At 70.7% G+C, this 56,149-nt stretch carries 51 protein-coding genes (1 of these 51 cut by a window edge); 37 read left to right on the top strand and 14 right to left on the bottom strand.

The window, feature by feature from the left end; all coding sequences use genetic code 11:
* The 7 genes in view from argJ to argG are tightly spaced (each overlapping or abutting the next) and all read left to right on the top strand, a layout consistent with a single transcriptional unit that may run on beyond the window.
* Window positions 1-1,163 carry the 3' portion of a bifunctional glutamate N-acetyltransferase/amino-acid acetyltransferase ArgJ gene (argJ, locus tag QLQ12_RS33450; protein WP_282764718.1) on the top strand. 22 nt of this gene lie to the left of the window's left edge, so only the last 1,163 of its 1,185 coding nucleotides appear in the window; the start codon falls outside the window, past its left edge; its stop codon occupies window positions 1,161-1,163.
* Window positions 1,160-2,077 carry an acetylglutamate kinase gene (argB, locus tag QLQ12_RS33445; protein ID WP_282764717.1) on the top strand — a complete coding sequence of 306 codons (918 nt, stop codon included), beginning with the start codon at window positions 1,160-1,162 and terminating at the stop codon, window positions 2,075-2,077. The genes argJ and argB overlap by 4 nt, the downstream gene beginning before the upstream one ends.
* Window positions 2,074-3,225: an acetylornithine transaminase gene (locus QLQ12_RS33440; RefSeq protein WP_282764715.1), complete on the top strand. Its 1,152-nt coding sequence runs from the start codon at window positions 2,074-2,076 to the stop codon at window positions 3,223-3,225. Before argB ends, QLQ12_RS33440 begins: the two co-directional genes overlap by 4 nt.
* On the top strand, window positions 3,222-4,154 hold the full coding sequence (gene argF / locus QLQ12_RS33435) for an ornithine carbamoyltransferase (protein WP_282764713.1): 933 nt from the start codon (window positions 3,222-3,224) through the stop codon (window positions 4,152-4,154). The genes QLQ12_RS33440 and argF overlap by 4 nt, the downstream gene beginning before the upstream one ends.
* Window positions 4,151-4,651, top strand: coding sequence for an arginine repressor (locus tag QLQ12_RS33430; RefSeq protein ID WP_282764711.1), 501 nt, complete (start codon window positions 4,151-4,153; stop codon window positions 4,649-4,651). The genes argF and QLQ12_RS33430 overlap by 4 nt, the downstream gene beginning before the upstream one ends.
* Window positions 4,648-5,541, top strand: coding sequence for a hypothetical protein (locus tag QLQ12_RS33425; protein WP_282764709.1), 894 nt, complete (start codon window positions 4,648-4,650; stop codon window positions 5,539-5,541). Before QLQ12_RS33430 ends, QLQ12_RS33425 begins: the two co-directional genes overlap by 4 nt.
* Entirely contained in the window at window positions 5,538-6,770 is a 1,233-nt protein-coding gene (argG, locus tag QLQ12_RS33420; RefSeq protein ID WP_282764707.1) for an argininosuccinate synthase, read from the top strand. Before QLQ12_RS33425 ends, argG begins: the two co-directional genes overlap by 4 nt.
* A gap of 87 nt (window positions 6,771-6,857) precedes the next feature.
* On the opposite strand, the gene dapE is transcribed toward argG, so the two are convergent.
* A complete protein-coding gene (dapE, locus tag QLQ12_RS33415) occupies window positions 6,858-7,931 on the bottom strand; it encodes a succinyl-diaminopimelate desuccinylase (RefSeq protein WP_282764705.1) in 1,074 nt (357 codons plus the stop codon).
* A gap of 228 nt (window positions 7,932-8,159) precedes the next feature.
* Here dapE and argH point away from each other — a divergent pair, with 228 nt between their 5' ends.
* The 5 genes from argH (at window position 8,160) to QLQ12_RS33390 (ending at window position 15,777) form a co-directional block, all read left to right on the top strand.
* Window positions 8,160-9,611: an argininosuccinate lyase gene (gene argH, locus QLQ12_RS33410; protein ID WP_282764703.1), complete on the top strand. Its 1,452-nt coding sequence runs from the start codon at window positions 8,160-8,162 to the stop codon at window positions 9,609-9,611.
* A gap of 177 nt (window positions 9,612-9,788) precedes the next feature.
* Complete coding sequence (locus QLQ12_RS33405; protein ID WP_282764701.1) at window positions 9,789-12,092, top strand: DUF4132 domain-containing protein; 2,304 nt, start codon at window positions 9,789-9,791, stop codon at window positions 12,090-12,092.
* Window positions 12,093-12,491: 399 nt separating this feature from the next.
* Window positions 12,492-13,793, top strand: a complete 1,302-nt coding sequence (locus QLQ12_RS33400; RefSeq protein ID WP_282764699.1) for an extracellular solute-binding protein — start codon at window positions 12,492-12,494, stop codon at window positions 13,791-13,793.
* 66 nt (window positions 13,794-13,859) lie between these two features.
* Window positions 13,860-14,861 carry a carbohydrate ABC transporter permease gene (locus QLQ12_RS33395; protein ID WP_407651658.1) on the top strand — a complete coding sequence of 334 codons (1,002 nt, stop codon included), beginning with the start codon at window positions 13,860-13,862 and terminating at the stop codon, window positions 14,859-14,861.
* 1 nt (window position 14,862) lies between these two features.
* Entirely contained in the window at window positions 14,863-15,777 is a 915-nt protein-coding gene (locus QLQ12_RS33390) for a sugar ABC transporter permease (RefSeq protein WP_282764697.1), read from the top strand.
* 128 nt (window positions 15,778-15,905) lie between these two features.
* Here QLQ12_RS33390 and QLQ12_RS33385 read toward each other — a convergent pair whose 3' ends face one another.
* Window positions 15,906-16,955: a LacI family DNA-binding transcriptional regulator gene (locus tag QLQ12_RS33385; RefSeq protein ID WP_282764694.1), complete on the bottom strand. Its 1,050-nt coding sequence runs from the start codon at window positions 16,953-16,955 to the stop codon at window positions 15,906-15,908.
* A gap of 274 nt (window positions 16,956-17,229) precedes the next feature.
* Between QLQ12_RS33385 and pulA the strand changes: the two genes are divergently transcribed.
* Both pulA and QLQ12_RS33375 read left to right on the top strand, forming a co-directional pair.
* Window positions 17,230-22,695, top strand: a complete 5,466-nt coding sequence (pulA, locus tag QLQ12_RS33380) for a pullulanase-type alpha-1,6-glucosidase (protein WP_282764692.1) — start codon at window positions 17,230-17,232, stop codon at window positions 22,693-22,695.
* Window positions 22,696-22,897: 202 nt separating this feature from the next.
* Complete coding sequence (locus QLQ12_RS33375) at window positions 22,898-23,470, top strand: DinB family protein (protein WP_282764690.1); 573 nt, start codon at window positions 22,898-22,900, stop codon at window positions 23,468-23,470.
* 85 nt (window positions 23,471-23,555) lie between these two features.
* On the opposite strand, the gene QLQ12_RS33370 is transcribed toward QLQ12_RS33375, so the two are convergent.
* Both QLQ12_RS33370 and QLQ12_RS33365 read right to left on the bottom strand, forming a co-directional pair.
* The gene (locus QLQ12_RS33370; RefSeq protein WP_282764688.1) at window positions 23,556-25,967 is read right to left on the bottom strand and encodes a putative bifunctional diguanylate cyclase/phosphodiesterase; all 2,412 of its coding nucleotides are present in this window, start codon (window positions 25,965-25,967) and stop codon (window positions 23,556-23,558) included.
* A gap of 65 nt (window positions 25,968-26,032) precedes the next feature.
* On the bottom strand, window positions 26,033-28,402 hold the full coding sequence (locus tag QLQ12_RS33365) for a putative bifunctional diguanylate cyclase/phosphodiesterase (RefSeq protein ID WP_282764686.1): 2,370 nt from the start codon (window positions 28,400-28,402) through the stop codon (window positions 26,033-26,035).
* Window positions 28,403-28,533: 131 nt separating this feature from the next.
* On the opposite strand from QLQ12_RS33365, the gene QLQ12_RS33360 reads away from it, so the two are divergent.
* Entirely contained in the window at window positions 28,534-29,250 is a 717-nt protein-coding gene (locus QLQ12_RS33360; protein ID WP_282764684.1) for a histidine phosphatase family protein, read from the top strand.
* On the top strand, window positions 29,234-30,079 hold the full coding sequence (locus tag QLQ12_RS33355; protein ID WP_282764682.1) for an NAD(P)H-hydrate dehydratase: 846 nt from the start codon (window positions 29,234-29,236) through the stop codon (window positions 30,077-30,079). Before QLQ12_RS33360 ends, QLQ12_RS33355 begins: the two co-directional genes overlap by 17 nt.
* A gap of 24 nt (window positions 30,080-30,103) precedes the next feature.
* Here the strand turns inward: QLQ12_RS33355 and QLQ12_RS33350 are convergent, their stop codons facing one another.
* The 4 genes from QLQ12_RS33350 to QLQ12_RS33335 form a co-directional block, all read right to left on the bottom strand.
* Window positions 30,104-30,649 carry a permease-like cell division protein FtsX gene (locus QLQ12_RS33350; protein ID WP_282764680.1) on the bottom strand — a complete coding sequence of 182 codons (546 nt, stop codon included), beginning with the start codon at window positions 30,647-30,649 and terminating at the stop codon, window positions 30,104-30,106.
* Window positions 30,650-30,876: 227 nt separating this feature from the next.
* Window positions 30,877-31,914, bottom strand: coding sequence for a hypothetical protein (locus tag QLQ12_RS33345; protein ID WP_282764678.1), 1,038 nt, complete (start codon window positions 31,912-31,914; stop codon window positions 30,877-30,879).
* 187 nt (window positions 31,915-32,101) lie between these two features.
* Window positions 32,102-33,532, bottom strand: a complete 1,431-nt coding sequence (locus tag QLQ12_RS33340; RefSeq protein WP_282764676.1) for a pyridoxal phosphate-dependent decarboxylase family protein — start codon at window positions 33,530-33,532, stop codon at window positions 32,102-32,104.
* 59 nt (window positions 33,533-33,591) lie between these two features.
* Window positions 33,592-34,107 (bottom strand): hypothetical protein, encoded by a 516-nt coding sequence (locus QLQ12_RS33335; RefSeq protein WP_282764827.1) that lies wholly within the window; start codon window positions 34,105-34,107, stop codon window positions 33,592-33,594.
* A gap of 148 nt (window positions 34,108-34,255) precedes the next feature.
* On the opposite strand from QLQ12_RS33335, the gene QLQ12_RS33330 reads away from it, so the two are divergent.
* Both QLQ12_RS33330 and QLQ12_RS33325 read left to right on the top strand, forming a co-directional pair.
* Window positions 34,256-34,723 carry an RICIN domain-containing protein gene (locus QLQ12_RS33330; RefSeq protein WP_282764674.1) on the top strand — a complete coding sequence of 156 codons (468 nt, stop codon included), beginning with the start codon at window positions 34,256-34,258 and terminating at the stop codon, window positions 34,721-34,723.
* Window positions 34,724-34,991: 268 nt separating this feature from the next.
* Window positions 34,992-37,151: a HelD family protein gene (locus QLQ12_RS33325; protein WP_282764826.1), complete on the top strand. Its 2,160-nt coding sequence runs from the start codon at window positions 34,992-34,994 to the stop codon at window positions 37,149-37,151.
* Here QLQ12_RS33325 and QLQ12_RS33320 read toward each other — a convergent pair.
* Window positions 37,123-37,692: a helix-turn-helix domain-containing protein gene (locus tag QLQ12_RS33320; RefSeq protein WP_282764672.1), complete on the bottom strand. Its 570-nt coding sequence runs from the start codon at window positions 37,690-37,692 to the stop codon at window positions 37,123-37,125. The genes QLQ12_RS33325 and QLQ12_RS33320 overlap by 29 nt on opposite strands.
* Window positions 37,693-37,731: 39 nt before the next feature.
* Between QLQ12_RS33320 and QLQ12_RS33315 the strand changes: the two genes are divergently transcribed.
* Window positions 37,732-38,256, top strand: a complete 525-nt coding sequence (locus QLQ12_RS33315; RefSeq protein ID WP_282764670.1) for a GNAT family N-acetyltransferase — start codon at window positions 37,732-37,734, stop codon at window positions 38,254-38,256.
* A 10-nt stretch (window positions 38,257-38,266) separates the two neighbouring features.
* Here QLQ12_RS33315 and QLQ12_RS33310 read toward each other — a convergent pair whose 3' ends face one another.
* Both QLQ12_RS33310 and QLQ12_RS33305 read right to left on the bottom strand, forming a co-directional pair.
* Complete coding sequence (locus tag QLQ12_RS33310; RefSeq protein ID WP_282764668.1) at window positions 38,267-38,884, bottom strand: DNA-3-methyladenine glycosylase; 618 nt, start codon at window positions 38,882-38,884, stop codon at window positions 38,267-38,269.
* A gap of 44 nt (window positions 38,885-38,928) precedes the next feature.
* A complete protein-coding gene (locus QLQ12_RS33305) occupies window positions 38,929-39,375 on the bottom strand; it encodes a MarR family winged helix-turn-helix transcriptional regulator (RefSeq protein WP_282764666.1) in 447 nt (148 codons plus the stop codon).
* 60 nt (window positions 39,376-39,435) lie between these two features.
* On the opposite strand from QLQ12_RS33305, the gene QLQ12_RS33300 reads away from it, so the two are divergent.
* The gene (locus QLQ12_RS33300) at window positions 39,436-39,711 is read left to right on the top strand and encodes a DoxX family protein (protein WP_282764664.1); all 276 of its coding nucleotides are present in this window, start codon (window positions 39,436-39,438) and stop codon (window positions 39,709-39,711) included.
* A gap of 87 nt (window positions 39,712-39,798) precedes the next feature.
* Complete coding sequence (locus tag QLQ12_RS33295) at window positions 39,799-40,665, top strand: hypothetical protein (RefSeq protein ID WP_282764662.1); 867 nt, start codon at window positions 39,799-39,801, stop codon at window positions 40,663-40,665.
* Between the two features lie 7 nt (window positions 40,666-40,672).
* Here the strand turns inward: QLQ12_RS33295 and QLQ12_RS33290 are convergent, their stop codons facing one another.
* Entirely contained in the window at window positions 40,673-40,924 is a 252-nt protein-coding gene (locus tag QLQ12_RS33290; RefSeq protein ID WP_282764660.1) for a hypothetical protein, read from the bottom strand.
* Between the two features lie 178 nt (window positions 40,925-41,102).
* Here QLQ12_RS33290 and QLQ12_RS33285 point away from each other — a divergent pair, with 178 nt between their 5' ends.
* The 15 genes from QLQ12_RS33285 to ptsP all read left to right on the top strand — a co-directional run bounded on the left by QLQ12_RS33285 (window position 41,103) and on the right by ptsP (window position 52,720).
* On the top strand, window positions 41,103-41,978 hold the full coding sequence (locus QLQ12_RS33285) for a helix-turn-helix domain-containing protein (protein WP_282764658.1): 876 nt from the start codon (window positions 41,103-41,105) through the stop codon (window positions 41,976-41,978).
* Entirely contained in the window at window positions 41,971-42,174 is a 204-nt protein-coding gene (locus QLQ12_RS33280) for a DUF397 domain-containing protein (protein ID WP_282764657.1), read from the top strand. Before QLQ12_RS33285 ends, QLQ12_RS33280 begins: the two co-directional genes overlap by 8 nt.
* 109 nt (window positions 42,175-42,283) lie before the next feature.
* Entirely contained in the window at window positions 42,284-43,078 is a 795-nt protein-coding gene (locus QLQ12_RS33275) for a CAP domain-containing protein (protein WP_282764655.1), read from the top strand.
* Window positions 43,079-43,152: 74 nt separating this feature from the next.
* Window positions 43,153-43,695: a type II toxin-antitoxin system PemK/MazF family toxin gene (locus QLQ12_RS33270; RefSeq protein WP_282764825.1), complete on the top strand. Its 543-nt coding sequence runs from the start codon at window positions 43,153-43,155 to the stop codon at window positions 43,693-43,695.
* 44 nt (window positions 43,696-43,739) lie between these two features.
* Entirely contained in the window at window positions 43,740-44,294 is a 555-nt protein-coding gene (locus QLQ12_RS33265; protein ID WP_282764653.1) for a hypothetical protein, read from the top strand.
* A gap of 61 nt (window positions 44,295-44,355) precedes the next feature.
* Window positions 44,356-45,015 carry an adenylate kinase family protein gene (locus QLQ12_RS33260; protein ID WP_282764650.1) on the top strand — a complete coding sequence of 220 codons (660 nt, stop codon included), beginning with the start codon at window positions 44,356-44,358 and terminating at the stop codon, window positions 45,013-45,015.
* A gap of 79 nt (window positions 45,016-45,094) precedes the next feature.
* Window positions 45,095-45,814 carry an NUDIX hydrolase gene (locus tag QLQ12_RS33255; protein WP_282764648.1) on the top strand — a complete coding sequence of 240 codons (720 nt, stop codon included), beginning with the start codon at window positions 45,095-45,097 and terminating at the stop codon, window positions 45,812-45,814.
* A 154-nt stretch (window positions 45,815-45,968) separates the two neighbouring features.
* Entirely contained in the window at window positions 45,969-46,730 is a 762-nt protein-coding gene (locus QLQ12_RS33250) for a DeoR/GlpR family DNA-binding transcription regulator (protein WP_282764824.1), read from the top strand.
* Between the two features lie 17 nt (window positions 46,731-46,747).
* The gene (gene pfkB, locus QLQ12_RS33245; protein WP_282764823.1) at window positions 46,748-47,686 is read left to right on the top strand and encodes a 1-phosphofructokinase; all 939 of its coding nucleotides are present in this window, start codon (window positions 46,748-46,750) and stop codon (window positions 47,684-47,686) included.
* Between the two features lie 133 nt (window positions 47,687-47,819).
* The gene (gene mtlA / locus QLQ12_RS33240; protein WP_282764646.1) at window positions 47,820-48,974 is read left to right on the top strand and encodes a PTS mannitol transporter subunit IICB; all 1,155 of its coding nucleotides are present in this window, start codon (window positions 47,820-47,822) and stop codon (window positions 48,972-48,974) included.
* A 15-nt stretch (window positions 48,975-48,989) separates the two neighbouring features.
* Entirely contained in the window at window positions 48,990-49,298 is a 309-nt protein-coding gene (locus tag QLQ12_RS33235; protein WP_282764644.1) for a PTS sugar transporter subunit IIB, read from the top strand.
* A complete protein-coding gene (locus tag QLQ12_RS33230; RefSeq protein WP_282764642.1) occupies window positions 49,291-49,740 on the top strand; it encodes a PTS sugar transporter subunit IIA in 450 nt (149 codons plus the stop codon). Before QLQ12_RS33235 ends, QLQ12_RS33230 begins: the two co-directional genes overlap by 8 nt.
* Window positions 49,737-50,777: a zinc-dependent dehydrogenase gene (locus QLQ12_RS33225; protein ID WP_282764640.1), complete on the top strand. Its 1,041-nt coding sequence runs from the start codon at window positions 49,737-49,739 to the stop codon at window positions 50,775-50,777. Before QLQ12_RS33230 ends, QLQ12_RS33225 begins: the two co-directional genes overlap by 4 nt.
* Window positions 50,778-50,805: 28 nt before the next feature.
* Window positions 50,806-51,081 (top strand): HPr family phosphocarrier protein, encoded by a 276-nt coding sequence (locus QLQ12_RS33220; protein ID WP_282764638.1) that lies wholly within the window; start codon window positions 50,806-50,808, stop codon window positions 51,079-51,081.
* A complete protein-coding gene (gene ptsP, locus QLQ12_RS33215) occupies window positions 51,074-52,720 on the top strand; it encodes a phosphoenolpyruvate--protein phosphotransferase (protein WP_282764636.1) in 1,647 nt (548 codons plus the stop codon). The genes QLQ12_RS33220 and ptsP overlap by 8 nt, the downstream gene beginning before the upstream one ends.
* Window positions 52,721-52,770: 50 nt before the next feature.
* Here the strand turns inward: ptsP and QLQ12_RS33210 are convergent, their stop codons facing one another.
* On the bottom strand, window positions 52,771-53,454 hold the full coding sequence (locus tag QLQ12_RS33210; protein WP_282764634.1) for a hypothetical protein: 684 nt from the start codon (window positions 53,452-53,454) through the stop codon (window positions 52,771-52,773).
* 52 nt (window positions 53,455-53,506) lie between these two features.
* Window positions 53,507-54,289: a polyphosphate kinase 2 family protein gene (locus tag QLQ12_RS33205; protein WP_282764632.1), complete on the bottom strand. Its 783-nt coding sequence runs from the start codon at window positions 54,287-54,289 to the stop codon at window positions 53,507-53,509.
* A 46-nt stretch (window positions 54,290-54,335) separates the two neighbouring features.
* Here QLQ12_RS33205 and tyrS point away from each other — a divergent pair, with 46 nt between their 5' ends.
* Window positions 54,336-55,592: a tyrosine--tRNA ligase gene (tyrS, locus tag QLQ12_RS33200; protein ID WP_282764630.1), complete on the top strand. Its 1,257-nt coding sequence runs from the start codon at window positions 54,336-54,338 to the stop codon at window positions 55,590-55,592.
* Window positions 55,593-56,149 lie beyond the last annotated feature (557 nt).

Raw genomic sequence — 56,149 nt, 5'->3', positions numbered from 1 at the left:
GCTTCCGGGCCTCGGGCGTCGCCGCCGGGCTCAAGGCCAGCGGCAACGCCGATGTCGCCCTCGTCGTCAACGACGGGCCCGACTACACGGCGGCCGCCGTCTTCACCGGCAACCGGGTCAAGGCCGCACCGGTTCTGTGGAGTCAGCAGGTGCTCAAGGGCGGCATCGTCCGCGCGGTGGTCCTCAACTCGGGCGGCGCCAACGCGTGCACCGGTTCGCAGGGCTTCCGCGACACCCACGCCACCGCCGAGCACACCGCGGCCGTCCTGCGCGGCATCAGCAAGCCCGGCGCCAAGCCGATGATGATCGGCGCCGGTGACGTGGCGGTCTGCTCGACCGGTCTGATCGGCGAGCTGCTCCCGATGGACAAACTACTGCCCGGGGTGAACGCGGCGGCCAAGGCTCTCGCCGCCGACGGCGGGCCGAAAGCCGCTGACGCCATCATGACCACCGACACCGTGGCGAAGAACGCGGTGGCCCAGCGTGACGGCTGGTCGGTCGGCGGCATCGCCAAGGGCGCGGGCATGCTCGCTCCGGCGCTCGCCACCATGCTGGTCGTCATCACCACCGACGCCTCCGCCGACAACGAGGTGCTCGACGCCGCGTTGCGTGCCGCGACCCGGGTCACCTTCGACCGGATCGACGCCGACGGCTGCATGTCCACCAACGACACGGTGCTGTTGCTGGCCAGCGGCGCCTCCAACCGGCAGCCGACGGTGGAGGAGCTGACCGAGGCGGTCACCGAGGTCTGCCACGACCTCGCCCAGCAGCTGATCGCCGACGCCGAGGGCGCCACCAAACACATCGCCATCGAGGTGCGGGGCGCGGCCAGCGAGTCCGACGCGGTGCAGGTGGGGCGGGTGGTGGCCGGCAACAACCTGGTCAAGACGGCGTTCTTCGGCAACGACCCGAACTGGGGCCGCATCCTGGCCGCGGTCGGCACGACCAGCGCCGCCTTCGAGCCCGACCGGATCGACGTGGCGATCAACGGTGTGTGGATCTGCAAGGGCGGCGCCGCCGCCGAGGACCGGAGCAAGGTCGACCTGTCCGGCCGGGACGTGACCGTCACGATCAACCTGCGTGAGGGTGAGATGGGCGCGACGATCTGGACCACCGACCTGTCGCACGCCTACGTCCACGAGAACTCGGCGTACTCGTCATGACGACGGCCGCTCAGAAATCGACGATCGCCGCCCAGCAGAAGGCCGAGGTCCTGATCGAGGCCCTGCCGTGGCTGGAGCGTTTTCACGGCGCCACCATCGTGATCAAATACGGCGGCAACGCCATGATCGACCCGGAACTGCAGAAGGCGTTCGCCGCCGACATGGTGTTCCTGCGGCATGTCGGCATCAAGCCGGTCGTGGTGCACGGCGGCGGCCCGCAGATCAGCCGCATGCTCACCAGGCTCGGCATCGAGTCGGAGTTCCGCGGGGGCCTGCGGGTGACCACCCCGGAGGCCATGGGCGTCGTCCGGATGGTGCTGGTCGGCCAGGTCGGCCGTGAGCTGGTCGGTCTGATCAACCAGCACGGGCCGCTCGCGGTGGGCCTCTCCGGCGAGGACGCGGGCCTGTTCACCGCGGTTCGCAGGCAGGCCATCATCGACGGCGAGTCGGTCGACATCGGTCAGGTCGGCGACGTCGACCGGGTCAACACGTCGGCGGTCGACGATCTCATCGCGGCCGGCCGCATCCCGGTGATCGCGACGGTCGCGCCGGACGCCGAGGGTGTCCTGCACAACGTGAACGCCGACACCGCCGCCTCGGCGCTGGCCGTCGCGCTCGGGGCCCGCAAGCTGGTGGTCCTCACCGATGTGCCCGGCCTCTACACGAACTGGCCGGACACCTCCTCGCTGACGTCCGAGATCGACGCCGACGCCCTGGAGAAACTGCTCCCTGGCCTGGAGTCGGGGATGGCGCCCAAGATGGAGGCATGTCTGCGCGCGGTCCGCGGCGGCGTGCCGGCCGCACACGTCGTCGACGGCCGGGTCGCCCACTCGACCCTGCTCGAAGTCTTCACGGAAGAAGGATTCGGAACCATGGTGGTCCCCGCGGGCGCGAGCGAAGGCACGAGCGAATGAGCCTCGTCGAGCGCTGGCAGCAGTCGATGATGAACAACTACGGCACCCCGGCGATCGGCCTGGTCAAGGGCGAGGGCGCGGTCCTGACGGCCGAGGACGGCAAGGAGTTCGTCGACTTCCTCGGCGGCATCGCCGTCAACGCCCTCGGCCACGCCCACCCGGCCGTGGTCGCCGCCGTGACCCACCAGATCCAGCAGCTGGGTCACGTCTCCAACCTCTACATCTCCGAGCCGCCGGTGGCGCTGGCCGACCTGCTGCTCGCGCTCGCCGGCCGGCCCGGCCGGGTGCTGTTCACCAACTCGGGGGCGGAGGCCAACGAGGCGGCGTTCAAGCTTTCCCGGCTCACCGGGCGGACCCACATCGTGGCCACCGACGGCGCGTTCCACGGGCGGACCATGGGTGCGCTCGCACTGACCGGGCAGCCGGCCAAGTCCGACCCGTTCCGGCCGCTGCCGCCCGAGGTCACGCACATCCCGTTCGGTGACGTCGCCGCCCTGGCGGCGGCCGTGACCGACGCGACCGCGATGGTGATCCTGGAGCCGATCCAGGGGGAGAACGGGGTCGTCGTCCCTCCGGCGGGCTATCTGGCCGCCGCCCGGGAGATCTGCACCCGGCACGGGGCGCTGCTCGCGCTCGACGAGGTGCAGACCGGCATCGGGCGCACCGGGCACTGGTTCCACCACCAGAGCGAGGGTGTCGAGCCCGACGTCATCACGCTGGCCAAGGGCCTCGGCGGTGGCCTGCCGCTGGGTGCCTGCATCGCGTTCGGCCCGGCCGCCGACCTGTTCCAGCCGGGTTCGCACGGCACCACCTTCGGCGGCAACCCGGTCTCCTGCGCGGCCGGTCTCGCGGTGATCCGCACGATCGCCGGCGAGGGCCTGCTCGATCACGTGAAGCGGGTCGGCGAGCAGTTGCGCCGCGGCATCGAGTCGCTCGGCCACCCGCTGGTCGACCACGTCCGTGGCGCCGGCCTGCTGCTCGGGATCGTGCTCACCCAGCCGGTCTCCGGCGATGTCGCCGCCCAGCTGCGAGACGCCGGTTTCCTGGTGAACCCCGCCAAGCCGGACGTGATCCGGCTGGCCCCGCCCCTGATCATCTCTTCCGGTCAGGCAGATGCCCTGATCGCTGCTCTGGACGGTATCCGGTGACCACCCGCCACTTCCTCCGTGACGACGACCTGACTCCCCAGGAGCAGTCGGACGTCCTCGACCTGGCCGCCGAGATGAAGGCGAACAGGTTCGGCCACACCCCGCTGGCCGGCCCGCGCAGTGTCGCCGTCTTCTTCGACAAGGCCAGCCTGCGCACCCGGCTCTCGTTCGAGGCCGGCATCGCCGAGTTGGGCGGCCAGCCGATCATCGTGGACTCGCAGAACACCCACTTCGGCCGGGGTGAGACCCTCGCCGACGCCGGCCGGGTGGTGGCGCGTTACGTGTCCGCCATGGTCTACCGCACCCACGGCGACGAGCGGCTGGCCGAGTTGGCCTCCGGCGTCGACGTCCCGGTGATCAACGCGCTCAGCGACGGGTACCACCCCTGTCAGCTCCTCGCCGACCTGCTGACCATCCGGGAGCGGTTCGGTTCGACGAGCGGAAAGACCCTGGCGTATGTCGGGGACGCGGCCAACAACATGGCCCACTCCTATCTGATCGCGGGCGTGATGGCCGGCATGCACGTGCGGGTGGCCGGCCCGTCCGGGTTCGACCCGGCCGCCGCCGTGGTGAGCCGGGCGGCGGAGATCGCGGCGTGGACGGGTGGCTCGGTCGAGGTGCTGCGCGACCCCCGCGAGGCGGTCGACGGCGCGCACGTGATCGCCACCGACACCTGGACGTCGATGGGTCAGGAGGGCGACGGCAAGGATCGGCTCACCCCGTTCTGGCCGTACCAGGTGAACAAGGAACTGCTGGCCGCCGCCGACCCGGCGGCGATCGTGCTGCACTGCCTGCCGGCGCACCGCAACGAGGAGATCACCGACGAGGTGATCGACGGCCCGCAGAGCGCCGTCTTCGACCAGGCGGAGAACCGCCTGCACGCGCAGAAGGCGCTGCTGGCCTGGCTGCTGGCGGCGAATCAGAGATGAGTGCGCCACAGACGCGCGCGGGACGGCATGCCCGGCTCGTCGACCTGATCCGGACCCGCCGGGTCAAGTCGCAGACCGAGCTGACCGTGATCCTCGCCGACGAGGGTTTCCACGTCACCCAGGCCACGCTGTCGCGCGACCTGGAGGAGCTGAACGCGGTCAAGGTCAGCGGCGTCTACTACATCCCGGAAGACGGGCACCGGCCGCTGCGGGAGACCACCGGCCACGGCCCGGCCCGATTGATCCGGTTGCTGCGCGAGCTGCTGACCGGGGTGGACTCCAGTGGCAACATCGCCGTGCTGCGCACCCCGCCGGGCGCCGCGCAGTTCCTGGCCAGCGCTCTGGACAGGTCGGGCCTGGCGGACGTGGTCGGCACCATCGCCGGCGACGACACCATCTTCGTGGTGGCCCGTGACAGCGATCCCGCGTCGGGTGCGGCCCTCGCCGAGAAACTCAGCAACTGGAGCAAGTCCGACTCGGAGGAGAGCCGCGCATGACGTTCACCCCGGCCGTGGAGGCTCGCTTCCCCGACTTCGCCGACCACACCGACACCCTGGTCGGGCACGGTGTGGAGTTCTTCCTGGCCTCCAACGCGACGCTGCGGCCGCACCTCAACGAGGCGCCGTACGGCCACAAGCTCACGTGGCTCGACTTCACCGAGACCGCCGAGAAGGACTGGTCGATCCGGGACTTCCTGAACTTCTTCAACGTGATCAACGGCATCGCGTTCGGTGACCGGGGCATCCCGATGCCGCAGTGGGTGATGGTCGACCTGATCCTGATGCCGGCCGCCGCCCTGATCGCTGGCCTGCCGCAGGAGGAGTTCGCGGCCATGGTCGAGCGGTCCACGTTCCGTTTCGACACCGACGTGAAGCAGTTGCTGCGCAAGGTGCAGCAGGACATGCGCGACAGCGGCTACCGCGGCCCGGTCCCGGTCGGCGGCTACTGCGCGGCTCCGAGCGCCGAGCCGGGCCGCTGGGTCGGCTGGTCGTTGTGGTCGTTGATGCCGGCCGTGGGGCTGGGCAAGGCGGCCAAGGCGCTGGCCCTGTCCGCGTACCGCGCGCAGAAACTGGACGGCGTCACCCAGTACGACAACAGCGCCCTCAAGGTGCACACCGAGTTCGGCGCGCTGAAGATCCTGGTCGCGACCGTCCCGTTCCACACCTCGCCGGGTTCGTTCGTCTATCAGAGTGACCTGACGCTCCCGGCCGGGGGAAGGCTGCCCGAGCCGACCTTCCTGCTCGATCCGTTCGACTACAGTCGCCAGCGGGCGATGCAGAAGGACATCGAAGCGGGCCGCTGTGAGTTCTATGTCCTGCCGCCCGGCCATGTCCGCCGGGACGGTCAGACATATGTGCCGATTCTCGAGAAGGAACTGCCCCGATGACCAAGCGCAAGATCGTCCTCGCCTTCTCCGGTGGACTGGACACCTCGTACGCCCTCGTCGCCTTCCGTGAGGCGGGCTGGGACGTGGTGACCGCGAACATCGACACCGGCGGCCTGCACAGCGGCGAGGGTGAGGCCGTCCGGGCGCGGGCCGAGGAACTGGGCGCTGTCGAGCATCACATCGTCGACGCCCGGTCGGAGCTCTACGACCGTGTCATCACCTACGCGATCAAGGCGAATTACCTGCGTAACGGCGCCTACCCGTCGTGTGTCGGCGCGGAGCGGCTGATCCAGGCGGAGAAGGTCGTCCAGGTCGCCCTCGAGGTCGGCGCCGACGCGGTGGCGCACGGCTCGACGGGCGCCGGGGCCGACCACGTCCGCTACGACGCGGTGATCCGGGCGCTGGCCCCACAGCTGGAGATCGTCACCCCGATCCGGGACGAGCGGCTCACCCGCGAGGAGGAGACCGACTTCCTGCGGGGCCGCGGCTACGCGGTCAGCGAGAAGGTCAAGAAGTACTCGATCAACGAGGGTCTGATCGGCACCTCGATCGGCGGCGAGGAGACCTACGGCTCCTGGGAATACCTGCCGGAGGACGCCTGGACATACACGAAGTCGATCGACGCGGCCCCGGAGAAGGGCGTCGAGCTGCTGCTCACCTTCGACAAGGGCGAGGTCGTGTCGGCGGTGACCGCGGCCGGCGACCCGCTTCCCAACGACACGAACTACGCGATCCTGTCAGCGCTCAACACGCTCGGCGGCGAGCACGGCATCGGCCGGGGCATCCACATGGGCTCGACCATGGTCGGCAACCTGGCCCGGGTCGGTTTCGAGGCGCCGGGCATGCTGATCCTCATCGCGGCGCATCGCGAGCTGGAGAAACTGGTGCTCTCCAACCGGCAGCAGGCCACCAAGGCGACCCTCGGCAACACCTACGGCGACCTGCTGCACGAGGCCGTCTACTTCGACCCGATCATGGACGATTTCCGGGCCTTCCTCGACTCCAGCCAGACCCGGGTCACCGGCACCGTGCGGGTGCTGCTGCACAAGGGCAACATCGTGCTGCTGGGCAGCAAGAGCCCGCACAGTCTGCTGGACGCGGCCACCCGCTCGGGTGTCGTTTACGGCCACGGGTCGTCACTCTGGACCGGCGAGCAGGCCCGCGCGTTCGCCCACATGTACTCAGTCCCCGGCGCCATCGCCCGCGCCGCCGCAACCCCCACCACATAGCCGCGCCCCACTGCCGCGATCTTGTGGAGTTGCCCGACACGGTGCGGCGCAACTCCACGAGATCACGGGGGAGGCCTCAGGGGAAGCTCAGCTCAGCCAGCTGTGCAGGACGTGCAGGGCCTGCCGGATCTCCGGCACCGGGACGTGCTCGTCGTCGGTGTGCGCCAGCAGTGGGTCACCGGGCCCGAAATTGACCGCCGGGATGCCCAGGCTGGCGAACCGCGACACGTCGGTCCACCCGAGTTTCGGCGCCGGTGGACGGCCGACCATCTCCACGAACTCCTTGGCGGCAGGCTGGTCCAGCCCGGGCCGGGCGCCCGGCGCCGCGTCGGTCACCTCGAGCTCGAACCCGGCGAAGACGGAACGCAGATGCTCCTCGGCGGCGGCCACGTCCCGGTCCGGGGCGAACCGGTAGTTGACGAACACGGTGCACAGATCGGGGATCACGTTGCCGGCGATGCCGCCCTCGATCTTCACCGCGTTGAGGCCCTCGTGATATCTCAGGCCGTCGACGACCGGCTGCCGCGGCACGTAGGCGCGCAGCACGTCGAGCACCCCGCCCGCGCTGTGGATGGCGTTGCTGCCGCGCCACGAGCGGGCCGCGTGCGCCGCCACCCCGGGCACGGTGATCTTCACTCGCATGGTGCCCTGGCAGCCGCCCTCGACCGTGCCGTCGGACGGCTCGCCGAGGATCGCGAAGTCGCCGGCCAGCCACTCCGGGTGGTTGCGGACGAGCCGGCCGAGCCCGTTGAGCCGCGCCGCGACCTCCTCGTGGTCGTAGAACACGTAGGTCACGTCGTGACGTGGGCTCTCCAGCACCGCCGCGAGCTGCAGCATCACGGCGACGCCGGCCTTCATGTCGACCGTGCCGCGCCCGCGCAGGAGGTCGCCGTCGGTGACGACGGGCAGGTTGTCGGCGATCGGCACGGTGTCGAGATGCCCGGCGAGCACCACCCGGGTGCTTCGGCCGAGGGCGGTGCGGGCCACCACCGCGTCGCCGTCGCGCAGCACGTCGAGGTGCGCGACGGCGCGCAGCGCGCTTTCCACGGCGTCGGCCAGGCGCTTCTCGTCGCCGCTGACGGACGGGATGTCGCAGATGGTCCGGGTGAGATCGACGACGTCGCCGGTCAGATCGAGGTGGTTTGGATCGAGCGTGGTCATGGTGCAAACTTATCAGATCAAGAGCATTTTTATGCGTACGGACGAAGCAGCCCCCACCGCAACCACGGCGTCTCGTGGCTCCCGCGCGACCGCGGCACCGCTCCCGGCCGCGACGCGGCCGCCGGGCGGAGGCGCGGTGAAAGGGCTACGCGTCCCACCAACCGCGATGGCTCCGGGCCGCGGCCCGGAGCGCGGCTCGCAGCGATAGGGTCAGGAAGGTAACGAAACGTGATCGACCGAGGAGAAGGTGTGCCGGAGAGCGACGAGCCGACGCGGCTGTGGGGCGCGCGATTCGCGGGTGGCCCCGCCGAGGCACTGGCCCGGTTGAGCGTCAGCGTCCAGTTCGACTGGCGTCTCGCGCCCTACGACCTGCTCGCCTCCCGCGCGCATGCCCGCGTCCTGGCCAACGCCGGCCTGCTCGACGCGACCGAGCTGGGCCGGATGCTGGCCGCGCTGGACGACCTGGAGTCCGCCTGTGCCGCGGGCGATTTCCGTCCCACGATCGAGGACGAGGACGTGCACACCGCCCTGGAGCGGGGCCTGCTGGAGCGGCTCGGCGCGCTCGGTGGCAAGCTGCGGGCCGGCCGTTCCCGCAACGACCAGGTCGCCACCGACCTGCGGCTCTACCTGCGTGATCACGCCCGTGGCGTGGCGGTGGCGCTGATCGAGCTGGCCGACGCGCTGACCGAGCAGGCGTCTCGCAACGTCGACACCCCGGCGCCCGGCATGACCCACGTGCAGCATGCCCAGCCGGTCAGTTTCGGCCACTGGCTGCTGGCGCACGTGCAGCCGCTGCTGCGTGACCTGGAGCGGCTGCGCGACTGGGATGTCCGCACCGCGATCAGCCCGCTCGGTTCCGGCGCGCTGGCCGGGTCGTCGCTTCCTCTCGACCCGGCGGCCGTCGCCAAGGAGCTGGGTTTCACCGCGCCCGCGGCGAATTCGATGGACGCCGTCGCCGACCGTGACTTCGTCGCCGAGTTCCTGTTCGTGACCGCGCTGATCGGGGTGCACCTGTCCCGCCTCGGTGAAGAGGTGGTCCTCTGGACCTCTACCGAGTTCGGCTGGGTGGAGCTGGACGACGCCTTCGCCACCGGTTCGTCGATCATGCCGCAGAAGAAGAACGCGGACATCGCCGAGCTGGCCCGGGGCAAGAGTGGTCGCCTGATCGGCGGTCTCGTCGCGGTGCTGACCATGCTCAAGGGACTGCCCCTGACCTATGACCGTGACATGCAGGAGGACAAGGAGCCGGCGTTCGACGCCGTCGACACCCTGGAACTCCTGCTGCCGGCGCTGGCCGGGATGATCTCGACGATGACGGTCCGGGTGGACCGGCTGGCCGCGGCCGCCCCGGTGGGTTTCTCGCTGGCCACCGAGGTCGCCGACTGGCTGGTTCGCAAGAACGTGCCGTTCCGTGACGCGCACGAGATCACCGGCAGACTGGTGGCGCTCTGCTCGGCCCGTGGGTGCGAGCTGGAGGACGTGACCGACGACGATCTGAAGACCGTCAGCGAGCACCTCGACCCGTCGGTGCGTGAGGTGCTGTCGGTGTCGTCGGCGCTGGCCGCCCGCACCACGCCGGGTTCGACCGGGCCCGGCCCGGTCGCCGACCAGCTCGCCACCGTGCAGCACAAGCTGGACACCTGGCGACTGTGGGCGGTGGAGAAGGTCGTCCCTCGCTGATCGGGCTCGGAGACGGGAGTGGCCACGGCCGCTCCCGTTTCTGTCGCAGGTGGCCGGTACCGTGCCGCCATGTCGTTCGATCTTCCCGACCCCGCCCCGTCGCGGCCGCATCCGCGACGGGGCGGTGCCCACCCCGTCACATCCGGCCCGAGGGCCCGCGCGGGTGCCGGCTCCCCGATGCCCGTCCCCGCGCCGGTCGTGGCCGGCGGCGCGTTCGCCGCGCTGCCGCCGCTGCTCGCCGACCCGCCGTGGCGACGACGGCGGCAAAGGGCCTCGCTGGTGGTGGCCGGCCTGACGGCGCCCGAGATCCCGGTGACCGTGGCGTGGGAGCCCGGCGAGCACGAGAGGTGGTCGTCGGCCCAGGTCAACCCGGTGGGCGCCGGCGACTGGGAGCGCGCCGCCGGCCGGCTGCGGCGCGGCGAGCCGACAGGCTGGCGGGAGTCCGTCGAGTTCTTCGACGGCGCGCCCGAGGAACTGGCCCGCCCGTTGCTCGCGGACTGGCGGCCGGAGGTCACGTGGCCGGCCAGTAACTGGATGCGCAGGATCGCGGCACGGTTCGGAGTGGACGTGTTGCCGGCGCTGCTGCATCTGGCCACTGTCGAGCCGATGGTGGCAGTGGTGCTCCTGCGGCCGTTCGCGGCGCCGGGGATCCCGATGCTGATGGCGCAGTGGGCGCTGGGCTCCAAAGGTGTGAGCCCGGCGGCGCACGCGTGGCTGAAGCGGCATCCCGACGTGACCGCCCGTGCTCTGATGCCCCACGCGCTCGGCCCCGAGAGCGTGCTCCGCCGGCCGGCGGAGCACGCGTTGTTCCACCTGGTCGCGGAGGGTCACGGCGAGACACTGGTGACGGTCGGGAAGGAGTTCGGCCCGGAGGCCGCCGCGGCTGTCGAGTCGATGGTCGCCACCGACCCGATGATGATCCTGCCCGCGAATCTCCCGCCCATTCCCCGCTGGGTCGACCCCGGCACGCTGCCCCCGGTCCGGCTGCGAGCAGTCCCCACCGAGCCCGCCGCCACCGAGCCCGCCGCCACCGAGCCCGCCGCCACCGAGCCCGCCGCCGCCGAGCCTGCCGCCGAGCCCGCCACCGCCGAGCCGGCCGCCACTGGGCCCGCCGCCGAGCCGGCCCCGACGGTGCCGGCCGGCGCCGCGCGGGATCTAGCGATGATCTTCGCGCTGAGCAGCCTCGACCAGCCCCACCCCGGAGTCCGGGTCATCCGCGACGCCTGCGACCCGGGTGACCTCGCCCGCTTCGCCTGGGGTCTGTTCGAGGCCTGGACGGCCTCGGGCGCCAGCGGCCGGCAGGGCTGGGTGCTCGACGCGCTCGGCCTGGTCGGTGACGACGAGACCGTGCGCCGCCTCGCCCCGCGCATCGCGGCTTGGCCGGGGCAGAGCGCGCACGTCCGTGCGATCAACGGAGTGCGGGTCCTCGCCGAGATCGGCACCGACGTGGCGCTCATGCACCTCGACAGCATCGCCGGCCGATCGAGATACGACACCCTCCGGACCGCGGCCCAGCGGCGGATCACCGAGGTCGCCTCGGTTCGCGGTCTCACCACCGAGCAGCTCGCCGACCGGCTGGTGCCGGATTTCGGGCTCGCGCCCGACGGCAGCCTGACCCTCGACTACGGGGCACGGCGCTTCGTCGTGGGCTTCGACGAGGAGCTGAAGCCGTTCGTCTCGGACGCCGCCGGCAAGCGGCTCAAGACGTTGCCCAAGCCGGGCGCCCGCGACGACGCCGAGCGGGCCACCGTCGCCTACCAGCGTTTCGCCGCGCTGAGGAAGGACGTGCGGACGGTCGCCGCCGACCGGATCCGCGATCTGGAGCGGGCCATGCTGACCGGCCGTCGCTGGCCGGAGGACGAGTTCCGCCGCTATCTCGCCGAGCATCCGCTGCTCCGGCATGTGACGCGGCGGCTGCTCTGGGGCCGTTACACCGCGACCGGCGTCCTGGCCGGCGGGTTCCGGGTGGCGGAGGACGGCACCTTCGCCGATGTGCACGACGAGGTCACCACGATCGCCGGCGGCCAGGTGATCGGCGTGGTCCATCCTCTCCACCTGGGGGAGACGCTGCCACTGTGGTCGGAGATCTTCGCCGACTACCAGATCATGCAGCCGTTCCCGCAGCTGGGGCGAGAGATCGCCGGCCTGACCGAGGCTGAGGCGGCGGGCGTCGTGCTCACCCGGTTCGAGGGCCGGCGGGTGCCGTTCGGCGCGGTGCTGGGCCTGGAGAGCCGTGGCTGGCGGCGGGAGGATCCGGAGGGCGGCGGCATGCAGGTCAATGTCACCGTGTCTCCGGTCGAAGGGCTGGAGATCGTCCTGAGCCTGGATCCGGGCATCGTGGCCGCCGCCGCGGGCTTCCATCCGGAACAGACTCTCGGCCCCGTCGGTTTCCGCGGCCGGGGGCCCACGTGGGGTGACCTGGATCCGGTGGTGGTCTCCGAGGTGATCCGCGACCTGGAGCGGTTGGACGGCGGTCGCTGACCGAGTGAGCACGGCAGGAAGGCGGTGACGGGCAGGTTGCCCGTTACCGCCTTTTTACATTCCTGTCGCATTTCTTGCTCCAGACGGTCGACGAACGTCCTGACCAGGCACCGACTTGCAGTCGCGGGTGGAAGAAGTTGCATGACAAAACGCTCTCTCGTGCGTCTTCGCGCATGCGGCTCTGCAAGAGATGGAGCCGTCTTACATGTCGATACCGTTCCGGCGATGAGCTTGCTGAATAACGGATCTGCAGCTAGAGGGGCATATCGCGCCCGCGATGCCGGAATCGTGCAGGTTCTGGCGACAGGCGTGTTGCAAGTTGATTCGCAAGGGGTTTCTTACCCCGAAACTTCTTGCTACCGTCCGCTCGTCACCTAGCAGGTCTTCAAGGAGCGCAACATGCGTCGCATAACCAAGGGACTGGCCGCACTCTCCACTGTCGCCCTCGCCTTCACGATTGCCGCCTGTGGCACCGAGGAGAAGCCGGGCACGGAGACCAAGGCCACGGACCCGGCTGCCCTCTCCGCCGAGCTCACCTGGTGGGATACCTCGGACGCCAAGAACGAGGCTCCGGTCTTCCAGGAACTGATCAAGAGCTTCAACGCGAAGTACCCGAAGATCAAGGTCAACTACCAGTCGGTGCCGTTCGCCGACGCGCAGAACAAGTTCAAGACCGCCGCCGCGGCCAAGACCGGCGCCCCGGACATCCTGCGCGCCGAGGTCGCCTGGGTGCCGGAGTTCGCCTCGCTGGGTTACCTCTACTCGCTGGACGGTTCCGCGCTGCTCGCCGACGAGTCGGACTACAACACGGCCGCCATGGCCTCCAACAAGTTCGACGGCAAGACCTACGGCATCCCGCAGGTCACCGACAGCCTCGCCCTGCTCTACAACAAGGAGTTGGTGGAGAAGGCCGGCGTCACGGTGCCGAAGACCTGGGCCGAGCTGAAGACCGCCGCCCAGACCGTCAAGGCGAAGACCGGCGCCGAGGGCCTCTACGTCAACCCGGCCGGCTACTTCACCCTCCCGTTCATCTACGGCGAGGGCGGTGACCTGGTCGACACCGCGAACAAGAAGATCGTGGTCAACTCGGACCAGAACGTCGCCGGCCTGAAGGTCGCCAAGGACCTGATCGACAGCGGCGCCGCGGTCAAGCCGTCGGCCACCGACTCGTACAGCACGATGATGACCCTCTTCAAGGAGAAGAAGGTCGCGTTCATCGTCAACGGTCCGTGGGAGGTCAACAACGTCAAGTCGGCCCCCGGGTTCGGCGGCCTGGAGAACCTCGGCATCGCCCCGGTCCCGGCCGGTTCCGCCAAGGCCGGTTCGCCGATCGGCGGCCACAACTACGTCGTCTACTCCGGTGTTCCGCAGGAGAAGGCCGCCGCCGCCGTCGAGTTCATCAAGTTCATGAACTCCGCCGAGTCGCAGGCGACCCTCGCGGGCAAGCTGGGCGTGCTGCCCACCCGCAAGTCGGTCTACGAGATCCCCACGGTCAAGAACAACGCTGTCGTCTCCGCGTTCAAGCCGGTCACCGAGTCGGCCGTGAACCGTCCGTGGATCCCGGAGGGCGGCCAGTTCTTCGGCCCGCTCGACACTCTCGCCACCGAGGTCCTGGTCCAGAACAAGGACCCCAAGGCTGCGCTCGACGCCGTGGCGCAGAAGTACAAGGCCGAGGTCGTCACCTCGTACGCCACCAACTGATCGACTGACGCCGGCGCCGGTCCGCAAGGGCCGGCGCCACGCGGTTTCCTTCCTGGAGCACAGCTGATGAGCACTGTGACCGCCGACGCGGCGCCGAGGAGCGCCGGACTGTCGACCACGTTGAGGCGGAGCTGGGACAAACACTGGGCGGCCTGGGCGATGGTCGTGCCCGTCGTCGCCGTCCTGGCGGTCCTGATCTTCTACCCCCTGGTGAACGGCATCTGGCTGACGTTCACCGACCAGACCGAGGCCAACCAGGTCGCCGAGATCTGCACCAAGTCGATCACCGGCGGCGAGGTCTGCAGGGAGAACCCGAACGCCTGGTCGTTCGTCGGGCTCGACAACTACATCAACGTCCTCACCGGCAAGGTCGGTGAGTTCTGGCAGTGGACGGGCACCACGCTGATCTGGACCGCCGCGGGCGTCGCCTTCCACTACGGCCTCGGCCTCGGCCTGGCCGTCATGATCCACCGGGAGATGCGGTTCCGCGGCCTCTACCGGGTCATGCTGGTGCTGCCCTGGGCGGTGCCGGCGTTCATCAGCGCCTTCGCCTGGAAGTTCCTCTTCAACGAGCGGCTCGGCCTGGTCAACTCGGTGCTCAACGCGATCGGCGTCGACTCGGTCGCCTGGTTCGCCAACAAGTCGACCGCGCTCTTCGTCGCGGTCGTCACCAACATCTGGCTGGGCGTGCCGTTCATGATGGTGGCCCTGCTCGGCGGCATGCAGAGCATCCCGGAGGAACTCTACGAGTCGGCCGAGATCGACGGCGCGACGCCGTGGCAGCGGTTCCGCAACATCACGCTGCCGGGTCTGCGGCCGGTCAGCATGACGGTGATCCTGCTCGGCACGATCTGGACCTTCAACATGTTCCCGATCATCTTCCTGGTGACCGAGGGCCAGCCGGCGGGCTCGACCGAGATCCTGGTGACCGGCGCGTTCCGGGCGGCCTTCGAAGGCATCCGGAACTACTCGCTCGCCTCCACCTACGGCGTACTGATTCTCTCGATCCTGCTCATCTTCTCGGTGTTCTACCGGCGGGTGCTGCGCAAGCAAGGCGAGGTTTGGTGACATGGCCCAGATGACCACGACTCCGCCGATCCCGGCATCCCCGACGGCGGCCTCGCTCGGCACCGTCCGCGTCAACAGGCCACGGCGCGGCCGGCGCAGCGTCGGCGCGTCGATCGCGCTGCACGGCACGCTCATCCTGGCGTCGCTGATCGCGCTCGGCCCGATCGCCTGGGTGGTGCTGTCGTCGTTCAAGCCGGGTTACGCGGTGCAGAGCACCGAGATCACGCTGGTGAAGGATCCCACGTTCGCGAACTACGAGTACGTGCTGTTCGAGACGAACTTCCCGATCTGGTTCCTGAACTCGGCCATCGTCGCCGGCCTGACCATGCTGATCGGCATCTTCTTCTCGGCCACCACTGGTTACGCGCTGTCCCGCTTCAACTTCCCGGGCCGCCGGGGCCTGATGATGGTCTTCCTGGTCACCCAGATGTTCCCGGTGTCCATCCTGATCGTTCCGATCTACAAGATCATGGCGGACCTCGGTCTGATCAACACGCTGCCGGCCCTGGTCATCGCCTACCTGACGATCGCCGTGCCGTTCTGCGCCTGGATGCTCAAGGGTTACTTCGACTCGATTCCGACCTCGCTGGACGAGGCGGCCTCGCTGGACGGCTGCGGGCCGTTCCGCACGTTCTACCGGGTCATCCTGCCGCTCGCCAGGCCGGCCATCGCGGTCACCGGCTTCTATGCCTTTCTCACCGCCTGGGGTGAGGTGGCGTATGCGTCGGCGTTCATCCAGACCGATGACAAATACACGCTGGCGTACGGTCTCCAGCAGTTCGTGCCCCAGTTCAATCCGCAATGGGAATACCTGACGGCGGCCGCGGTGCTCGTCACGATCCCGGCCGGAATCGTATTCCTCTTCGCCCAGAAGCATCTCGTGTCCGGCCTTACCGCCGGCGGCACGAAGGGCTGATTAGCAAAACGATTTCCATCCAGGCGCCCCGCCGATTTCGGTGGGGCGCCTGGATGCGTTTCGGCAATCAGGGAGAACGCTCTCTCGTCACGCGGACGGAGGCCAGGCCTCCATCGGCGTGATTCGCGTCAGGCGGCTGGTGTGGCGACCGGAACAGCCGCCCGGGCCGGGGCGATCGCGGTCGAGTTGCGAGACACCAACTCGGGGTGGAAAAGGTATTCCGAATGTGGCGCGCCGTGCCCGTTGATCTCGTCGACCAGCGACCGCACCGCCGCCACCGCCATGGCCGCGACCGGCTGGCGCAGCGTGGTCAGGGGTGGGTCGGTGAACGGGATCAGCGCCGAGTCGTCGAAGCCGATGACCGAGACGTCCTCCGGCACCCGCAGACCCCGCCGCCGGGCGGCTCGGATCGCACCGAGCGCCATCATGTCGGAGGCGCAGATGATGCCGGTGACGCCCTTGCTCAGCAGGCGTTCCGCGGCCACCTCGCCGCCCTCCACACCGAACAGGGTCAGCGAGACCAACTCGTCGATCTCGGCGTCGGAGAGACCCACCTCGCGCTTCATCGCCGCGCGGTAGCCCTGGAGTTTGCGCTGGGTGTTGATGAACCGGTTGGGACCGGAGATCATGCCGATCCGGCGGTGCCCGAGCGCCACCAGATGGACGACCCCGAGGTCGCCGGCGACCCGGTCGTCACACGAGACGAAGGGTGCTTCCAGCTCCTTGGCGTAACCGTTGACCAGCACGATCGGCAGCGGCCGGTCGAGCAGTCGCTGATAGCGGGAGCGGTCCGAGGTGGTGTCGGCCGACAATGACGAGATGAAGACGATGCCGGAGACCTGCCGGTCGAGGAGCATTTCGACGTACTCGTCCTCGGTGACGCCGCCGGGTGATTGGGTGCACAGCACCGGCGTGTAGCCGTGCTGGGCCAGCGTCGACTCGATCACCTGGGCGAAGGCCGGGAAGATCGGGTTGTCCAGTTCGGGGACGACCAGGCCGACGAGACCGGCACTGCGCTTGCGCAATCTTTCCGGTCGTTCGTACCCGAGGACGTCCAGCGCGGTCAGGACCGCTTGTCGGGTTTCAGCAGAGACGCCGGGGCGGTCGTTAATGACACGCGACACCGTCGCCTCACTGACCTGAGCCTGTTTGGCGATATCGGCCATTCGCGCACGCATGGTCTCAACTCTAGTCGTCTGTTGTCTGCTCGGCATGGCCCTGAAAGGTCTTCCATTCGATGCAAGACCTTGCTAACGTCCCGGCAACAGGAGTGATACAGGCCGATCGTTCGATGGAACGCACCTTGAACGACTTTTCGGCTGTGCTTCCGGTGGCGCGTCGTCGGGACGGTCCGGACCACCCTACGGAGTCCTTCCAGCGGGTTCCGCGCCGGGTCGGCATGAAGAAATATATAACAGTCAATCCGATACCACCGAATCGGAAGGGTGCGCTGTGGCACCGAGAAGACCCCTCCACCGCCGTCTGAGGCTGGGCGCCGCTCTGCTCAGCCTCTTCCTCCCACTCGTCGCCGTCCCGGCCTCCGCCGCCGCGGCGCCCGCCGTCCCCAGCGACGCCGCGATCGCGCAGGGCCTGTCCGAACACTGGGGCTCCGACAACCCGACCTCCGGCGAGCAGTTCTACTTCGTGCTTCCGGACCGGTTCGCCAACGGTGACGCGAAGAACGACAAGGGCGGCCTTTCCGGCGACCGCCTCGCCACCGGCCACGACCCGGCCGACAAGGGCTTCTACCACGGTGGCGACCTCAAGGGCGTGATGGACCGCCTGGACTACATCCAGGGACTCGGGACCACCGCCATCTGGCTCGCCCCGGTCTTCAAGAACCGTCCCGTGCAGGGCGCCGGAGCCGACGTGTCGGCCGGCTACCACGGCTACTGGATCACCGACTTCACCCAGGTCGACCCGCACTTCGGCACCAATGCCGACCTGAAGAGGCTGGTCAAGCTGGCGCACCAGCGCGGCATGAAGGTCTACCTGGACATCATCGTCAACCACACCGCCGACGTCATCAAGTACGCGGAGAACAAGTACACGTACGTCGACAAGGCGGACTCCCCGTACACCGACACCGACGGGCAGCCGTTCGAGGACCGCAACTACGCGCGCTCGGACGAGTTCCCGAAGACGGACGCGACGTCGTACCCGTACACCCCGGTGTTCGCGAACGCGGCCGACCGCAAGGTCAAGAAGCCGGCGTGGCTGAACGACGTGAACATGTACCACAACCGGGGTGACTCCACCTTCGCCGGTGAGAACGCCGAGTACGGCGACTTCGTCGGCCTCGACGACCTCTTCACCGAGCGTCCCGAGGTGGTCGAGGGCATGACGAAGATCTACGGTGACTGGGTCCGGGACACCGGCATCGACGGCTACCGCCTCGACACCGTCAAGCACTCCAACCTGGAGTTCTGGCAGCAGTGGGCGCCCGGCGTCGAGAAGGCCGCGAAGAAGGCCGGCAAGAAGGACTTCTTCATGTTCGGCGAGGTCTACACCGCCGACCAGGAGATCCAGTCGAAGTACGTGCGGGAGGGCAACCTGCCCGCCACCCTGGACTTCTCCTTCCAGGAGACGGCGCGCGGCTTCGTCACCGGCAACAGCGGCGCGAACGCCCTCTCCGACATGTACGCCAAGGACGACCTCTACACCGCCCGCAACACCGGCGCGGACCGGCTGCCGACCTTCCTCGGCAACCACGACATGGGCCGGATCGGCTCGTTCATCGCCGCCGCGGCCACCGCCGACAGCCGGCTCCAGCGCGACCAGCTCGCGCACGAGCTGATGTTCCTGACCCGCGGCCAGCCGGTCGTCTACTCCGGTGACGAGCAGGGCTTCACCGGTCCGGGTGGCGACAAGGACGCCCGCCAGGACATGTTCGCCAGCAAGAGCGCGGACTACCTGGACGACGACCTGATCGGAACCGACCGCACCCACGCGGTCGACAACTACGACACGTCGCACCCGGTCTACCGGACCATCGCCGAGCTCGCGAAGCTCCGCAAGGCGAATCCGGCGCTGGTCACCGGCACCCAGGTGACCCGGTACGCGGCCGAGGGTCAGGGCGTCTTCGCGGCCTCCCGCATCGCCCGCGACACCCGCGCGGAGTACGTCGTCGCGGCCAACAACGCCACCACCACGCAGACCGTCACGTTCCCGACCTCCTCGCCGGGCGCCGTGTTCACCGGCGTCTACGGTGGCGCCGCCCCGGTGACCGCCGCGGCGGACGGCAAGATCACCATCACCGTGCCGGCGCTGTCCTCGATCGTCCTCAAGGCCGGGAGCGCGATCGCCGTACCCGCCGAGGCTCCGACCGTGGCCATCAGCAGCCCGAAGGCCGACGCCTCCGTCCCCACCCGCACCGAGATCGTCGCCGACGTCACCGGCGACCCGCTGTCGACGGTGACTTTCGCGGCGCAGGTCGCGGGCGGCGAGTGGAAGCTGCTCGGCACCGCCGACAAGGCGCCGTACCGCGTCTACCACGACCTGACCGGGCTGGCCGGCGACACCCCCGTCCGCTACAAGGCCGTGGTCCGCGACAGCTCGGGCCGGCTCGCGTCGTCGACCGTGAACATCACCGTCGGCACCCCGGCGGCCACTTCCACCGCCGGCTACGCGGTCGTGCACTACCAGCGGCCCGCGGGCGGCTACGACGACCAGAACCTCTACGTCTGGGGTGACGTCGACCCGTCGATGTCCACCACCTGGCCCGACGGTCAGCCGTTCGCCGGTGAGGACTCCTACGGCCGCTTCGCCTACGTGAAACTCAAGCCGGGCGCGAAGAGCGTCGGGTTCGTCGTCGTCAGCGACGGCGGCGTCAAGGACGTCGACGCCGACCGCACGATCGACATCGGCGCCAACCCGGAGATCTGGATCAAGCAGGGTGACGCCACGGTCTACCCGACCCGGCAGGCGGCCACCGGGCAGCCCGACCCGGCGCAGGACCCGAACAAGGCGATCATCCACTGGCGTAAGGCCGACGGGAACTACGACGGCTGGGGCCTGCACGTCTGGGCCGGCGCGGCCAACCCGACCGACTGGGCGAGCCCGCTGCTCCCGGCGCGGATCGACAGCTACGGCGCGGTCTTCGAGGTGCCTCTCGCGGCCGGCGCGACGTCACTGAGCTACATCCTGCACAACGGCGACACCAAGGATCTGCCCACCGACCAGTCCCTCGACTTCGCCAAGGCCGGCCGTGAGGTCTGGCTGATCGCCGGGCAGGAGACCCGCCTGCTGCCGCTGGTCAAGAGCGCCTCGGCCGGTGGCGTGGTCGACGTGACCAAGTCCGCCGCCGTGTGGCTGGACCGGGGCACGATCGCCTGGAAGACGGGCACCGGCACCACTCTGGAGCCGGTCGGCGCCGGAACCGACGGCAAGGTCTACGACCTGGTCCACTCGGCCACCGGCGGGATCGGGGTCGCCGACGGCGAGTTGACCGGGACCTTCACCACGGTTCCGCTGTCCGCCGTCCGCACCGGACTCACCGAGGCGCAGCGCGAGGAGTTCCCGCACCTCTGGCAGCACGGCGCGTTCCGGGTCGGTGCGAAGAACATCTCCGACATCCTGCGCGGCCAGGTCGTGGTCACCGAGCGCGACGCCGCGGGCAAGCTGCTGTCGGCCACCGGCGTGCAGCTCTCCGGCGTCCTCGACGACGTGTACCAGGCTGCCACCGACGCGACTCTCGGGCCGGTCGTCAACGGGAGCAAGGCGAGCGTCGCGGTGTGGGCGCCGACCGCCCGCAGCGTCGAACTCGAGGTCTACGACACCGCCGACCAGGTCTCCCCGGCCCTGGTGGAGCTGAGCCGCAACGACCGCACCGGCATCTGGTCCGGTAAGGGCGACTGGGCCGGCAAGTACTACGAGTTCCGGGTGACCGCGTGGCAGCCGGCCGCGCAGAAGATCGTCACGGCGTCGGTCACCGACCCGTACTCGGTCGCCCTGACCGCCGACTCCACCCGCAGCCAGTTCGTCAGCCTGGCCGACCCGGCGCTCGCGCCCCCGGGCTGGAACTCACTCAAGAAGCCGGCAGCCGTCGCTCCCGCGAAGATCCAGATCTCCGAGTTGTCGGTCCGGGACTTCTCCATCGCGGACGCCTCGGTGCCGGCGGCTCAGCGCGGCACGTTCAGCGCCTTCACCGGCGACTCCCAGGGCATGGCGCATCTGAAGAGCCTGGCGAAGTCCGGCGTGACCCACCTGCACCTGCTGCCGGCGTTCGACTTCGCCACCATCCCGGAGAAGCGCGCCGACCAGCAGCAGCCCGCCTGTGACCTGGCGTCGCTGCCCCCCGACTCGGACAAGCAGCAGGAATGCATCGCCGCCGTCGCCGCCACCGACGGCTACAACTGGGGCTACGATCCGCTGCACTACACCGTTCCCGAGGGCGGCTACGCGGTCGACCCCTCCCAGCGCACGCGGGAATTCCGGAACATGGTCACCGGAGTCAACCAGGCCGGCCTGCGCGTGGTCATGGACGTCGTCTACAACCACACCTCGGCCGCCGGCACCGACGCCAAGTCGGTGCTCGACCAGATCGTGCCCGGTTACTACCACCGGCTCCTCGAGGACGGCGCCGTCGCCAACTCCACCTGCTGCGCCAACACCGCGCCGGAGAACGCGATGATGGGCAAGCTCGTCGTCGACTCGATCGTGACGTGGGCCAAGGCGTACAAGGTCGACGGTTTCCGCTTCGACCTGATGGGCCACCACCCGAAGGAGAACATCCTGGCGGTGCGCAAGGCCCTCGACAAGCTCACCGTCGCCCGGGACGGCGTCGACGGCAAGAGCATCTATGTGTACGGCGAGGGCTGGAACTTCGGCGAGGTGGCGAACGACGCCCGCTTCATCCAGGCCACCCAGATCAACATGGGCGGCACCGGAATCGGCACGTTCAACGACCGGCTCCGTGACGCGGTCCGCGGTGGCGGCCCGTTCGACGGCAACCCGCGCATCCAGGGGTTCGCGTCCGGCCTGGCCGGCGCCCCCAACGGCGACGCCGCCAACGGCACCGAGGCGGAACAGAGGGCCCGCCTCCTGCACTACCAGGACCTGATCAAGGTGGGTCTGACCGGCAACCTGGCCGACTACACGTTCACCGGCTCGTCGGGCGCGGTCGTCAAGGGTTCGCAGGTCGACTACAACGGTGCGCCGGCCGGCTACACCGTCAACCCCGGCGACGTGATCACCTACGTGGACGCGCACGACAACGAGATCCTCTACGACTCGCTGGCGTACAAACTCCCGCAGGCCACCACCGCGGCCCAGCGGGCGCGGGCCCAGTCGGTGGCCCTGGCCACCACAGTCCTCGGGCAGGGCGCCGGCTTCGTCACCACCGGCAGCGAACGGCTGCGCTCGAAATCACTGGACCGCAACTCGTTCAACTCGGGCGATTGGTTCAACCAGATCACCTGGGACTGCGCCGCCGGCAACGGGTTCGGTCGCGGCCTGCCGCCGAAGGCGGACAACGAGAGCAAGTACCCGTACGCCAAGCCGTTGCTCGCCGATCCGGCCCTGATCCCGGACTGCGCCGCCGTCAACCTGGCGAACTCCACCTACCAGGAGTTCCTGAAGATCCGGAAATCCACTCCGGCCTTCGGGCTGGCCACCGGCTCGCAGGTGCAGAAGCGAGTCGCGTTCCCGCTCTCCGGCGCGAACGAGACCGCCGGCGTCATCACCATGACGATCGACGCCCGCGGCGTGGACCGGCGGTACAAGTCGATCACGGTCGTCTTCAACGCCGGCACGGCCACCGCCACCCAGACGGTGCCCGCGCTCGCCGGCAAGAACGTCACCCTCCACCCGGTCCAGCAGTCCTCCGCCGACCCCGTGACACGAACCGCCTCGTTCGCGTCCAAGACCGGCACGCTGACCGTTCCGACACGAACCGTCTCGGTCTTCGTGCAGAACTGACCCGCCTCCCGCCGGCCAGCCCGGCCGGCGGGAGACCGCGGGTCCCGCCGACCCCGGGCCGGCGCCGGCCCTTCCACCCCGGCGCCGGCGCGGGCCGGCCCTCGATCACGGCCACCGCTCACTCACCCGCTGGGTGGGCGGTGGCCGTCTCCAATGCTCGCGCCGCCCGGCCTCCCACGCGCCCGGCGTGCATCCTGGAGTCATGGGCCTCGACTGGAACCTCCACCTCCGCGAACAGCTCGACCATCACTGGCGCGTCCAACTGCGTCCCGGCCTGGACGGCCTCACCGACGGCGAGTACTTCTGGGAGCCCGCCCCCGGCGCCTGGAGCGTCCGCCCGCGAGGCACGGCCGCCACCGCGATGGCCGCCGGAGCCGGTGACTTCACCATCGACTGGGAGTACCCCGAGCCCTCACCGCCGCCGGTCACCACGATCGCCTGGCGGCTCGGCCACATCATCGTCGGCGTCCTCGGCGCCCGCGTCGCCGCCCACTTCGGGGGCCCGCCCACCGACTACGGGAGTTTCCGCTACGCGGGCACGGCCACCGAGGCGCTGGCGCAACTCGACGCCGCCTACGCGGCCTGGTCGGCCGGGGTCACCGCCCTCGGCGTCGACGGCCTCCAGCACCCGTGCGGCCCGGCGGAGGGCCCCTACGCCGAGGAGAGCCTCGCCACGCTGGTCCTGCACATCAACCGCGAGGTCATCCATCACGGCGCCGAGATCCTGCTGCTCCGCGACCTGTTCCGGCACGACCGGCAAAGATCGACACCCTGATCTCGTACGGCCGGCGAAGGCGCCGTGGCATCGGCGCCCGTCTCCCCGGCGCCCGTCTCCCCGGCGCCGGGGGAGCCGGCACCGCTCAGGGGTTGAGGACGGGCGCCGAGAGGCGTGAGTAGAGCGACTCGGCCGGCTCCGGCCGCCCCAGGTGGTATCCCTGGGCGTACTTGCAGCCCATCACACTGAGCAGCGCCAGCTGATCGGCGTCCTCCACCCCTTCGGCCACCACCCGCAGCCCGAGCGTGTGCCCCAGCTGCATGATGGCGCTGACCAGCTCCTGCTGTCGTCCGTTGCCGACCAGTCCGGTGATGAACGAGCGATCGATCTTGAGCACGTCCACCGGGATGTCCCGCAGGTAGCCCAGCGACGAGTACCCGGTCCCGAAGTCGTCGATGGCGATCCGCACGCCGAGGCGGCGCAGTTCGTCCAGCCGGCCGGAGGTGACGGCCACGTCGCGCATCAGCACGGTCTCGGTCAGTTCGAGCACCAGGCAGTGCGGTGACAGGCCGGTGGCGGCCAGGGCGTACGCGACGTGGTCGGTCAGGTCGGGCAGGTCGAGGTGGGCGGCGGAGAGGTTGACGCTGACCCAGGCGGGCGCGGTCCGCGGGTTCTTCTGCTGCCAGTGCCGGACGGTGTGACAGGCTTCGAGCAGGATCCACCGGTCGATCTCGATGATCATGCCGGTCTCCTCGGCGAGCGGGATGAACGTGCCGGGCGCCTGGAGCCCGCGATGCGGGTCCTGCCAGCGGATCAGGGCCTCGGCGCCGGACATGGCGAGGCCGGGCACCGTGACGACCGGTTGCAGGTGCAGCCGCATCTCGCCGCGGTGCACCGCGTCCCGCAGGCGGTTCTCCTGGTCGAGGCGGCTGAGGAGTTGTTCGTGCATCCGGGTCTCGAACGTCATGGAGCGGTTCTTGCCGAGGTCCTTGGCCGCGTACATGGCGACGTCGGCGTTGCGGACCACCTCGTCGGCGTCGGCGTACCGGGCCGCGTCGGGAACGGTGCCGATGCTGACGGTCACCACCGCTTCCCGGCCGTGCACCAAGAACGGCCGGGAGATCGCGTCGAGGCAGGCGCGGGTCAGGTCCTCGACGGTGTCGGTGCCCGGCGCCTCGAGCAGGACGGCGAACTCGTCGCCGCCGAGCCGGGCCACCGTGTCCTGCGGTCGCAGCACGCTGGTGAGGCGTTCGGCGGCGGTCCGCAGCAGCAGGTCGCCGGCGTTGTGGCCGAGGCTGTCGTTGACCCGTTTGAACCCGTCCAGGTCCAGGTAGAGCAGGGCGATCCGCTCGCCGGAAGCGCGGGCCCGGGTGAGCGCGTGGTCGAGCCGGTCGAGCAGCAGTTTGCGGTTGGGCAGCCCGGTGAGCCCGTCGTGCAGGGCCTGGTGTCGCAGGTCGTGTTCCAGGTCCCGCTGCCGGGTGACGTCGCGCAGCACGACCACCGCCCCGAACGGCCGGCCCTCCTTCTCCAGGCCGCTGACCGTGTACTCGACCCGTACCGTCGTGTCGTCCGGGCGCTGGAGGCGGCCTTCGCGTGTGCCGGTGGTCAGGACGTCTCCCGCTTCGGGCAGCAGCACGGTCGCCTCCCGCTGGAGCAGCCCGCTGACGCCGAGCCCGGTGATCCGCCCGGCGGCCTCGTTGGCGAAGGCGATCCGCCCGGCCTGGTCGATGCCGCAGATGCCTTCGCCGGCGTTGGCGAGGATGCTGTCGGTGTACTCCTTGGCGAGGATCTGCCGGGCCGAGCGCTCGAGTTGGTCGGCCATCGAGTTGAAGGCCCGGGCCAGCCGTCCGATCTCGTCGCGGCCCTCGGTGGGGACGCGCCGGGAGTAGTCGCCGGTACGGATGCTCCCCACCGCCGTGGTGAGGGAGGTGATCCGGCGGGTGACCGAGCGGGCCAGTCCGAGGCCCAGCCCGGCGACGAGGAGGATGACGACGGCGGCGCTGGCCACGGTGACGGTGCGGGCCTGCCGGGTGGCGTTCATCATCTGGTCGTAGGTGGGCGTGTACTCCAGGATGACCGCACCGATCGTCCTGCCGATCTTGTTCTGCATCGGCACGACGACCTGCCGGATCCCGTCCGGGTGGCCGGGACTGGTCTCGATGAAGATCCGGGATTCGCCGTCGTCGACGGTCCGCGCGACCTCGTCGCCGCTGTCGTGGTCGAAGTGGGTGCCGACGTTCTCCGCGACGACGTCGCCGATGATGTAGCCGCCGTAGTCGACCACCACGACGTCCCGCTGCTGGGTCTCGTGGATCCGGCGCAGGTAGTGGTCGAGGGCCGAGGGGCTGTAGTAGAGCGGGGTGGCGACCTCGTCGTCGTCCTCCCGGACGAGGCCGAGGGACACGTCCTTGGCGATGCCGCTCGCGAGCCGGGCGGCTTCGAGAGCCGCGGCCTGTTCCGCGGACCTCGTGCTGACGTGCCAGGAGATCAGGGCGGTCGCCGCCACGGTGACCGCCACCAGGAGGTAGCCGCCGAGGAGCTTCTGCCGAACGTTCATCACACCCCCTGCCCCGACGCTGCCGTATTTCGGCGCGCGGCGGGAGGTATCCGGCTAAAGCCGCTTCATCGGCTGCTCGGCGTTCGGGAGACGGATCCCAGGTCGGCCGGTGACCGACGAGGTTCCCGCACGGTGGCCAGCAGCTCGATGTCGGCTTCGCTCATCGGACGCGCGAAGTGGAATCCCTGCGCGAACCGGTAGCCGGCCTGGTGCAGCCGTTCGGCCTGTTCAGCGGTCTCCACGCCCTCGGCGACGGCTTGCATCCGCAGCCCCTCGGTGATGCCGATCAGGCTGTCCACGATCACCGCCTGGGGGCTGTCGGTGGTCACCCCGTCGACGAATGACTTGTCCACCTTCAGCCAGCTGACCGGGCAGTGGACGAGCAGGCTCAGCGACGACTGGCCGGTGCCGAAGTCGTCCAGCGCGATGCTCAGGCCTTGGGCCGCCAGGGCCCGCACGACCTCCAGCGCCACGCCGGTGCCGAGCACCGCGGTCTCGGTGACCTCCACTACCAGCCGGGCCGGGTCCAGGCCGGCGGCCGACAGCACCGCCGCCATCTCGGCCGGGAATCCGGGCTCGCCCAGCTGGCGGGCCGACACGTTCACGCTCACCTTGGCCGGCGCGTCCGGGCCGAGCTCGCGCTCCCACCGGGCGGCCTGCTGAACGGCCTGTTCGACCACCCAGCGGCCGACCTCGACGATGTATCCGTTGCGCTCGGCCAGCGGGATGAACACGCCGGGGGAGATCAGCCCGTGTTTCGGGTGCCGCCAGCGGACGAGCGCCTCGACCCCGGCGAGCCCGCCGTGCGGCAGTTCGACGATCGGCTGGTAGAGCAGGAACAGCTCGTCACGGGCGATGGCCTGGCGCAGGTCGGCGGCGAGCCGGGCGTCGTCCGCGGCGAGCTGGTCCATGATCGGGTCGAACCAGGTCCACCGGCCGCCGCCCGCGGTCTTGGCGGCGTACATCGCCACGTCGGCGCGGCGCAGCAGTTCTCCTGCGGTGTCGTCGGGCCGGCTCGCGGTCAGGCCGACGCTGATCCGCGGCACCATCTCCAGGTCGCCCTCCAGCACCGGCGCCTGCACCACGGTGAGCAGTTCGCGCAGCAGGCCGTCGGTCTCCGCCGTGGACAGGCCGGGCAGCAGCAGGGTGAACTCGTCGCCGCCGAGCCGGGCCACGGTGTCCTCCGGGCGCAGCCGGTCGTGCAGGCGCCGGCTGATGGTCCGGAGCAGGGCGTCACCGGTGCTGTGCCCGTACCGGTCGTTGACGGTTTTGAAGTCGTCGAGGTCGAGCAGGGCGACCACGAACGGCTCGCCGGCGGCGAGCCGGGCGGAGATCTCGTCGGCGTACGCCGACCGGTTGCCGATCCCGGTGAGCTCGTCGTGCGTGATCTGGTGGTCGAGCTGCTTCTGGTACGCCTTGAGCTGGGTCAGGCTGGCGTCCACGGTGTCCAGCAGGCGGGCGTTGTCGCGCAGCGTGGTGAGCTGCCGGAGCACCACCAGCACGGTGACCGCGGTGGCCGCGAGCGCCAGCAGCAGGACCTCTCCACCGGCCGGCGCCACGAACCGCAGCACAGCCACGTAGAGCAGGCCGACCGAAAGGTAGGGGACCAGGCTGAACCGCCGTGCCACCGGCCGGGCCGGTGGTGGCGCGTCCCGCCGCAGGCGTTGCCGCCGGGCCGCGACGATGGTGGCGATCTCCGCCACCGGGAAGGCGACCATTCCGGTGGACAGGTAGGGCCGGTCGAGGATGAACGGCGCGATCGTCCCGGCGGCCGCGGCCATGGCGACCCCGGCGGAGAGCAGGTAGAGAGAACCCCGGTCCAGTCGGCCGGCTCCGGAGAACGCGACCTTCACGAAGGTGACCAGCGAGACCGCCGCCACGATGACGGTCACGATGACCGAGGGCGGGGTGGCGGTCGGCGACGAGGAGAAGTCGATGCGGCTCAGCGAGTAGTGCCAGACCAGCGTCCCGGCGATGATCATGGTGATGCCGGTGTCCAGGCCGAAACGCAGCCAGTCGCCGCTGGTCCGCCGCCAGGAGGGCAGCCGCAGCAGCGCTGTGAGGACCAGCGCCAGCGCGCACCCGAAGAGGATCTGGGTACGAACCGAGATGAGCTGCGACGGGACCGGGCCGCTCAGCGCGTCGTACATGGTGCTGAGCGCGCCCGGGACGAGGATGACGCAGGCGAGGCCGAGGCGTCCCCAGAACCGGCGGGTGTCCGCGTCGAGCCCCGCGCAGCAAGACGTCCGCCAGCACTCGTAGGTGGTCAGCGCCGACAGCGCCGGAATGGCGAGCCACGGCAGCATCGGCTGTCCCCAGACATGCCACAGCCCGGTGACGAACCAGCCCATCACGAACGTGATGAGGCCGAGCGCTGCCACCAACGCCGGATCGGGACGGCGCCGGGCGGGACGGAACGCGCTCTGGACGTGCATGGTGAGCTCATCGGATCCGGACCGCCGTGATGTAGCGAATGTCGACTCGATCCCATTCGGCCGGCGCCACCGGCTCGACCGGGCGGCCCGGCGGGGGGGTAGCCGGGCCGGAACCGGGGTAAGGCCCCGGCATGGAGCAGTTGCACTCGCTGACGGTGGTACGGCACGGCCTGAGCACCGGCAACGTCACCGCCCAGAACGCCGAGACCGGCGGCGCGGAGTTGATCGACATCCCGGAACGCGACGCCGACGTGCCGCTCGCGCCGACCGGCCGGGAGCAGGCCGAGGCGGTCGGCCGTCACCTGGCCGAGCACCCGCCGGAGCTGGCCGTGGTCTCGCCCTACCTGCGCACCCGGCAGACCGCCGAGATCGCGCTGGCCGGCAGCGGCGTTCCGGTCGTGGTGGACGAGCGCCTGCGGGACCGCGAGCTCGGTGTGCTCGATCTGCTCACCGCCCGCGGGGTGCAGGCCCGGTTCCCCGACGAGGCGCGCCGCCGGGAACGGCTCGGCAAGTTCTACTACCGGCCGCCGGGTGGTGAGTCCTGGGCCGACGTGCTGCTGCGGCTACGGGCCCTGCTGCGGGAGATCCGCGAGGACCATCCCGGGGGCCGGGTGGTCCTCTTCGCCCACGAGGCCACCGTGCTGATGGTGCGCTACCTCGCCGAGGGGATGAGCGAGGCCGACTTGATGGCGCTGGCCCGCCGCACCACCATCGCGAACTGTTCGATCAGCAGCTGGCGCGGCGAGGACGGCCGCCTCGAACGCGAGCTCTTCAACTCGGTCGCCCACCTGCGCCGTGCGGACGCCCCGCCGACCAGACAGGAGGACGTCAATGCCGAACCGGTCTGAGGAGCGGGTGGTCACGCCCCGGCTGCTGCGCGGCTGGCCGCTGCCGAACCCGGAGGGCGGCAAGACCGAGCGTGGCACCGTCCTGGTGGCCGGCGGCGCCCGCTGCACGCCGGGCGCGGTGCTGCTGGCCGGGGTGGCGGCGCTGCGGGCCGGCGCCGGCCGTCTGCAGCTCGTGGTGGCCGAGGAGTCCGCGGTCGCCCTCAGCGTCGCCGTGCCGGAGGCCAAGGTGGTCGGCCTGGGCCCGGACGGCGCCCCCTCCGACGACATCCTGGCGATGGCCGCGGAGGCCGACGTGATCGCGCTCGGCCCGGGCCTCGACGACATCGACAGCACGATCCGGCTGATGAGAGCGGTTCTCGGTGCCGCCGGACGGGACACCGCGGTGGTGCTGGACGCGTACGCCCTCGGCGCCCTCAGCAAGGACCCCGGCCTGCTGCCGCAGCGCCGGGCGGTGCTCACCCCCAACCTGGTCGAGGCCGGGCACCTGTTGGGCCGCGAGCCCGGCGACGATCTGGCCGCGGCGGCGTACGAACTGGCGTCTCGCCACGACGCGGTGGTCTCGCTCTACGGCCATATCGCCACCCCGGACGGAGAGTGCTGGCGCGAGGAGAGCGGCGACACCGGCCTCGGCACCTCGGGCAGCGGCGACGTCCGCGCGGGCATCGTGGCCGGCCTGCTCGGCCGGGGCGCCGAGCCGGCCCAGGCCGCCTGCTGGGCCGCCTTCGCCCACGCGGTCAGCGGTCAGCGGCTGGCTCCGAGGTACGGCCGGACGGGCTTCCTGGCCCGCGAGATCCTCGACGAGGTGCCGTCGACGATCGCCTCGGTCTGAGGCGGGAAGTGTCACACGAGCCGATCACCAGGAACAGCGGACCGCGAAGCCGGGAATCTGGTTGATGGGCTCGATGAGGACACTGTATTGCTTGACTCCAGGAAGGGCCCCGACCGCCTCCATGGTTCGACAATCAAAATCGGACGCTTCAACGGTCAGCCGAAACGAAGCGGGCAGACTGTTGCTCGCGCCGGATTCTTCGATTTTCTCGATCAAACCGGGTTCGTTCTTATGCATTTCCTTGTATCTGGCGAACGCTTCCTCGCCGGACTCGTAGCGTAGACCTCCCGTCGCGGAAGCCTTCTCCAATTCCGCCTGTATGGCGGTCTTCTGTGTTGCGGTTATCTCCTCCTCGAGGAAGAAGGCGACGCCGTAACGTTGTTCCGCGGGTTTGGTCCAGCCGGCCAATAGCAGACCTGACGTCGCCGCGCCGGCTCCGGCGATCAGCGCCACCAGCGCCACCGCGAGGTGGATGATCCATCGCCGTGGCGGTGCACTCGGATGCTGCGCGATTGGTGGTTGCTCGAGCGGCGAGAGGCCGGAACTTGAATAAGGGGTCGAATGGGACACGCCGGGGACTGTATCAGAGCAAGCCGATGCCCTCCTTGGCGGCACAGTATTCATTTGTCAGCCATTACCGATAATTGATGATCATATGCGATCGCATTTGCCGACCTCGGACGGGAGTCTTGCATTGAGTGCGTTGCGCGGGACCAGCCTCACCCTCTTGGCCGCCAACCGTTGTTCGTAGAGAAGTCGCCAATGCAAGAATCCTCCGCCGAGCACGATCGGCGAGCTCAGCCGTCGAAATGCTCCCAGTCGAGACCGATCTTGCGCAGGCGGCGCAACACGGACCGGTGCCGGGTGCCGACGTACACCTCGAACCAGTCGGCGTCGTCCGCGCCGAGCAGCACCACCGTGCCGGGCCCGGCGTAGAGCCGCGACCGCGCGCACGGCCAGCGCAGCGGGCGCAGCGGCACGCGCCGCAGCGGCGCGACGATCCGCCGGGCCTGCGCCCGGTCGGCGAAGGCCATCCCACCCTCGGCGAGACCGTCCGGCGGCCGGTCCATCGCCGCCCGAGCCAGAACCATGAGCATGAGGTACGCGGAAAGCCGCTCCCGCTCACGCAGTGGCTGATCGCTGAGCCCCTGGTAGTAGACATGAGGATCGTCCGCGCCCGCCTCGATCAGCACCTCGAACGTGCCGTCCGCGCTCTCCCCGATGATCGGCATCCCGGCCGGACCGCCGGGCGCGGGCTCCCCGTGGACCAGCAGTGAGCCGCCGTAGACCTCGGGCCGCCCGGCCGCCGCCCGGTGGAAGGCGCGCAACGGCTCCGGCTGTCCCCGCGCCGGCAGTGGTGTTCCCGGCGGGACTTCGGCGTACCAGTCGGCGACGAACATCTCCAGGGCCTTGACCGGGTCCTCGGGCAGCAGGTCCAGCCAGTCGGCGCCCGGCTGCTCGGCCGGGGTCCCGGCCAGGTCCAGCAGGTGCTCGGGCAGCGGGGTGTCCAGCCGCAGGTCGAGCCGGTGCAGCACCCCGCGGCGACGGCCCAGTGCGCTGACCCGCGCGGTACCCAGCGCCAGGCAGCCGTCGCCGAGCCGGGCGAACGCGTGCAGCGGGAGACCGTCGCCGCCGGTCAGGCGGCCCTCGATCAGGCGGGGGAACGGGCCGGAGACGGTCAGGTCCTCGGCGTTGCGCAGCCCTCTGGCGATCACGACGGTGGCGTCCGGACCGGCCGCGAACACGGTGTCCCCGGTCTCGCGGACCTTCGCCCCGGCGCCGGCGACGGCGACGGCATCCGCCTCACCTGCGACGGACCAGAGGCGGATCTCCACCGGCCCACGGTAGATGCCGCCCGCCAGCGCCGGCCCGCGAACCTGTGGTCAGCGGCCCGCGGGTGGCCTCCCCCTCGGCGGCCACCCGCGCGAGACTCCGACGTTAGCCGGTGCCGGCCCGAATCGCCCGGGCCCGAATCGCCGGGCCCGCACCGTGCTGTCACCGGCTCCCGCGCACGGGCCCGTGTCACCGTGGCAGCCGGCCGGACGGTGGCGGCCCGGCTCGCGACGGCGGCGTTCCACTCGCGTCGACCGCTTGCCGGAAGGCGGCCAGGGTGCGCCGGACGTCCTCCTCGCCGGTACGCCAGTTGCACACCGACAGCCGGATCGCCCGGCGCCCGCCCGCGGTCGTCCCGCTCAGCCAGGCCTCCCCGCTGTCGACCACGTGCCGCAGCACCCGGTCGGTCGTGGCGTCGTCACCGAAGCGGAACAGCACCTGGTTGATCACCACTTCGCCGATCACCTCGCAGCCGCGCAGCCCGGCCAGGCCCTCGGCGAACGTGCGGGCGTGCGCGCAGCAGCGCTGCACCAGGTCGGCGAGGCCCCGGCGGCCCAGCGACCGCAGCGCGGCGTAGACCGGGAAGCCGCGGGCCCGGCGGGAGAAGCCGGGCGTCCAGTCGATCGGATCCCGGGGGTCGCCCTCGCCTCCCTGCACCAGATAGTCGGCGGTCACGCTGACCGCGGCCCGGTGCGGCTCCGGGTGGGCGCAGAAGGCGATGCCGCTGTCGTACGGCACGTTCAGCCACTTGTGCGCGTCCAGCGCCCACGAGTCGGCCCGTTCCGCGCCCGCCGCCAGGTGCCGCAGCGCCGGGCTGGCCAGAACCCACAGCCCGAACGCGCCGTCGATGTGCAGCCACGCCCCGGCCGCCTCGGTCAGGTCGGCGATCGCCGTCAGATCGTCGAACGCGCCGGTGTTCACCTCGCCGGCCTGCGCGCAGACGATCGCCGGGACTCGGTCGGCCAGCACCTCCCGCAGCGCGGCCACGTCCATCCGCCCCGGCCCGTCGGCCGGCACCACGGTCAGCGTCGACGTGCCGAACCCGAGCAGCCGCAGCGCCCGGTCGATGGTGGCGTGCCGCCGGGCGCTCACCACGATCCGCAACCGTGGCGCCCCGGCCAGCCCGTCCTCCTCCACGTTCCACCCGGCCCGGCGCAGCATCGCGTGCCGGGCCGCGGCCAGGCAGGTGAGGTGGGCGGTCTGGCAGCCGGGGACGAACGCGTACGAACTGCCGGCCGGGAAGCCGAACAGGTCCCGGAGCCACTCGCCGGCCACCTCCTCGGCGACCGACGCGGCCGGTCCGCAGGCGTACAGCCCGGCGTTCTGGTCCCAGACCGTGGTGAGCCAGTCGGCGGCGACCGCGGCCGGCAGTCCGCCGCCGATGACGAATCCGAAGTAGCGCCCGGACGGAATCGCCACCAGGCCGGGTTCGGCGGCCCGGGCGAGTTCCTCGATCACGGTGAGCGGGTGCACCGGTTCGTCCGGCAGCGGCAGCCCGAGCCGCTCGCGTAGCTCGGCCAGGGTCACCGTCTCGCCGACCGGACGCCGGTCCAGGCCGTCCAGCCAGTCGACGGCGATCTCCGCCGTCCGGGTCAGCACCTCGTCGAACTCGTCGCCCATCGGCTCACCGTAAGCCCGGCTGGTCACCGCCGCCGGTCGGATTTCGGCCCCGCCCCCGGTCAGCCCTCTTCGTGATCGGTGGCGCGGGCCGCGCAGAGGAACGCGCCGCCGACCGCGAACGCCCCCAGCACGGCCAGCGAGATCTGGGTCTCGTGATCGACCTGCCGGGCGTAGGCGGCCTGGTCGATCACCACTTCCCGCTCGTGGTCGACCAGCACGTACTCGTCGCCGCGCCGCTGTGGTGTCCCGTCCAGCGCCAGGAACGCGAGCACCAGCGCCAGCCAGAACCCGAAGAACGCCAGCGCCGCGACGACCGCCGCCCACACCGGCACGTGCGGAGGCACCCAGGAGGCGAGCCTCCACAGCCGGCGCGGCTGCCGCGTCTGATAGCCGCGCCGGTTCGCCAGGATCCCGGCGGCGAAGCCCGGGACGGTCAGGAGTGCGGAGAACCCCACCGCGATCGCGGTGATCACCGGTCGTGCCCCGGCGGCGAGGGCCACGATGAGCCCGGCCGACCACAGGACGCCGGCCCCGCACACCAGGCTCAGACCCATGAGGCCGCGTTGCGTGATCATCACTGCCAGACGCTAATGTCCCGCTGTGCGCCCTGGGGTGGTTTCACCCCGATCTGGTGGAGATCGGCACCGGTGAACCGTGGGCCACGGGCGCGCCGATCTGAGCGAATCGCCCGCGCCGCCCGCTCGCCGTTCCTACAGTCAGGGGATGCTCACCCGCGCCGTCCTCGCTCCGCTGCTGTTCGCCGTCCTGCTGCTGGGCGCGCCGCCCCCGGCGGCCGCGGCGCCCGGGCCGCCGCCGTTGCACCAGGGCTGGATCGTCACGCAGGTGAACCCGGCCCGCTGTCTGACCGGCGGTCCGGCCGGCACGGTCCTGCACACGACCGTGTGTGATCGCGGGAACAAGGCGCAGGACTTCTACCAGACCAGCGAGGGTCATTTCACCCACGGTGAGAACTGCGTCGAGCCAAACGCCATCGGCTCCAAGGTGCTGGTGGCGGCCTGTTCCTACCAGCCCGCGCAGAGTTGGTCGTTCGCCACCACGCTGCAGGCCGGCGGGCAGAAGGGGCGGTGTGTCACCGAACTGTCGGTCGACGAGTCAGGCGTGGGCAAGGTGCGTCTCCGTGACTGCACCGGGGCCGCCGGCCAGAATTGGCGCTCCGTCGTCCCCTGGTGACTCCGGCCCGCCGGCAGGCGATATTCAAGGGCGTGATGGCGGGCACCCGCCCACGCCCGCGCCGCTGTTGAAACGAGAGGTTTCCCGGCACTGCCGTATGGAGAGCCACGCACTGAAGGCGTACTCTGGGTTCTCCGCGCGATTTTCTCGGCGCGGACGGAAAGAACCACTATCAGAATACGGCCTGGGGGGCAGGGTGTCAAGTCTGTCAAGCTTTTCGGCGACGGATTCCTCGGCGGCGTTCGCGGAGGAGCAGGACCACGTCACGATGCTCTACCACCGGCTCGACGAGATGCGCGACCGGGTGCGCGACCACCTCGCCGGCCAGTGGCGCCAGGCCGGCGGCACCCCGCAGGCGCGGTCCCAGCGGGACACCGCCGCCCGCGGCTACGCCGAACGCCTCGCCCGTTACGAGGCCGTCGAGCAGGGTCTCTGCTTCGGCCGGCTCGACCCGTGCGACGGCGCTCCGCTGCACATCGGCCGGATCGGCATCCACGACCCCGAGCGGCCGCTGCTGGTCGACTGGCGCGCGGCGGCGGCCCGGCCCTTCTACGTGGCGACGGCCGTCACCTCGTACGGCATCAGCCGCCGCCGTCATATCCGCACCCGCGGCCGTACCGTCACCGGCCTGGACGACGAGATCCTCGGCGCGGACGCCGCCGCGGCCGCCGCCGGCGGGCCGCTGGTGGGCGAGGCCGCGCTGATCGCCGCCCTCGACACGCACCGCACCGGCCGGATGCGCGACATCGTCGAGACGATCCAGGCGGAGCAGGACCGGGTGATCCGTTCCGCGGCCGGCGGCGTGCTCGTGGTGCAGGGCGGCCCCGGCACCGGCAAGACCGCGGTCGCCCTGCACCGGGCCGCCTACCTGCTCTACACCTACCGGGAACAGCTCAGTGCCCGCGGTGTGCTGATCATCGGCCCGAACCCGACGTTCCTGCGGTACATCTCCCAGGTGTTGCCGTCACTGGCCGAGACCGGTGTGCTGCTGGCCACGCCCGGCGACCTCTTTCCCGGAGTCGTCGCCCGGCGGACGGAGCCGGCGGAGGTGGCCGAGGTGAAGGGCCGGGCCGAGATGGTGGACTTCCTGGTGCAGGGTCTCCGGGACCGGCAGCGGGTGCCCCTGACGCCGATCGAGATCGAGGTGGATCGGCACGTCCTGCGTCTCGACCGGTACGACTGCGAGCCGGCCCGGCGCCGGGCCCGCGACTCCGGCCTGTTGCACAACCTGGCCCGGCCGATCTTCGTCGCCGGGGTGCTGGACGTGCTGGCCGCCCAGATCGCCGAGCGGATCGGCGACGACCCGTTCTGGGACGACCCGCTCGGCGAGGACGACGCGCCCGGAACACCCAACGTGCTCGACGACGCCGACCTGGCCGACCTCCGCGCCGACCTGGCCGCCGATCCGGCGGTGCGGGCGGTCCTCGACGACCTGTGGCCGGTCCTCACCCCGGAGGAGTTCCTCACCGGCCTGTACGCGACGACCACCCGCGCCGAGCTGCGCCGTGCGCCGGGCGGCGGCTGGACCCCGGCCGACGTGCCGCTGCTGGACGAGGCGGCGGAACTGCTCGGCGAGGACGACCGGGCGGCGCGGGCCCGCGAGGAACGGCGACGGCGCAGACGCCTGGAGTACGCCCAGGGCGTCCTGGACATCAGCGCCGGCTCCAAGTCGTACGAGGCGGAGGACGACGTCGAGGCGGAGATCCCGAACGTCGCGGACGTGATGGAGGCCGAGATGCTGGCCGAACGGTACGCCGACCGGGAGTCGCTGCCGGCCGCCGAGCGCGCGGCGGCGGACCGCTCCTGGGCGTTCGGGCACGTGATCGTCGACGAGGCGCAGGAGATCAGCCCGATGGCGTGGCGGCTGCTGATGCGGCGCTGCCCGAGCCGGTCCATGACGGTCGTCGGCGACCTGGCTCAGACCGGTTCGCTCGGCGGGTGCGTGTCGTGGGGGCAGGTGCTGTCCCCGTACGTCGCGGATCGCTGGCGCCTCGCCGAGCTGACCGTGAGTTACCGGACGCCCGCCGAGATCATGGCGTACGCCGGCCGTCTCCTCGCCGACGCCGACCCGCCGATCGACCTGCCCCGCCCGGTCCGTTCCACCGGCGTCGAGCCGCGGGAGGAGGTCGGCGACGCGGCTCGCCTCGCGGAGCTGGTGGGGGAGGCGGGCGCCGGAAGTCTCGCCGTGATCGTCCCGCGGGGGCGCCGGGCCAAGGTCGCGGCCGCCCTCCCCGGCCTGGGGCAGGACCTGGAGGAACCGGCGGTGCTGCTCACCGTCACGCAGGCGAAGGGCCTGGAGTTCGACACCGTGGTGCTGGTCGACCCGGAGCTGATCCGCGCCGAGTCACCGCGCGGCGTCAGCGACCTCTACGTGGCTCTGACCCGCGCCACCCAGCGCCTCACGGTGTTCCGTTTCGGCCCCGGTTGAGCACCACCAGATAGCGGCAGGGCTGGTCGGTGACGTTCTGATAGGTGCCGGGGGCGGGTGTGCCGAGGGTCAGGCAGTCCCCGGCCTCCAGTTCGTGATCCACCGCACCCTCACGGAAGCGCAGCCGGCCGGCCAGCACCCAGATCTGATGATCCGCCAGCGCGTACGACTCGGCCGGGTACGACACCTCCGCGCCGGCCGGCAGTTCGACCTCCACCAGTTGGACCGGGCTGCCGGCCGGCGACACCGAACGACGCCGGTAGCCGGTCCTGGGGTCGGTCCAGAGGATCTGGTCGGCATGCCGCGCCAGTCGTGGTGTCGCGCCCTCGGTCCGGGCGAAGAGCTCCGAGAGGGTCAGGCCGAGCGCGGCGCTGAGCCGGCCCAGGAGCGCGGCGGTCGGCTGCACCTCGGCGCGCTCGATCTTCGCGATCATCGCCCGGGAGACGCCGGACGACTCGGCAAGCGCGTTCACCGAGAGGTTCAGGTCGGTGCGCGCGGCCCGCACGGTGGCGGCGAGATCAGCGGTCAGACGATCCGTCATGATGTCACTATAGTGGCCGTTCTCGTCTACTGTAGTGACATGCTGCCGACGATCCGCGATGCCGAGCCGAGTGACGCCGCCGCCTGCGCGGCCATCTACCGGCCGTTCGTGCTGGACACCGCCATCTCCTTCGAGACCGAGCCGCCGACACCGGCGGAGATGGCCACGCGGATCAGCGCGGCCGTCCGGTCACACGCCTGGCTGGTGGCCGAGGCTGGCGGCGAGACCATCGGTTATGCCTACGCCGGCCCGTTCGCCGCCCGTCCGGCCTATCGCTGGTCCTGTGAGGTCAGCGTCTATCTGGAGACGGGGCGCCGGCGCACCGGCGCGGGCCGTGCCCTCTACGAGGCGCTCCTGCCGAGGCTGATCGACCGCGGTTACCGGGTCGCGGTGGCGAAGATGACGCTGCCCAACGACGCGAGCATGGGGCTGCACACGGCGCTGGGCTTCCGTCAGGTCGGAGTGCACCGGCGCATCGGCTGGAAGAACGGCGCCTGGCACGACGTCGCCATCGTCCAGCGTGAACTGATCGACGGGTGCGAGCCTCCGGTCGAACCGCGATAGCGGCGCCCGGTCAGGCCGGCCTGGTGCGGCGCCGCGGGGTGTGCCGGCGATAGACGCTGACCGTCGGGTCGCCTTTCAGCCAGAAGCGCCAGGCGACGTCGTGCGCGGCGGTCACACCCACCCGTGGGCCGGCCTCGATCAACTCGTCCGGCACCGGCTCGCGTGGCGGGCTCATCGTCATCGGCCCGGTCCCGTCGACCACCGACGTGCCGTAGGCCGACGAGTCCAGCGCAAGCACCTGCGTCAGCTTGGCCGGCCCGGACGCCAGGTCGCGGTCCCTCCCGGCGGCCGGACGACGCTCGCGGGCGAGCTCGAGGCCGTCGACCACCTCGCCGGCCCGGAGCAGGACGGCCGCGGCCACGCCCTCCTCGCCGCAGACGATGTTCAGGCACCGGTACATCCCGTAGATCTGGTAGACGTAGAGCCGCCCGGCCGGCCCGAACATCACCGCGTTGCGGTTGGTGACGCCACGGTGCGCGTGACTGGCCGGGTCCGTGCCGAGGCCGCTGTAGGCCTCCACCTCGGTGAGCCGCACGGTCACGCCGTTCGCGGTCAGTCGCCAGCCGAGCATCGTCCGGGCGGCCACGTCGACCCGCGCCGCCGGCAGCGTCAGCCAGGGATGTGTCATCGTGCAAGCCAAGCACATCGCCGCGGACGGCCGCCGGACCGAGGTCATCGGGTGTGGCGTGCCGAGGTGGGGCAATCGCCGCCGGGGTCGACGGCGGCGAGGATCCGGCGGCCGATCTCGTGCAACTGCCTGACCTGTGCCTTGGTGAGCGAGTCGAAGATCAGGCCGCGCACGTTCTCGACGTGGCCGGGCGCCGCGGCGACCACGGTGTCCCAGCCGTCGCCGGTGAGCGTCGCGAGGGTGTAGCGGCCGTCCGCCGGGTCGGGGGAGCGGCGCACCCAGCCCCGTTTCTCCAGGCGCCCGACGGCCTGCGAGAGCCGGGCCAGGGACCCCTCGGCGAGGATGGCGAGGGAGCTCATCCGCAGGGTGTGCTCCGGCGCCTCGGAGAGGCCGGCGAGGATGCCGTACTCGAAATGGCTGAGGCCGGAATCGCGCTGCAACTGTGTGTCGAGCGCGGTGGGCAGGCGCATCATGACGCCCATCAGGGTCATCTAGGTGGCACGCTCTTCGCTGGTCAGCCAGCGTGGCTCAGATAGCTGGCCGCCGCCGGCATGACCTGGACCGAGGACTTCAGCGCCGGTGCGGTGAAGGCGATCGGCGCCGCGGAGGCGCTGGGTGCGATCGGCCTCATCCTGCCCGCGGTGACCGGCGTCGCCCCGGTGCTGGTGCCGCTGGCCGCCACCGGCCTGGCCCTCGCCATGATCGGCGCCGCGGTCGTGCACGCCCGCCGCGGCGAGACGCAGGCGATGGCGATGGCGCCGAGCGTGGTGCTGCTGATCCTGACCGTGGTGGTCGCCTGGGGCCGGTTCGGCCCGTACGCCTTCTGATCCACGAGGCGCCCGTGCGCCGCCGGTGCGGATCGCTGATCATATCGATATAGTTCGTCGCCTCGGGAGCGGGGCGGGGAGCGAATCATGCGGCATGCAGGGGAAACGCCGGGCGGTCCAGCGGGCGCACCGGGCGACGACGGTGAGGTGGGCGGGCTCGGCGCGCGGCTCGTCGCGCTCGGCGGCCTCGAACTGGGCGAGTTCGACGCCGTCCCGGCCGGGCCGGACGGTCGCCGCGACGGCGGGGCGGGCTCCGGCCGTACCGCGGAGAACGAGGCGGCCCCGCGGCGCCGGGCCCTGGTGATCTCGGCGGTGGTCGCGGTCGCCGTCCTGGGGTTCTTCGGGACCGCGGCGTATCTGTTCGTCAACATCGGCGGCACCTCGCCGGCGGCGTCCCCGCCGCTGCCGCCGCGCAAGCCCTCGGCGAGCGCCACCGAGGGCGGCGTCGCGGCTGGTCCGCGGGCCGCCGGCCACGGTGTGCGCGGGGAGGAGGACCTGCACCGGGTCTGCGAGGACTGGTTCTACCCGTCCGCGCCGAAGTTCCGCGGCGAGGGGCCGAACCCGGTGGTGATCAGCGAGCGGGCCGCCCCCGAGGCCGAGTACCGCACGGTGCGCACGCTGAACCAGGCGGCGTTCTCCGGACCGGCCGCGCAACGCCGAACGTGGGCGCCCGAGCCCGCGCAGGCACGGCTCGTGGTCTGCCTGGACGTGATCGGCGCGGGCAAGCCGATCCGGGACTGCGCGTCCGGCTCGAAGACGCTGCCGCTGGTGGAGGGCAGGTACCGGATGACCGTCTACGAGGTGGCCACCCACCGCAAGGTGGCCGAGAAGGACCTTACCGGCGCCGACCGGGCCTGCCCGTTCGTGATCCTGAGCAGCGCCGGGAACCAGCTCCACAGTGCGGTGAAGGACCGGCAGTTGCTCGACCTGCTGCGCGAGAGCGTCGAGGGCTGAGTCCTCCTCAGGTGGCGCCGCTGTCGGCCCAGCCCAGGAACCGGTCGTAGAGGTCGGCGGGCGGGCCGCCGTTGCCTCCGTGCCAGTCGTCGATCGCCTCCAGCATGCACGAGCCGAGATAGACCGCGAGGCCGTGCGGAAACGTCTGGTACTGCTCGGCCAGCTCGACCTTCGCGGTGGCGCACGGCCACGGCCGGCCGCAGACCCGGCAGTCCCAGGACGGGCGCTCACCGACGTGTTCGGTCCGCGGTACCAGCATTCCACCCTCACCAAGAGCGATTCGGCGACTACACGATGGAGACTCGCGTGCCTTAGGCTCGGGCTCAAGCCGGACCGGCGAGAATCCCGGAAATGGATTCCCGCCGTCTCGTACGAGACATCAGGATCGTCTCGTTCGATACAACCGGACAGCTGGCGGACACCGGGAGACCGAGGACATGAACGAGACGGGCTCGACCGTGCCGAGGCGGCAGGTCGGCCGGTTGCTGCGTCAGTTACGCGAGCAGGCCGGCATCTCCCTGATGGCGGCCGCGAGCGAGCTGGAGTTCTCCCGCGCCCGCATGTACCGGATCGAGAACGGCGAGGTCCCGGTCCGCAAGCACGACGTGATCGCCATGTGCGGGGTCTACACGGCCCCGGCCCACATGACCGAGGTGCTGATCGGGCTGGCCGCCGAGTCCAAGGCCAAAGGCTGGTGGCACGCGTACGGCGACGTGGTCCCGGCCTGGTTCGAGCTCTATGTCGGCATGGAGCAGGCGGCGTCCCGGCTGCGCTCGTTCGCCCCCAGCGTGATCCCCGGTCTACTACAGACCAGGGAGTACGCCGAGGCCGTCTTCCGTGGCTGGCACGGCGACGACGCCGAGGCCGTCGCCAACGCCGTGGCCGTCCGGCTGGAACGGCAGTCGCTGCTCAGCCGGCGGCTGCCCGAGGCGCCCCGGCTCGACGTGATCGTCGATGAGGGCGTGCTGCGCCGGGCCATCCCAGACACCCTCGGCATGCAGAAGCAACTGGCCCATCTGGTCAACGTGTCGACCCGGCCGAACGTCGGGGTGCGCGTGATCCCGTTCGCGGCCGGCCCGCACAAGGCGGTCGGCTCCGGGCAGTTCACCGTCCTCGAGTTCCCGGCCGTCGGCACCGCCTCGCCGGAACCGACCACCATCTATTGCGAGAGCCTCACCGGGGCGCTCTACCTGGATAAGCTCGCGGAGGTGGAGACGTACGAGTCGATCTGGGGCGAACTCGAAGTGAACGCCTTGAACCAGGCCGATTCCGACGATCTCATCCGTACGATCATCGAGGAGAGCGATGGCTGATCTCACGGGTGCCGTCTGGCACAAGAGCACTCGCAGCGGCGGCAACGGGGGCGACTGTGTCGAGGTCGCCGGCAATCTTCCCGGCATCGTCGCCATCCGTGACACCAAGGACCCCGGCGGCGCCACCCTCGTGTTCACCCGCGAGGAGTGGGGCGTCTTCCTGGCCGGAGTGCGGGCCGGCGAGTTCGACCTTTAGGACTCGGTGAGCCTGTCCTTAAGGAATCCTTTCCGAGGCTGTCGCCGCCGTGCCGCTCGCCCATAGTGATGGGGATCTTTCCTGCCCCTACTCGCTGAGGTGAACATCCGTGCCGCTCTCCGCCGCTGCCCGATTCCGTTACTCCCTGGCAGCGGGGTCGACGGCCGTCGTGATCGGCGCTGGATTCCTGGCCGCCGGAATGGCCCGAGGCGACACCGAGTCCCCCGGCGCCACCTCCGTGAACGCCCCGCTCGCCGCGGCCGGGACCTCCGCCGCCCCGAGCGAGGGTGACCTGTTGTCCAGCCCCGCGGCCACCGGGACGGCTTCCGAGCCGGCTCAGCCGCCCAGTGCCGCGGCGTCCCCCTCAGCGTCGGCGAGTTCCAGGTCCGCCTCCCCGAAGGTTCCGGTGAAGACGACCGCGAGTCCGGCCGCGGCCAAGAAGGCCGGCGCCGCGGCCGTACGGGGGAGTGCTCCGGTGACGTCCGGGACGGTCGCCGAGCAGGTGCTCGCGCACATCAACGCGGCCCGGGTGGCTGACGGTCTCAAGGCGCTCACCCTGGACACCAACCTCTCCAAGGCCGCCGCCGTGCACACCCAGCTGATGATCGACGGCTGCGGGCTGTCGCACCAGTGCCCCGGCGAGGCCGGGCTCGGCGAGCGGTTCAGTGCCCAGAACGTCAAGTGGGGCACCGCCGGCGAGAACATCGGCTACGGCTCCAGCGGCAGCAGCGACTCCGCCATGGTCAAGGCCGCGAACGGGCTGACCGACTCGATGCTGGCCGAGGTGCCGCCGAACGACGGCCACCGCAAGAACCTGCTGAACAAATCGTTCACCCGGATCGGGCTGAGCATCGTCCGCGACGCCAAGGGCGTCACCTGGATGACCCAGGACTTCGTCGGCTGACCGGAACCCCGCCGGCCGGATCTTGCTCCCGTGCGGCCGGCCGCCGCCGCCCGTAAGGTGGCGCCGTGCTCGAAATGCTGAAAGCCTTCTTCCGGCGGCTCGCGGGAGCGCCGGAGCGTCAGCCCGCGCCGGCGCGGCCGCGGGCCGCCCCCCGACCGGCAGGCCCACGGCCGGCCGCCCCTAGACCGGCCACCCCGCCCCGGCAGGCGGCCCCGCCGAAGCCGTCGAGGTCGGTGCCGGTTCCGAAACAGGGCCGGCAGCTCGCCTACTCGCCCAACCTGGACGGTGACGCCGACCCCGGCGAGATCGTCTGGACCTGGGTGCCCTACGAGGACGACCCGGCCCAGGGCAAGGACCGGCCCGTGCTGGTGGTGGGGCGCGACGCCCGTACCCTCCTGGGCCTGATGCTCTCCAGCCAGAGCGAGCGCGACGGCCAGCGCCACTGGCTGGCGCTCGGCCCGGGAGGCTGGGACGACTCGGCGCGTCCGAGCTGGGTGCGCCTCGACCGGGTCCTGGAAGTCGACGAGGACGGCATCCGGCGTGAGGGCGCGGTCCTGGACCGGCCCCGTTTCGACCGGATCGCGGCGATTCTGCGCCGTAACTACGGCTGGCCGTGAGCCGCACGGCCCCGCCGGATAGCGTTGGCGCCATGGTTGACGTCATGACCGGTTTCGGAGGCAAGCAGGCTTGGCTTGCCATTGCCGGAGGCGAGCCGGAAGCGGTACTGAAAGCACTGGGCCTGCGTGACCTCGGCACGGCGCCCTGGCGCGACGGGATGGACCTGGCCCATCTCACCGACGACCGGGTCGCGATCACCCCACCCCTGCCCGGCGCCCGTGGCACCTGGGTGCTCGCGGTCGGCCGGCGGCTGATGAATCCCGGGCCGGACGTCGTCGCCCTCTCCGCGGCCCTCGGCGCCGAGGTGCAGTACTTCGCCACCCACCGGGTCACCGAGCTGCACCGGTGGCAGCGCGCCGACGCCGGTGATCTTCTGCGCGCCTTCGGCTATGTCGGTCAGACCGGTGAGGTCACGTCCTGGTTCGGCACGCCGGACGAGGCCGAGCGCGACGCCGGACTGCCCGAGGACCTCGACCCGGAGGCGTCCGTGCTGGTCGCCGAGCGGGACGTGTTCCGGGTGGCCGGCGCCTGGAGCATCGATCCGACCACGTTGTCCGGGCGCGCGCCCGGCCCGCTGCGCCTGGGCGCCGCGGACTGACCACGTTGACCGGGTTCGCTGCGCCGGGGCGTCGCGGACTGAGCTTTCGGGAGAGAGCCACATGCGCAAGTACGTGATCATGGGCGTTCAGGGCAGCGGCAAGGGCACCCAGGCCAAGATGCTGCGCGAGGACCTGGACCTGGTGCACATCAGTGTCGGCGACATCTTCCGCTGGCACGTGCGCCAGCACACCAAGATCGGCGCCCAGGTCAAGCGGATCATGGCGGCCGGTGAGCTGGTCGACGACGACCTGGTCGAGGAGGTGGTTCGCCGCCGTCTGGGCATCCACGACTGGAACTACGGCTTCATCGTCGACGGCTTCCCACGCAACGGCCGGCAGGCCGAGTTCTTCATGGAGACCTACGACATCGACGCCGTGATCAACCTGGAGCTCACCGACGACGAGGTGCGCCGCCGGGTGCTCAGCCGCCGGCTCTGCCCGAACTGCGGCATGGACTACAACCTGATCGCCGACCGCCCGGAGGTCGAGGGCTGCTGCGACATCTGCGGCCATCAGCTGATCACCAGGGCCGACGACACCCCGGAGGCGCTGGAGTCCCGGCTGCGCGACTACCACGAGAAGACCCGCCCGGTGCTGGAGCTGTTCCGGCGCAAGGAGGTCGTGCACGATGTGGACGGCCGGCGGGGCGTCGACGAGGTGCAGGCGGCCATCCGCAAGACCCTCGGCCTGCCCCCGCACGGTGGCGCGGATGCCGCCTGACCGGTTACGCGGCGCGGTGACCTCTCGTCCCACTAACGGGGCAGTACGTTGCGGCCGGTCACGGGCCTAATGTGAGGCAGTGAACTACGGACCGTCGTTTTCCGCGCCCGTCACGGCAGCCGGTGCCGTCCTGTGGCGTGGTGCGGGAAACGCCCGGGAGATCGTCGTCGTGCACCGGCCGCACGGCGAGTGGTGCTTCCCGCACGGGCGGACGAAGCCGGGGGAGCACATGGTGGCGGCGGCGGTCCGGGTGGTCTCCGAGAAGGTGGGCCTGTCCGTGCGGCTCGGGCCGTGGCTCGGTGGCACCGACTATCTGAAACAGGGTTGGCCAGAGCACGTCGACTATTTCGCGGCCGAGGTGGACCCGGCCGCGACCTGCGATTTCACCGCGTCCGACGAGTTGGACGACCTGTTCTGGCTGTCGCCGCAGCGGGCCGCCGACGCCTTGAGCCGCCCGGACGACGTGCGGATTCTTCACGAGTTGCAGAATCGGGTGCGGGTGAGCACGAGCAGTGTGATCCTGATGCGCCCCGCGCGGGTTCCGGCAGGGTCGATCCTTTCCGCGTACGGGGCCGGCGATCTGCGGGCGGGTGACGATCCGGAGCGCGCGCTGCGCATCGCCGAGGAGTCGTTCGCGACCGGCCGTCCGGCGGCGGTCTGCGCGGAACTCGGCGCCATTCAGGAACTGTCTCGCCGTCTGGCGCCGTTCCCGGTGGACGCGACGATCCCGGAGGGCGGTCTGCTGGTGCTGCACGGCACGCCGGAGCGGATCGTCTCGGTCGAGCGTCACCTCGCCTGAAAGGCAAACCAACACAACCGGACTCTCCGGTTAGATGGTGGTTTGACCTGTATTTAGCTGCGAGTTTAGGAGACTGAAATCTCCTCGACATATTGCGCTCGGGCAGAACCGGGCGTAAACAAAGACAAAGCCAAAACGAGTCGGGTGGGTGGGGATGTACGCGGAGGAACGCCAGCAGGAGATAGTCCGGCGGGCCCGTGCCGAGGGCCGGGTCGACGTCGTCGCGCTGGCCGAGACCTTCGGGGTGACGGCCGAGACGATCCGTCGCGACCTCACCGTGCTGGAGCGGTCCGGCGTGCTGCGCCGGGTGCACGGCGGGGCCATCCCGGTCGAGCGGCTCGGCTTCGAGCCCGCCCTGGCCGCCCGGGACGCGGTCCTGATCAGCGAGAAGGAGCGGATCGCCAAGGCCGCGCTCGCCGAGGTCCCGCAGGACGGGGCGATCATCCTCGACGCCGGAACCACGACGGCCCGGCTCGCCCAGTTGCTGCCGGCCGACCGGGAACTCACCGTGGTGGTGAACTCGCCGGTGCTGGCGGCCGCGCTCGGCCTCAAGCCCAACCTAACCGTGCTGCTGCTCGGCGGCCGGGTGCGCGGGAAGACCCTGGCCACCGTGGACGACTGGGCGCTGCGGCCGCTCGCCGACATGTATGTCGACGTCGCCTTCATGGGCGCGAACGGATGCACCGTCGAACGGGGCATGACCACACCCGACCCGGCCGAGGCGGCGGTCAAGCGGGCGATGATCGCCGCGGCCCGCCGGGTGGTGCTGCTCGCCGATCACACCAAGATCGGCAATGACTACCTGGCCAAGTTCGGCGCTCTGACCGATCTCGATCTGCTGATCACCGACAACGGCCTGGACCACGATCTCGCCGCTGAGGTCGAGGCCACCGGCATCCGGGTGGTCCGCGCATGACGGCCACCGATACCGGCATGATCCTCACCGTCACTCTCAACCCCAGCGTCGACCGGGCCCTCGAGGTCGACGCACTGGTCCGCGGCGAGGTGCTGCGGGCCGGCGACTCGCACATCGATCCGGGCGGCAAGGGCGTCAACGTCTCACGGGCGCTGCTCGCCAACGGGCTGCGGTCCACGGCCGTCGTCCCGACCGGCGGCGCCGAGGGGGACCAGCTCGTCGACCTGCTCAAAGGTGAGGGTGTCGACATGCTGGCCGTGCCGATCGCCGGGCGGACCCGCTCCAACATCACCCTGGCCGAGCCGGACGGCACCGTCACGAAGATCAACGAAGCCGGACCGGTCGTTTCCGACGCCGAGTTCGCCCAGGTCAGCGATGCGGTGCTGGCAGTCGCGAGCGCCGCCGACTGGGTGGTGATCTGCGGCAGCCTGCCGCCCGGCCCGAGTATCGCCGCCTTCGCCGACCTGTGTGAACGGCTGGTCGCCGCGGGCAGCCGGCTCGCGGTCGACAGCAGTGGCCCGGCCCTGCTCGCCGGTGTCGCGGCGGGCGCGGCCCTGGTCAAGCCGAACCGCGAGGAGCTGGCCGAGGCGGTCGGCGCCGAACCGGCCACCCTCGGCGACGTGATCGAGGCCTGCGAACGGCTCCGCGCCGCGGGCGCCGGCGCGGTCCTGGCCAGCCTCGGCGCCGACGGCGCCGTTCTGGTCGACGCCGACGGCGTCCTCTGCGGAGTCTCCCCGGTGCCGGTGCCGCGCAGCACGGTCGGTGCCGGTGACGCCCTGCTCGCCGGATTTCTCGCGGGCGGCGCGCGCGGCTCCGCCGCACTCACCGAGGGCCTGGCGTGGGGCGCGGCCGCGGTCAGCCTGCCGGGCAGCCGCATGCCGACTCCTGCCGATCTCGACCGTACGCACGTGAGCGTCACCCCCGACCCCGACCCGTCCCGCCGGCTCCACCCCTGACAGCGAGGTCCGGCCAGCTCTCACCGCTGTCTCCGGCAGCCGGACACAGCGGTGAGAGCCGGCCGAGCGCGCCATCTGATCGCCCAGAATGCCCCGAATACCCCGAATTCTCCGTCTGAAATGGAGATCCCTCATGGCCTCTTCGTTCACCCCCGAGGTCACCGGAGCCGGCTTCGGAGCCCGGGTCCAGAAGCTCGGCGGCTACCTCGCCGGGATGGTGATGCCCAACATCGGGGCGATCATCGCCTGGGGTCTGATCACCGCCCTGTTCATCCCGGTCGGCTGGGTGCCGAACGAGAACCTGGCCGCGCTGGTCGACCCGATGATCAAGTACCTGCTCCCGGTCCTGATCGGCTACACCGGTGGCCGGATGGTGCACGGCCAGCGGGGCGCGGTCGTCGGCGCCACCGCCACCATGGGTGTCATCGTCGGCGCGGACGTGCCGATGTTCCTCGGCGCCATGATCATCGCGCCGCTCACCGCCTACGTCCTGAAGCTGTTCGACAACGCCGTCGAGGGCCGGATCAGGCCCGGCTTCGAGATGCTGGTGGACAACTTCTCGGCCGGCATCGTCGGCGCCGGCTTCGCGATCCTCGGCAAGCTCGCGATCGGCCCGGTCGTCAACGCGCTCACCAAGGCCGCCGGCAACGGCGTCGACTGGCTGCTCGACCACAGCCTGATGCCGCTGGTGTCGGTGCTGGTGGAGCCCGCCAAGGTGCTCTTCCTGAACAACGCCATCAACCACGGCGTGTTCAGCCCGCTCGGCGTGCAGCAGGTCGCGGAGAACGGCAAGTCGATCCTGTTCATGATCGAGTCGAACCCCGGCCCCGGTCTCGGCCTGCTCGCCGCGTTCCTGTTCTTCGGCCCGAAGTCGCTGCGCCCGACCACCCCGGCCGCGATGATCATCCACTTCTTCGGCGGCATCCACGAGATCTACTTCCCGTACGTGCTGATGAAGCCCCGCCTGATCCTCGCCATGATCGCCGGTGGCATGGCCGGCGTCGCCACCTTCATGGTCACCGGCGCGGGCACCGTCGCCTCCCCGGCGCCGGGCAGCATCTTCGCCTTCGCCGCGGTCACCGCGAAGGGCAGCCACGTCGGCATGTTCCTCGGCGTGATCATCGCCGCCGCCGTCACCTTCGGCGTCGCGTCGCTGCTGCTCGGCTTCGGCAAGCTGAAGTCCGACCAGGAGCCGGCGGACGAGGACGCCGGCGCTGCCGCGATCCCGGAGCAGCGCGCCTCCGACGAGAACGAGCCGGCGGCCGGCAGCCGCAAGGAAAACGCCTAGAAAGGGGCCTGACCGATGGCAACCATCAACGGCAAGGACATCCGCAAACTCGTCGTCGCCTGCGACGCGGGCATGGGCAGCAGCGTGATGCTCGCCAGCACCCTGCGCAAGCAGCTCGGAAAGACCGGCGTCACCGTGGAGCACACCCCGGTGAACTCCATCCCGGCCGACGCCGACGTGGTGGTCTGCCACAGCGGCCTGGCAGCCCGGGCCCGCTCGGTGGCGCCGGACAAGCCGATCGTGCCGTTCCAGGTCTTCCTCGGCGACCCGGCCGTGACCCGCGTGGTCAAGGCCATCCAGCAGGGCACCGACCTCAATGTCTGAGCAGTTGCTCGACCCGCGGGCGATCCGGCTCACGGAGAAGGCCGACGACCGCGACGACGCGATCCGCCGGTGCGGTCAGGCACTGGTCGACATCGGCGCCGCCGAACCGGGCTACATCACCACGATGCTGGCTCGCGAGCAGTCGATCTCCACCTATGTCGGCGAACAGGTCGCCATCCCGCACGGCACCCTCGCAGGCAAGGACCTGGTCAAGCGCGACGCCCTCGCGGTGCTGCGCTTCCCGGAGGGCGTCGACTGGGACGGCGAACCGGTCACCGTCTGCGTGGCCATCGCCGCTCGGGGGGACGGGCACGTCGAACTGCTCGCCGCTCTCGCCGAGGTCCTGCTCGACGAAGACCAGGCCCGTGAACTGCGCGAGGCCACCGAACCCGAGACCGTGATCCGGCTGCTCGGGAGCATCCAGGAGGAAACGAAGCAATGAAGGTCGTTCGATTCCACGCCCCCGGTGACGTCCGCTTCGAGGACGCCCCGGAGCCCCAGGCGGGCCCCGGCGAGGTGAAGATCCGGGTACGGAACTGCTCCACCTGCGGCACCGACGTGAAGATCTCCAAGTTCGGCCACCACCACATCCACCCACCCCGGGTGATGGGTCACGAGATCGCCGGCGAGATCGTCGAGGTGGGAGAGGGCGTCGACGGCTGGTCGGCCGGTGACCGTGTGCAGGTGATCGCGGCGATCCCCTGTGGCCGGTGCGCCGACTGCGAGCGGGGCCGGATGACCGTCTGTCCCCACCAGGAGTCGATGGGCTACCACTTCGAGGGCGGCTTCGCGCAGTTCATGGTCGTACCCGAGAAGGTCCTGGCCGTCGATGGCCTGAACCGGATCCCGGAGGGCGTCTCGTTCGCCGAGGCGTCGGTGGCCGAGCCGCTGGCCTGCGCCCTCAACGCGCAGAACCTGGCCCGCGTCGGCGAGGGCGACGACGTCGTGGTGATCGGCTCCGGCCCGATCGGCTGCCTGCACGTGCGGCTGGCCCGGGCCCGGGGCGCCGCCCGCGTCTTCCTGGTGGAGCTGAACCGGGAGCGCCTGGACATGGCCGCGAACCTGGTCCGGCCGGACGCGGCGATCTGCGCCGCCGAGGCCGACCCGGTGGAGGAGATCCTCAAGCTCACCGACGGCCGTGGCGCCGACGTCATCATCACCGCGGCGGCCTCCGGGAAGGCCCAGGAACAGGCGATCGAGATGGCCGCCCGGCAGGGCCGGATCAGCTTCTTCGGCGGCCTGCCCAAGGACGACCCGACGATCACCTGCGACTCGAACCTGGTGCACTACCGCGAGCTGATGATCATCGGCGCCAACGGGTCGAGCCCGGCGCACAACGCGGAGGCGCTGCAACTGGTCGCCTCCGGCGCGGTGCCGGTCGCCGACCTGATCACCCACCGCCTGTCGTTGGAGAGCGCCATCGACGCCTTCGGCATCGTCGCCCGCGGCGAGGCCATCAAGGTCACGATCGAGCCGTAAGAGCCGCACCCCCGGAAGGAGAAGAGCCATGCCCACGCGCACGGTGACCGTCGGTTCCGCCAGCGGCCTGCACGCCCGCCCCGCCAAGATCTTCGTGGAGGCCGCGGCCAAGGCCCCGGTCAAGGTCACCATCCGGTCCGGCGATCGCAAGCCGGTCCCGGCTAAGAGCATGCTGTCGGTGCTCGCCCTAGGCGCCAGACAGGGCACCGAGGTGATCCTGGAGGCCGAGGGGGACGGCGCCGACGAGATTCTGGACAGCCTGGCCGAGCTGCTGTCGAAGGACCTGGACGCCGACCATGTCTGAGGCCCTCCTCACCGGGATCGGGGTGTCCGCCGGGATCGCCGCCGGTCCGCTGCTGCGGATCGCCGCGGCCCCGGCGCTGCCGGCCCCGCTCCCGGTCACCGATGCCGAGGCCGAGATCACCCGGGCCGAGGCCGCCCTCGCCGAGGTGGTCGCCGAACTCGGCAGGCGCGCCGACCGGGCCTCCGACGACACGGTGGCCGAGGTGCTGCGGGCCGAGGCGCTGATGGCCGACGACGAGGAGCTGCGCGAAGGCGTACGCGAGCAGGTCGAGGCCGGCCACGACGCTCCGCACGCGATCGACGGCGCGTTCGCCGCCTTCCGGGAGGTCTTCGCCGCAGCCGGCGGCTATCTCGCCGAACGGGTCGCCGACCTCGACGATCTCCGCGACCGCGCGGTGGCGGTCCTGCTCGGCCTGCCGATGCCGGGCGTGCCCGCGCCCGGCCACCCCTACATCCTCGCCGCCCGCGACCTCGCCCCCGCGGACACCGCCGACCTCGATCCCGGGCAGGTGATCGGCCTGGTCACCGAGGCGGGCGGGCCGACCAGCCACACCGCCATCCTGGCCCGCGCGCTCGGCCTGCCCGCCGTCGTCGCCTGCCCCGGCGTGCTGGCCGTGCCGGACGGCACGTTCGTGCTGCTCGACGGCGCTTCCGGGCGGGTGGAGACCGGCGTCGACGAGGCCGGGGCGAAGGCCGCGGCGACGAGCGCGGCACGGGTGGCCGCCGCGGCTCCCGCTCTCACGGGCCCGGGGCGCACCTCCGACGGGTACGAGGTGAAGCTCCTCGCCAACGTCGGCTCCGTCAAGAACGTCCGCGCCGCCGACGAGGCGCACGCGGAGGGGATCGGACTGTTCCGCACCGAGCTGCTGTTCCTCGACCGCGCGCGGGAGCCGGCACACGACGAGCAGGTCACCGCGTACCGCGAGGTGTTCGCGGCGATGGCCGGGCGCCGGGTCGTCATCCGTACCCTCGATGCCGGCGCCGACAAGCCGCTGCCGTTCCTGAACCAGGACGGTGAGCCCAATCCGGCGCTGGGGGTTCGCGGCCTGCGTGTGGCGCGGCAGCGCCCGGCCGTCCTCACCACGCAGCTCGCCGCGATCGCCGAGGCCCGTTCGCTGACCGGCGCCGACGTCTGGGTGATGGCCCCGATGGTGTCCACGCCGGCGGAGGCGGCCGAGTTCGCGGCGGCGGTGCACGACGCCGGCCTGCCGAGGGCCGGGGTGATGATCGAGGTGCCGGCGGCCGCCCTGCGCGCCGCCGACCTGTTGCGGGTCGTCGACTTCCTCAGCATCGGCACGAACGACCTGAGCCAGTACACCTTCGCCGCCGACCGGATGTGCGGGGACCTGGCCGACCTGCTCGATCCGTGGCAGCCGGCGCTGCTCCAGCTCATCGGCGTGTGCGGGGAGGCGGGCCGGGCCGCGGGCAAGCCGGTCGGGGTGTGCGGCGAGGCGGCGGCCGATCCGGCGCTCGCCCCGGTGCTGGTCGGGCTCGGTGTGACCAGCCTGTCCATGTCGCCGCGGGCGATCCCGGCGGTTCGGGCGTCACTGGCCGCGCACACCGGGGCCGACTGCCGGCGGCTGGCGGAGCTGGCGGTGGCCGCTCCGGACGCGGCGGAGGCCCGCAAGTCGGTGCGGTGAGGGAGGCCTTCCTTCGTGGAGGCCTCCCTCACATCGTCAGCCTCACATCGTCAGCTGAAGGGCAGCCCGCCGGTGAACGGGAATCCGGGCGGGAACGACGGCGTCGGCATCGTCTCCACCCCCCGGATCACGTCGAGGAGCACCTTCGGTGCGCTCGGTGTGTTCGAGTAGGTGACGACCCGCTTGGCCTTGCCGTTGCGGTAGTGCACCGTCACCTCGTACCGGTAGCGGCCGGACTTGCTCGGGGGCATGTAGTGCGGGCGCAGCGACCGGAACGCCGGGCTGGAGGCCAGGCGCAGCACCGCGGCGGCCGGCTTCGCGCCGCCCGACACCTGGAAGACCGACTGGTGGTGTCTGCCGCGGGTCCGTTCGACGGAGACCGCGACGGCCTGGTACCCGTGCGGCGCGATCTGCCCCGTGGCCACCGGTTCGGCGAGCCCCGGTCCGTTGGCGAGCGCCGGCCCGGAGGCTGGTGCGGCGCCGGCGGGCGCCGGTCCGGTGGCGGGCGCCTGTCCGCCGTCCGGCGCGGGCGCGGTGGTGACCGCTTGCCCGGTGGCGAGGGCCGGGGCTGCCTGGGCGGCGGCCGAGGCCACCTGCGTGGCGGCCTTGTCGGCGGGATCGGAGGCCAGTGCCGCTCCGGCCGGCCAGGCGGTGCTCACCGCGAACCCGGCGAGACCGACCAGCAGGGCGACGCCGCGCGTCCCGCGGAAAAGTGACTTCCTGCTCATGGTCATGCTGATACCGTATCGGGCGTAATCCCCTAAAACCCGTCAAAACGCCCGAGGGTCAGTCTCCGGAGACGCCCACCTGGTCGGCCGCCGCCAGGTCGTAGCCACGCTTCTCCATCTTCTTCTCCAGCACGTGACAGACCCGCTCGACCACCGCGAGCCGGGCGTACGCCTTGTCGTCCCCCGGCACGACGTGCCAGCGAGCCTTCGGCCGGTCCGTCCGGTCGATCATGTCCTCGACCGCGGCCTCGTAGTCGGCCCGCTTCTCCCTGTTCCGCCAGTCCTCGTCGGTCAGCTTCCATGACCGCAACGGATCGTCCCGCCGGCTCTCGAACCGCCTGAGCTGTTCGTCGCTGGACACGTGCATCCAGAACTTCACCAGGATCATGCCCTCGGCGGTCAGCGTGCGCTCGAACTCGGCGATCTCCTCGTACGCCCGCTTCCACTGCGCGGGCGTCGCGAAACCCTCGACCCGCTCCACCAGCACACGGCCGTACCAGGACCGGTCCAGCACCGTCATCCCGCCCCAGCCCGGCAGCACCTTCCAGAACCGCTGCAGGAAGTGGTGCCGCTTCTCGTCATAGGTGGGAGCGGCGAACTGCGACACCCGGACGTGCCTCGGGTCCAGCGGCCCCACCAGCCGCTTGATGGCTCCGCCTTTCCCGGACGCGTCCCACCCCTCGAAGACCACGCACAGCGGTGGGCCGATCTGCTTCTCCCCGATCTGACCGCCCAGGATCAGCCGCAACCGCAGCAGTCGTTGCTGCGCCGCCTCCAGCCGTTGTTCGGCCTTCTTCTTCGAGATCTCGATCGGGGGATTCGCGCTACCAAGATGGCCCATCCACCCAGCATCGCTCTATACGAGGCAGTGCGGGAGAATCTGAGGCGTGACTCTCGTAGACGACCTGTTGTGGCGCGGACTCATCCAGGACTCGACCGACCCCGACGAGCTCCGCAAGAAGCTCGACGGTGGCGCGCTCACGTTCTATGTGGGTTTCGACCCCACCGCCGCCTCGCTGCACGTCGGTCACCTCATGCAGGTCTGCACCGCCCGCCGCCTCCAGCTCGCCGGCCACCGTCCGCTGCTGCTCGTCGGCGGCGCGACCGGCCAGATCGGCGACCCGCGCGAGTCCAGCGAGCGCAGTCTCAACCCGCCCGAGGTGGTCGAGGGCTGGGTCCAGCGCATCCGCACCCAGCTCTCCCCGTTCGTCACCTACGACGGTGACAACGCCGCCACGCTGGTCAACAACCTCGACTGGACCGGCCCGATGTCGGTGGTCGACTTCCTCCGCGACGTCGGCAAGCACTTCCCGGTCAACAAGATGCTGGCCCGCGACGTGGTGCGCAACCGGCTGGAGAGCGGGATCAGCTTCACCGAGTTCAGTTACCAGCTCCTGCAGTCCCACGACTTCTACCAGCTGCACGTCCAGCACGGCTGCGCGCTCCAGTTCGGCGGCTCCGACCAGTGGGGCAACATCACCGCGGGCGTCGACTTCGTCCGGCGTCGCGGCGCCGGTCCGGTGCAGGCCTTCGTCACCCCGCTGGTCCTCAAGGCCGACGGCACCAAGTTCGGCAAGACCGAGGGCGGCGCCGTCTGGCTCGACCCCAGCATGACCACGCCGTACTCCTTCTACCAGTTCTGGATCAACAGCGACGACCGCGACGTCTCCCAGTACCTGCGCTACTTCAGCTTCAAATCCCGCGAGGAACTGGAAGAGCTGGAGAAGGCGACCGCCGAGCGGCCGCAGGCCCGGCTCGCGCAGCGGGCACTCGCCGAGGAGCTCACCACGCTGGTGCACGGCGAGGAGGAGGCCCGCCAGGCGGTCGCCGCGAGTCAGGCCCTCTTCGGGCGAGGCTCGCTCGACGAACTGTCCGCCGACACGTTGCGCGCCGCTCTGGCCGAGGCGGGCCTTCTCTCGGTACGGGGTGAGCTTCCGCCCGTGGGAGCGCTGCTGAAGGACGCGGGTCTGGTGGCTTCGGCGAACGAGGCCCGCCGCACGATCACCGAGGGTGGGGCGTACCTGAACAACGAGCGCATCACCGACGGCGAGGCCGTGGTTCCGGCGTCCGCCCTGTTGCACGGCCGCTTCCTCGTCCTGCGGCGGGGCAAGCGCACCTTCGCCGGCGTGGAACTGCTGCCCTGACCCGACCCTTCCGGGTCAACCTGGCGTCCCGGTCCCGTTCCTCGGGGCCGGGACGGTCCGTTTTTAGCGGGTCTGTAACCCTTTCCCAGAGCGCTCATGGGCGGCGAATACGGCTCTGACCTGAGCATTCGTCGATGTGACGGCCGTCGCGGCACCCCGATTTGGTGTTGCGGGGGTGGCCGAGTAGTGTTGTCCAAGCCGCCAGGGAGACGGGCGAGCGACCGAGGCCCTCACGGGGCTCGGAGCGGCCGTCCTGACGGAAACCCTACAAGATCACACGATCTAGCATCGTGCGGATTTTGGGGTGCCTGTGCAGTTTCTGTTTTGCTGAATCCGGTTGCGAAACGCGGATTTGACACTGCGGAAACGGCGGGTAAAGTAGAGCGAGTGCCCCGGAGAACGGGCCGCGGAATGCGGAACGGTTTGATGGTGTGCGGTTGTTCTTTGAGAACTCAACAGGGTGCTTGATAAGCCAGTGCCAATTATGGCAATACCCCGGCTTGTCTTAACGGTAGTAATACTGTGGGCAGGTTAGGGATTCCTTTGGCAACATTTTT

The sequence above is a fragment of the Actinoplanes sandaracinus genome (genome assembly GCF_030009775.1).
GTDB lineage: Bacteria > Actinomycetota > Actinomycetes > Mycobacteriales > Micromonosporaceae > Actinoplanes > Actinoplanes sandaracinus.
This window is presented reverse-complemented; position numbering and strand designations above follow the sequence as displayed.

What these genes read in the sequence shown, in the direction of transcription:
- argB (WP_282764717.1), top strand. Translation starts at nt 1,160, where the DNA reads ATGACGACGGCCGCTCAGAAATCGACGATCGCCGCCCAGCAGAAGGCC.
- QLQ12_RS33440 (WP_282764715.1), top strand. Translation starts at nt 2,074, where the DNA reads ATGAGCCTCGTCGAGCGCTGGCAGCAGTCGATGATGAACAACTACGGC.
- QLQ12_RS33430 (WP_282764711.1), top strand. Translation starts at nt 4,151, where the DNA reads ATGAGTGCGCCACAGACGCGCGCGGGACGGCATGCCCGGCTCGTCGAC.
- QLQ12_RS33425 (WP_282764709.1), top strand. Translation starts at nt 4,648, where the DNA reads ATGACGTTCACCCCGGCCGTGGAGGCTCGCTTCCCCGACTTCGCCGAC.
- argG (WP_282764707.1), top strand. Translation starts at nt 5,538, where the DNA reads ATGACCAAGCGCAAGATCGTCCTCGCCTTCTCCGGTGGACTGGACACC.
- dapE (WP_282764705.1), bottom strand. Translation starts at nt 7,931, where the DNA reads ATGACCACGCTCGATCCAAACCACCTCGATCTGACCGGCGACGTCGTC.
- QLQ12_RS33405 (WP_282764701.1), top strand. Translation starts at nt 9,789, where the DNA reads ATGCCCGTCCCCGCGCCGGTCGTGGCCGGCGGCGCGTTCGCCGCGCTG.
- QLQ12_RS33400 (WP_282764699.1), top strand. Translation starts at nt 12,492, where the DNA reads ATGCGTCGCATAACCAAGGGACTGGCCGCACTCTCCACTGTCGCCCTC.
- QLQ12_RS33395 (WP_407651658.1), top strand. Translation starts at nt 13,860, where the DNA reads ATGAGCACTGTGACCGCCGACGCGGCGCCGAGGAGCGCCGGACTGTCG.
- QLQ12_RS33390 (WP_282764697.1), top strand. Translation starts at nt 14,863, where the DNA reads ATGGCCCAGATGACCACGACTCCGCCGATCCCGGCATCCCCGACGGCG.
- QLQ12_RS33385 (WP_282764694.1), bottom strand. Translation starts at nt 16,955, where the DNA reads ATGCGTGCGCGAATGGCCGATATCGCCAAACAGGCTCAGGTCAGTGAG.
- QLQ12_RS33375 (WP_282764690.1), top strand. Translation starts at nt 22,898, where the DNA reads ATGGGCCTCGACTGGAACCTCCACCTCCGCGAACAGCTCGACCATCAC.
- QLQ12_RS33370 (WP_282764688.1), bottom strand. Translation starts at nt 25,967, where the DNA reads ATGAACGTTCGGCAGAAGCTCCTCGGCGGCTACCTCCTGGTGGCGGTC.
- QLQ12_RS33365 (WP_282764686.1), bottom strand. Translation starts at nt 28,402, where the DNA reads ATGCACGTCCAGAGCGCGTTCCGTCCCGCCCGGCGCCGTCCCGATCCG.
- QLQ12_RS33360 (WP_282764684.1), top strand. Translation starts at nt 28,534, where the DNA reads ATGGAGCAGTTGCACTCGCTGACGGTGGTACGGCACGGCCTGAGCACC.
- QLQ12_RS33355 (WP_282764682.1), top strand. Translation starts at nt 29,234, where the DNA reads ATGCCGAACCGGTCTGAGGAGCGGGTGGTCACGCCCCGGCTGCTGCGC.
- QLQ12_RS33340 (WP_282764676.1), bottom strand. Translation starts at nt 33,532, where the DNA reads ATGGGCGACGAGTTCGACGAGGTGCTGACCCGGACGGCGGAGATCGCC.
- QLQ12_RS33335 (WP_282764827.1), bottom strand. Translation starts at nt 34,107, where the DNA reads ATGATCACGCAACGCGGCCTCATGGGTCTGAGCCTGGTGTGCGGGGCC.
- QLQ12_RS33330 (WP_282764674.1), top strand. Translation starts at nt 34,256, where the DNA reads ATGCTCACCCGCGCCGTCCTCGCTCCGCTGCTGTTCGCCGTCCTGCTG.
- QLQ12_RS33325 (WP_282764826.1), top strand. Translation starts at nt 34,992, where the DNA reads ATGCTCTACCACCGGCTCGACGAGATGCGCGACCGGGTGCGCGACCAC.
- QLQ12_RS33320 (WP_282764672.1), bottom strand. Translation starts at nt 37,692, where the DNA reads ATGACGGATCGTCTGACCGCTGATCTCGCCGCCACCGTGCGGGCCGCG.
- QLQ12_RS33315 (WP_282764670.1), top strand. Translation starts at nt 37,732, where the DNA reads ATGCTGCCGACGATCCGCGATGCCGAGCCGAGTGACGCCGCCGCCTGC.
- QLQ12_RS33310 (WP_282764668.1), bottom strand. Translation starts at nt 38,884, where the DNA reads ATGACACATCCCTGGCTGACGCTGCCGGCGGCGCGGGTCGACGTGGCC.
- QLQ12_RS33305 (WP_282764666.1), bottom strand. Translation starts at nt 39,375, where the DNA reads ATGACCCTGATGGGCGTCATGATGCGCCTGCCCACCGCGCTCGACACA.
- QLQ12_RS33300 (WP_282764664.1), top strand. Translation starts at nt 39,436, where the DNA reads ATGACCTGGACCGAGGACTTCAGCGCCGGTGCGGTGAAGGCGATCGGC.
- QLQ12_RS33295 (WP_282764662.1), top strand. Translation starts at nt 39,799, where the DNA reads ATGCGGCATGCAGGGGAAACGCCGGGCGGTCCAGCGGGCGCACCGGGC.
- QLQ12_RS33290 (WP_282764660.1), bottom strand. Translation starts at nt 40,924, where the DNA reads ATGCTGGTACCGCGGACCGAACACGTCGGTGAGCGCCCGTCCTGGGAC.
- QLQ12_RS33285 (WP_282764658.1), top strand. Translation starts at nt 41,103, where the DNA reads ATGAACGAGACGGGCTCGACCGTGCCGAGGCGGCAGGTCGGCCGGTTG.
- QLQ12_RS33280 (WP_282764657.1), top strand. Translation starts at nt 41,971, where the DNA reads ATGGCTGATCTCACGGGTGCCGTCTGGCACAAGAGCACTCGCAGCGGC.
- QLQ12_RS33270 (WP_282764825.1), top strand. Translation starts at nt 43,153, where the DNA reads ATGCTGAAAGCCTTCTTCCGGCGGCTCGCGGGAGCGCCGGAGCGTCAG.
- QLQ12_RS33265 (WP_282764653.1), top strand. Translation starts at nt 43,740, where the DNA reads ATGACCGGTTTCGGAGGCAAGCAGGCTTGGCTTGCCATTGCCGGAGGC.
- QLQ12_RS33260 (WP_282764650.1), top strand. Translation starts at nt 44,356, where the DNA reads ATGCGCAAGTACGTGATCATGGGCGTTCAGGGCAGCGGCAAGGGCACC.
- QLQ12_RS33250 (WP_282764824.1), top strand. Translation starts at nt 45,969, where the DNA reads ATGTACGCGGAGGAACGCCAGCAGGAGATAGTCCGGCGGGCCCGTGCC.
- pfkB (WP_282764823.1), top strand. Translation starts at nt 46,748, where the DNA reads ATGATCCTCACCGTCACTCTCAACCCCAGCGTCGACCGGGCCCTCGAG.
- mtlA (WP_282764646.1), top strand. Translation starts at nt 47,820, where the DNA reads ATGGCCTCTTCGTTCACCCCCGAGGTCACCGGAGCCGGCTTCGGAGCC.
- QLQ12_RS33235 (WP_282764644.1), top strand. Translation starts at nt 48,990, where the DNA reads ATGGCAACCATCAACGGCAAGGACATCCGCAAACTCGTCGTCGCCTGC.
- QLQ12_RS33230 (WP_282764642.1), top strand. Translation starts at nt 49,291, where the DNA reads ATGTCTGAGCAGTTGCTCGACCCGCGGGCGATCCGGCTCACGGAGAAG.
- QLQ12_RS33225 (WP_282764640.1), top strand. Translation starts at nt 49,737, where the DNA reads ATGAAGGTCGTTCGATTCCACGCCCCCGGTGACGTCCGCTTCGAGGAC.
- QLQ12_RS33220 (WP_282764638.1), top strand. Translation starts at nt 50,806, where the DNA reads ATGCCCACGCGCACGGTGACCGTCGGTTCCGCCAGCGGCCTGCACGCC.
- ptsP (WP_282764636.1), top strand. Translation starts at nt 51,074, where the DNA reads ATGTCTGAGGCCCTCCTCACCGGGATCGGGGTGTCCGCCGGGATCGCC.
- QLQ12_RS33210 (WP_282764634.1), bottom strand. Translation starts at nt 53,454, where the DNA reads ATGACCATGAGCAGGAAGTCACTTTTCCGCGGGACGCGCGGCGTCGCC.
- QLQ12_RS33205 (WP_282764632.1), bottom strand. Translation starts at nt 54,289, where the DNA reads ATGGGCCATCTTGGTAGCGCGAATCCCCCGATCGAGATCTCGAAGAAG.